Here is a 57,671-nt window from a genome sequence, read left to right on the forward strand (position 1 = left end):
GCTCAGCGACTGGGGCTCGACGGTCAACACCTCCGAGATCGACGGCACCCGGATCGTGGCCGACGCGCCGAGCGCCGACCTGTCCCGCATCCGCGACTTCCTCAACCAGATGGGCATGCCGCTGACCGTGCACCGCTCCGACTCCGAGGCCGGACGCGACGTGCTCGCGTTGGCCGGTCCGGACGCCGAGCTGCCGCTGGTGCACTCGCCGCAGCTCGAGGTGGTGCTGTCGCGTCCGAGCAACGCCGAACTGGGCAGCTTCATGTACAGCGAACCTGCCGAACTCGGCACCGGCGAACCGTTCGACCTGGTGGTGGTCGGCTCCGGCCCGGCCGGTCTGGGCGCCGCCGTGTACGCCTCCAGCGAGGGGCTCAGCACCCTCGTCCTCGACTCCGGGCCGATCGGCGGCCAGGCCGGCACCAGCTCGATGATCCGCAACTATCTGGGCTTCCCACGCGGCATTTCGGGGATGCGGCTGACCCAGCGGGCCCGCTCGCAGGCGCTGCGCTTCGGTGCCCGTTTCCTGATCGGACGCGAGGTGACCGGGCTGTCGGTCGGCACCGGCGAGCCGCACCGGGTGCTGCTGGGCGACACCCAGGTCGGCGCGCGCACCGTGCTGATCGCCACCGGCGTCGAGTACCGCCGCCTCGGCGTCCCCGCCATCGAGGAGCTGGTCGGACGCGGCGTCAACTACGGCACCGCGGCGACCACCGCCCGGGACGTGAAGCACCAACCGGTGTTCGTGGTGGGTGGCGGCAACAGCGCCGGCCAGGCGGCGGTACACCTGGCCCGGTTCGCCGAGTCGGTGACCATGCTGATCCGCCGGCCCAGCCTCACCGAGACCATGTCGCAGTACCTGATCGCCGAACTCGAGGGGAATCCGCGGATCACCGTGCGGCCATGCACCGCGGTGGTCGGCGGCGGCGGTGACGACGGACACCTGGCCTGGCTCGAACTGCGTGACCTGACCAGCGGCGGCACCGAACGGGTGGACGCCGCCGGCCTCTACCTGCTGCTCGGCGCCGCCCCGACCTGCCACTGGCTGCCCCGCGACATCGCCATGGACCCGCACGGCTTCGTGCTCACCGGTGCTGACACCCCGTGGCAGTCGTGGCTGGGCGGACGTCCCCCGGAGCCGTTCACCACCACTGTGCCCGGCATCTTCGCCGCCGGCGACATCCGCTGCGGCTCGATGAAGCGGGTGGCCTCGGCCAGCGGCGAGGGGGCAGCGGTGATTCCGCTGGTGCACGCACACCTGGCCGCCACCGCGGACGCACCGGCCTGAGCAAACCTCAGTTCCGCTCGGCCCACCAGGTCCGGAGCGCATCGGTCGCCGCCGCCTCGCCCAGCGGACCGTCGTCGATCCGCTTCTCCAGCAGGAATTTGTACGCCTCACCGACCGCCCGACCGGGCGGGATGCCGAGGATGGCCATGATCTGGGTGCCGTCCAGGTCGGGACGCAGCGAGTCCAGCTCCTCCTGCTTGGCCAGCTCGTCGATCCGCCACTCCAGCTGCTCGTAGGCGGTCCGCAGCCGGGCCGCCTTGCGGGCGTTGCGGGTGGTGCAGTCCGAACGGGTCAGCACGTGCAGCCGGTCCAGCTGGTCGCCGGCGTCCCGGACGTAGCGGCGGACGGCCGAATCGGTCCAGTCGGCGTCCGCATAGCCGTGGAAGCGCAGATGCAGCTCGACCAGCTTGGCCACCGCCTTGATCTGGTCGGTGGGGAACCGCAGCGCCTGCATCCGCTTGGTGGCCATCTTGGCGCCGACCACGTCGTGGTGATGAAAGGACACCTTGCCGCCCGGCTCGAACCGCCGCGTCCGCGGCTTTCCGATGTCGTGCAGCAGGGCCGCCAGCCGGGCGATCAGGTCGGGTCCGCCCAGTCGCCGCTCCAGGTCGATGGTCTGGTCGAGCACGGTCAGGGTGTGCTCGTAGACGTCCTTGTGCCGGTTGTGCTCGTCGCGTTCCATCCGCAGCGCCGGCAACTCCGGCAACACCTGGGCGGCCAGGCCGGTCACCACCAGCAGGTTCAGCCCGACTCGCGGATCGGGCGCCATGATCGTCTTGATCAGCTCGTCCCGGATGCGTTCGGCCGACACGATGGCGATCCGCTCGGCCATCGCGGTCATCGCCGCCACCACCTCGGGCGCCGGCCGGAACCCCAGCTGGGCAGCGAACCGGGCGGCTCGCAGCATTCGCAGCGGGTCGTCGCTGAACGACAGCTCCGGGGTGGACGGCGTGGTCAGCACCGCGTGCTGCAGATCGTCCAGGCCGCCGAAGGGATCCAGCAGTTCGCCGCTGGTCATGTCCAGTGCCATCGCGTTGGCGGTGAAGTCGCGACGCAGCAGATCGCCGCCGAGATGATCGCCGAACACCACCGCCGGCTTACGCGAATCGGAGCTGTAGGCGTCCGAGCGGAAGGTGGTCACCTCGATCAGCAGCTTGCGGCCGTCCGGCTCGGTGACCGCGCAGCCGATGGTGCCGAACTCGCGTCCCATGTCCCAGATCGCGCTCGACAGCTGCCGCAGCAGCCGTTCGATCTGGTCCGGCCGCGCGGAGGTGGTGAAGTCGAGATCGTTGCCGGCCCGGCCCAGCAACGCGTCCCGGACCGGTCCGCCGACCAGGTAGAGCTCGTGCCCGGCCCCGGCGAACAGTTCCGCCATCCGCAGCACCGTCGGCGACGACGCGCGCACCTGTTCCAGGGCGCTGCGCTGGGTGGAGGTCAGCTCGGGCACGTCGAGACACTCTACCGGGGCTGCCTCCGGCGCCGTCGCTCCCCGGCCCGGCCGGGCAAGCACCCTACGATGGGACGGTGATCCGCAGCACCACGGCCAAGCTCGCGCTCGTGCTGGCCTGGATGATCACCGTCGCCGCGGTCCTGATCGGCCCGGCGCCCGCCGCGCAGGCGTCCGCACCCGAGCTGAAGGTGGAACTCACCAGCCTGCGCACCACCGGGTCGGGATCGAAGGCCACCGCGGTGCTGCGCGGGCGGGTGCTCAACGTCGGCGCCCAGGCGGCGTTCGGCGTCCGGGTGATGCTGTGGCGATCCCGCGACCCGATCCGCGATCCGGCCGTCTTCCGCTCGGTGCTCGACGGCGAGAACCAGCCGTGGGGAGCGCTGCTCAACCGCAGCACTGACCATTACTTCTCGGTCACCGCGACCGATCAGGCGTTCGCCCCGGGCGCCACCGCCGAGTTCACGGTGCGCGGACGGCTGAGTGACCTGGGCTTCACCAGTGCCGGCAGCGTGTACCCCTTCGGCGTGGACGTGCGCGGCACCGCGGACGCCTCCAGCAATTTCCAGACCCTGGCCCGGACTCGCACCTTCTATGTCACTGTGCCCGCCAAGCGGCTGCCGCTCACCTCGATCGTGCTGCTCAGCGCGCCGCCGAGCAAGGTCCGCCCGGACGTCTTCGCCGACGAGAGCCTGCGTGACGAACTCAGCACCCGGCTGGACACCCTGATCGGCCTCGCCGAGCGGCCCGGCATGTCCTGGCTGGTCGATCCCGCGCTGATCGACGAGGTCGCCGACATGGCGGACGGCTACAGCGTCATCGACGGCAAGAACATCGTGCCGGGCACCGGGCAACAGGCCGCGCAGGCCTGGCTGCAGCGCTTCCGCGCCCTGCCCCACGATCGCGGCGGCCGGACCCTGTTCGCCATGCCCGATGTCTTCGGTGCCGAGAAGAACAAGGCGCCGGACGTGCTGAAGCGGTCCATCGCTGCGGCGGCGACCGTGCCCGAGCTCACCAGCCTGCCGCTGATCGTGCTGCCCTATGACGGCGTGATCGGAGCGGCCAGCCCCGCCTGGCTGCGCAGCGCGGACGCCGACGCGATCGCCGTCACCACCGCCGGACGCGGCCCGGCTCTCACCGCCGGAGGGTCCGGCTCGATCCTGCTGCGGCTCGCACCGTCCCCGAGCGCCGCCGGTCCGGGCATCGAGGACGGCCCCGTCCAGAGACTCCAACGCCAGTACGCGGAGGCGGTCATCGGCGGCGGAGTGGCGCGGCTGATCGCCACCCACGACCAGGCGGCGGCCGAAGCCGGCATCTCCCCCCGCTGGCTGGTGCGCACCGGGCTCGACGACCTGCTCGCCGACGGTCCGGACGGCACCGTGGCCGGACTCACCCTGCCCGCCAGGACGACGACGCTCCCGGCGTCCCGGTTCCGGCAATTCTCCACGCTGGCCCGCGACTTCACCGCCTACCGCGACCTGGTGCCGGCCTCGGCGGTGGGCGCCGACGCATCGGCCACCCTGAGCCGGAGCGTGTCGGCCAGCTGGATCGGCTCCACCCGGGCCGCCGCCTGGACGAATGCCGTCACCGGCACCGTCAGCGCGGCCGCGGTCGCCGAGAAGGTGAGCCTGTCGGCCAGCCCGCGGGTGCTGATGTCGTCGCGCACCAACGAGTTTCCGGTCACCGTGATCAACCGGCTGCCCGAGCCGATCACCGTCCGGGTGGTCTTCGCCTCGGACAACCCACAGCGGATCAGCATCGCCGACACCGCACCGATCACCGTGGACGCCGGCCAGAGCCAGACCATCAACGTCCGGCCCGAGGCCAGCTCGAACGGGCTGGTCAACGTGACCGCCGGGCTACGGACGACGTCTGGTCAATCGGTCGGGCACGCTACCCGGATCGCGGTCGAGGTCACCGACCTCGGCATGATCGGGTGGATCATTGTCGTGGTCTCCGGCGTCGTGCTGGTGGCGACGACCGTGCTGCGCATCCGTCAGGTGCGCCGCAAGCAACGCGAGGAGGAGCTTTGAGCGACGAGGGCCGCGAAGCCCCGGCGGCGGCGTCCGGAGGAGAGGCCCCGGCGGCTTCCGGACGACGGCTGCTGACCGCTACGGCGGTGATGGCATCGGGCACGATGGTGTCGCGCATCCTGGGGTTCGGACGCGCCGTGCTGCTGGCGTTCGCGCTCGGCAACGGAGCCCGCCAGGCCGAGATGTTCGGCCTGGCCACGCTGATTCCGAACACCCTCTACATGCTGTTCGCCGGCGGTGCGCTGAACACCGTGCTGGTGCCACAGATCGTCCGGGCGATCAAGAACGACGCCGACGGCGGCCAGACCTACATCAACCGGATCATGACCGCTTTCCTGGCCGCGCTGGCCGCGATCACGGTGCTGATGGTGGCGGCCGTGCCGTGGCTGCTGACGCTGTGGACGGACCCGCGCTGGCAGGCGCTGCCGCACTGGGAATCGCTGGTCTTCATCACCTACCTGACCATGCCGCAGCTGTTCTTCTACGGCGCCTTCTTCCTGATCGGGCAGGTGCTCAACGCCCGGGACTCTTTCGGCCCGATGATGTGGGCGCCGATCGCGAACAACGTGGTGCAGATCGGCGTGCTGGGCCTGTACGCCGTGGTCTGGGGTCACGGCGCCGACACCTCGGCACCGTTCAGCACCGAGCAGGCCTGGCTGCTGGGTGGCGGTTCCACGCTCGGGATCATCGCCCAGACGCTGATCCTGATCCCCTTCTACCGCCGCACCGGCTTCCACTACCGCCCTCGCTGGGACCTCAAAGGCACCGGTCTCGGGCATACGTTCCACCTTGCCAAGTGGATGATGGGTTATGTTGCGCTGACCCTGGTCGCCCAGGTCGTGGTGACCCGGCTGGCCACGTCGGCGGTGGTCGGCGGCTCCGGGGCCGGCAGCAACGCCTACAACCAGGCCTACCTGATCTGGGTGTTGCCGCACTCGCTGCTGACGGTGTCGCTGGCGACCGCGATGCTGCCCCAGGCGTCCCGGCTGGCGGCGGTGAAAGACCTGATCGGGGTCGCCGACGAGGTCCGGCGAGCGACCCGGCTGGCGGTCACCTTCCTGGTGCCGGCGGCAGTCGGGCTGATCGTGCTGGCTCAGCCGATCGCCCGGGTCGCCTTCGGCCTGGGCCAGGGCGCCGGCGACTACCACTTCGTCGCCTGGACGCTGATGGCGTTCGCGGTCGGCCTGGTTCCGTACACCATCCAGTACCTGTACCTGCGCGGGTTCTACGCACTCGAGGACACCCGGACGCCGTTCCTGCTGCAACTGGTCATCTCCGGGGTGAACGCGGCGCTGGCGATCGCATTGGTGCTGGCCTGGCACGACGTCCACACGGTCGCGCCCCGGCTGGCGCTGGCCTACAGCCTGGCCTACCTGCTGGGGGTGTGGCTGTCGCATCGGTCGCTGCGCAAGCGACTGACCAGCATGGACGGCGGCGACCTGCTGCGGCACCTCGCCAAGCTCTTCGGCGCGGCCATCCCCGGCGGCGCGCTGGCCTGGCTGGTCACCTGGTACTTCACCCCGTTCGAGTCGGCCCTGCTGACCCTGGTCGGCCTCGGACTGGCAGCGATCGTGGCCCTCCTGGCCTTCTTCTTCATCGCGAAACGGCTCGGCATCGGCGAGGCCACCCAGGTGCTGGGCGTGCTGCGCCGCCGCCGCAAGCCGCATCCGGTGGTCACCGGCCAGCCAGACGAGGTGGGCGAAGAGATCGGTCCGGTGTCCGACGACACGCCGGCGTCGGCCGACGATCCGGAGCCTGAACCCGATCCGGAACAGGTCAACGACGATCCCGACGGTGCGGGCCAGTTCATCGCGGTCGCCAGCACGCCGGAGCAGCCGCTGCTGCACTATCCCGACCCTGCCGACGGTCATGCTCCGGCCATGGACGTGCCCACCGACGACGCGGTGGCCGATGTCGAGGTCGGCCAGGTGCTCGGCGAGCGCTACCGGCTGGACGAGGTGCTGGCCCGGCGCGGCAACGCGCTGACCTGGCGGGCGTTCGACCAGCGCCTGTCGCGTCCGGTGCTGATGCACCTGCTGCCCGCCGACGATGACCGCGGGCCCGAGCTGATCGGCGTGGCCAAGCGCGCCTCGGGCGCCCCCGACGCAGCATTCCTGAGGGTGCTCGACGCAGGCGTGTTCGACGAGGGCGAGCACTACATCGTCTACGAGTACGCCGCGGGAAGCTCGATCGAGCAGGTCCTCGCCGGCGGTCCGCTGTCACCGGTCGAGGCGGCCTGGGTGGTCAAGGAACTGGCCCAGGCGCTGGCCGCACTGCACAGCCGCGGGCTCTATCACGAGCGGATCAACCCCGACACGGTGGTGATCACCGCCGCCGGCAACGTCCGGATCGTCGGACTCCTGGTGGAGGCCGCACTGGACCCCGAACCGCGGGAGCCGCGCGAGGAGGCCGCCGACGTCCGGGCACTGGGCGCACTGCTGTACGCCTGCCTGGTCACCCGCTGGCCGGACGGCGACCGCTACGGCCTGCGCGCTGCCCCGACCGAGGGCCAGCGCACGCTCACCCCCGCCCAGGTGAAGGCCGGCGTCCCACGGATGCTGGACACCCTGTGCGACCGGATCCTGAACCCCGTTCCCCGCAACCGGCAGACCACGATCAACACGGCGCGAGCGGTCGCCCAGCAGCTCACGGCAGTCCTCGGCCAGGCCAGCGCCGCTCCCGATCTGGAACGCCGGCTGAGGCTGCCGGTCGAGCAGATCCGCACCTCCGGCCGTTCGGTGTTCACCGCACCCGTCCCGGCGCCGGCCGCCGAGACCCCCATGCGTTCCACCGGCGAGCGGGACGGGTGGGGCGGCGACGAGGACGACAGCGGAGAGGCCACCGCGCCCTGGCAGTTCCCCGGGCTCAAGGACGACAGCCCCGCGACCGAGCCGTTCACCCCGATCCCGCCGCCCTCGCGGCCCTCGTCCCCGGCTCAGCAGCAGCTGATCATGCCGTCCCCGCAGCGGGGTGGGATGGGGCGCCCGCGGCGCCGCTGGATGGCGCTGATGATCGGACTGTTCGGCCTGTTGCTGGCGGGCTCGCTGGTCTGGGTCGCGGTCGGCCAGCTGAACGCGCGCCGAACGCCTGCGGCGTCGGCCAGCCCGAGTGCGGCCCCGGTGCTGCCGATCGTCTCGGCGACCGACTTCGACCCCAGCGCCGACGGTGGCAGCAATACAGAGAACACCCGGCTGGCAGCACGTGCGGTGGACGCCGACCCCGAGACCGTCTGGCTGACCGAGCGCTACCGAGGCGACGCCCGACTCGGCAAGCTCAAGCCGGGCGTCGGGCTGGTGATCGACCTGGGCAGCGTGCGCAGTGTCAGCCAGGTCAATGTCGCGGTGATCGGCGACGGCACGTCGGTCGAGCTCCGCGTCCCCAACGACGCCGAGGTGACCACCGCCCCGATGCGGTCGCAGGCCGACTGGAAGATCGTGGCCAGCATCGATAAGGCCAAGGGAACCGCGGTGATGAAGCCCGGTGCGCCGGTGAAGACCCGGTTCCTGCTGGTGTACCTGACCTCGCTGCCTCCCGAGTCGGGAAGCTACTACCAGGGCGGAATCAGCACCATTGAGGTGCGCGGCTGAGGCGGTGATCAGCCGCCCGGACGCAGCGACTCGCGCATCCGCCGCAGGTAGACCCGCTCGCCGGGATGTTCCGCGGTCTCCATCGCCCGGTCGTACTCCCGCGCCGCCGGAGTCGTCCGTCCGAGCCGGCGCAGTAGATCGGCCCGGGTCGCGTGGAAGGCGTGATAGCCGTCCAGCCGGTCGGCGAGGCCGTCCACGATGGTCAGGGCGGGCAGCGGCCCGGCGAGCTCAGCGACCGCGACCGCCCGGTTGAGCCGGACGATCGGCGTATCCAGCGTTGTCAGCAGCTGGTCGTAGAGGGCGACGATCTGTCGCCAGTCGGTGTCGGCGGCGTTCGCGGCGTCGGTGTGCACGGCGTTGATGGCGGCCAGGAACTGGTACGGCCCGGGGCGATTCTGCTCCAGGCAGCCGCGGACCAGCCCATGCCCTTCGGCGATCAGCGCGTCGTCCCACCGCGTCCGATCCTGTTCATCGAGCCTGACCAGGGTGCCGTCGGCGGCGAAGCGGGATGGACACCGCGCCTCGCTGAGCAGCATCAGCGCGAGCAGTCCGCGCGGCTCCGGTTCGTCCGGCAGCAACTCCACCAGTTGCCTGCTGAGCCGGACCACCTCTGCGGCCAGGTCGATCCGCTGGTCGGATCCGTGCGGCAGATAGGCCTCGTTGTAACCGAGGTAGAGGACCGCCAGGACGCCGCCGAGCCGCTCGGCCAGGTCGGCTTCCTGCGGGACGCGGAACGGGATCCGGGCCTGGGCGATCTTCGCCTTCGCGCGGGTGATCCGCTGGGCCATGGTGCGTTCGGGCACCAGGAAGGCCGCCGCGATCTCGGCCACGGTCAGTCCGCCGAGCAGCCGCAGGGTCAGCGCCACCCGGGACGGCTCGGCCAGCGCCGGGTGACAGCAGGCGAAGATCAGCCGCAGCCGGTCGTCGCGGACCGGGCCGTCGTCGTTCCGCTCGTCGAAACCCAGATCGTCGATAGCCGGCTCGACGCTGCCGGCGATCACCCGGGCGGTCGGCGACAGCATCGCCTGCGCGGCCTGCTGCTTCCCACCGCGCTGCTGCTCGCGACGCAGCGTGTCGATTGCCTTGCGGACGGCGGTGGTGGTCAGCCAGCCACCCGGATTGGGTGGGATGCCGTCGGCCGGCCAGTGTTCCATGGCGCTCACCAGAGCCTCCTGAGTCGCTTCCTCGGCGATGTCGAGACTGCCGAACCGGCGCGCCAGGGCTGCGACGACGCGTCCGAACTCATCGCGGACGAGGCGGTCGATCCGCTCGTGCAGCCCGGCGGCGTCCATCCGGCTACATCCCCTGGAAGGCGCGCACCTCGACCTTGCCCTCGCACGCCTTGGCACCCTCGCGGGCCAGTGCGAGCGCCTCGTCGAGATCGGCTGCCTTGACCACCCAGAAGCCGCCCAGCTGCTCCTTGGCTTCGGAGAACGGGCCGTCGGTGAGGTCGCCGGCGGGGCTGACCACGGTCGCCGAGGACGAATCCGTCAGCCCGCCAGCGAAGACCCACTTGCCCTCGGCCTGGAGCTTGGCGTTGAAGACGTCCACCTGGGCGTACATCCGCTGGGTGTCCTGCTCGGAGACCGTGGCGGGGTCGAAGTCGCTATCCATCCACACCGACAACAGGTACTCGGTCATGAGGAATCCTCCTGGTTCGTGGCCGGCCTGGTTGCCGTCCTATCTTGTCAACGAACGAGGACCGGCGAATGCGACACCTCAGGTCTCCTCGAATCCGGATTGCTCGAATTTGAGCGTCCGGGTGTTCTCGGAGACGGTGCGGATCTGCTGCTCATCGAAGCCGGTCTCGTCGACCGCCTCGATCTCCAAGCGGACGACCAGACGCGCGGCCGGATCGTTGCGCAGATGCGCGATCACCTCGTCGGCGATGCTCCGAAAGTCCATCGCCATTCGCTCGCTGGCTAGGGTCTTGACGCCGTAGAAGCGAGTCTTGGGGGCCGGATACATGAAGTCCGGACGACTGGGTGCGGCGCGTCCGGGGATCACCGCATCGCCGTCCGTGGTTTGGGCGTCCGATCCGCTGATCGTCGCAGGACGCTCGGCCTCCAGTTGGCGGGCGGCCCGCTCCGGGCGGACCAGCAGCAGGGTGTCGAGTGGCAGCGGCGGCGAGGCCCGGTCGTCGGGCGTCCACAGCTCCTGATATCGGTCGGCGTCCGAGTCGTAGCCGGCGGCGAGCCCGAAGGCGTCCAACTGCCACAGCATCGGCTGGTCGACGATGCCCTCGTCGAGCACCCGGCGATCGCGCAGCCGCGGCATGTACGGGTACTGGGTGTAGAGCTCCCATAGCGTGCCGAGCGCGACGTGGCCGTCCTTCCAGATCTGCGGAACCCGGTCAAGGGTGTGCCGGACGGCCCGCGCCGCCTGCTGGACGGCGAGCGTCCCGTCGTTGTGCATCCGGCGTGACACCCGTTCGGCCAGCGACTCCGACTGGCCCTCCACCTTCACCTCACCGATGACGAAGGACGTCCCCGGGTCGGGCTCCTCGGGCAGCAACGCCCAGGTGAACGTCTGCAGCAGCCGCGCGGTCGCCGTCTGATCAGCCTGGGCGCGGCGTTGCGTGGCCTGGTTGCGCTGGTTCTGGGTGAGATCGAGTTCGGCGTCGTTTTCGAGGACGTGCTTCCAGCCCAGGTAGTCGCGGACGGCGGCCTCGAGTTCCTCCAGCCGGGCGACATCAGCGGCCAGGTAGACGAGCATGTTGCGATGGGTCCGGTTGGCGCTGCCCCGCCGTTCGGTCGCGGTCCGCGCAAACTCCTTGGCGGTCGAATCGGTCCCCCGTTTGTGGGCGACCTTCGGGTGCAGGATGACCAACCGTGCCTCGGCGACATCCGGAATGTCCGCGTGCGATTCGGGACAGACATGGACGCCGGCGAAGTCGCCCCTGGTGCGTGCCTGGCCCTTCAGCCGGGACGCGATCTCGGCCCAGACGTCTTCGACGTGCAGCCGTTCGGCCTGGTCCTTCACCGTGCGGGTGATGTTGGGTTGCACGTCGTACCAGTACTTGCCGGAGCCTGAGTAGAAGTAGGTGGCCCGGTCGCTGAGCTGGGTGAGCGCCGAGTGGAAGTTGCCGGGGACGTCCCCGGGCGTGGCGGTTCCCAGGAACACCCGTTTGGTCTCGATGCCCTTGTGCACCGAGCCCGGAGCGATGGTCGGTGCGGCACCGAAGAACACTGCCCGAGCGAGCCGCTTGGTCAGCGACCGCTGGCCGAAAAGCGGCTTGTCGGAGTCGATTCGGGCCGGTTCGGAGGTCGGCCCGTCGACGTCGGCGTCGATGATCGGCTTCCAGGAGTCCTGCAGGTACTGGGTGAGTTCGGTGTTCACGTTCGCGGTGGCCAGCGGAATCGAGCCGGGCATGATCAGCGGGCCGGCGTCCTCACCGGTCCACAACGCATGGATCACGGTGCTCATCAGGCGCAGCACGCCGCGGGTGCGCTGGAAGCGGTCCAGCGACGACCATTCCTCATAGAGGGTGTCGAACAGCTGCGGATGGATCGGATAGGTGCGCTTGATCCGCTCCTCGTAGGACGCGTCCCGCGACTCCCGCGGGAAGTCGTCGGAGTACTTGCGGTACAGATCGACGAAGGCCCGCGCGGTGGCACCGATGGCCGCCAGTGCGGCGGCGTCCGGTTCGGTGAAGAGGCGGCGTTTGACGATGTGGTAGGCCTCGACCGAGGACGCCGGACGCCACTGGTCGGCGACCCGGCGGACGACGTTCTGCAGCCGACGCAGCGCCTCCAACCCGTTCGCGCCGCCGACCTCCTCGGCGTTGCCGGCGGCCTCCTTGGCGGTGTCGCCGACCTCGGACGCCGGAATCGAGATCGCCAGCAGCACGCCGGGGGTGCCCTTGACCGCCTCGGTGAGCGACTGGGCGAAGGTGAACTGGTCATCGAAGGTGCCGCCAGCCAAGTCGTCCCGCCCGACCAGTGAGCGGGCGTAGGCCACCCATTCGTCGATCAGGATCACCGCCGGTGAGTACAGCGTCAGCAGGTCGTGCAGCGCGTCGCCGGGGTGGGTGCGGTCGCGGTCGGACTGCGCGACGAGATCGTAGGCGTCAGCACCGCCGAGTTGCCAGGCCAGTTCGCCCCAGATGGTGTTGACGCGGCTGCCGTCCGGCTTGGTCGAGCCGGAAGGGCTGAGGTGGTTGCCGACGATCGCCACCCGATTGACCGGCTCACCGGTGTAGCCGTTGGCGGTCAACAACTCCTGGGTGTCCTGCGGGAACTCGCCGACGGGAAGGCCGGCGGCGACATGCCACAGCGCGAGCATCGAGTGGGTCTTGCCGCCACCGAAGTTGGTCTGCAGGTTGATCACCGGCGAAGCGTTCTCGTCGCCGGCCAACCGCCGGACGGCGCGTCCGATCAGATCCTGGAGGCCCTCGGTCAGGTAGGTGCGCCGGAAGAAGTCGACGGGGTCGGCGTAGTCGTTGTCGACCTCGCCACCGGTGGCCACCTTGTACAGGTCTGCGGCGAACTCGGAGGCGTGGAAGTTGCCGGTCGCGACGTCGTGGTGCGGCGGAAGGACCTCGCGCCAAGGCCGCAGACCCGCGCTGTCCGGGGAGTCGACCGCGGCCTTGAGCACCCGCTTGTCGTCCTTATCGGCGGTCACCCGGCGCAGGTTGAGCCGCACGGTACGCACCTGATCGGCTTCGTCGGACGCCCCGATCAGCTTGAGCAGCCGCTCGCCGGTGTCCAGGGCGCGATAGGCATCGTCATCGGTGAAGGTGCCGTTGTGCGCCCAGGTGTTGCGGATCTCGCGCAACTCGCTGGCATAGGTCTCGCCAGCCCGTCCGATCGCCTTGTTGAACGGATACCAACCTGGCTTGAAGGTGCTTGTGATGGCGCCCTCGGTGAGCATCCTGAACTGCAGCTGTGGGTCGAGCGGGTCGTAGGACTTGCCGTAGATCTGTTTCTGGTTGTCGCGTTTCTCGACCAGGCTCGCCCACACCGCGCCGAGCGCCTTGTCGCCCTGCCCGATCACGGACGCGATGAAATCGTCCAGTGCGGGGGCCAGGACGGTGAACATCCGGTCGATCCGGTCACGATTGCTGAGCGCCACGTCAGGCCACCTCGGTGAGCGGGTCCTCCATCAGACCCTCCTGCTCGAAGTGTGAGGAGTCCTCCTCTGCGAAGCCTTGGTCGATATCGCGCTGCACCGGTTTCCCGATGGCATCTTCGACCAACAGGCACAGCGACTCGCGCCGAGAGCGGAAGTAGCCGTCGAAGTCGTCGCTACGCAGCAGCGCTGAGGGAATGCGGTGGGTGGCGACCAACTCGTCCAGACGGTGATCGTCGATCTGCGCTCGGCTCTCGATGAGGTTCAAGTAGCTGGAAGGCGCCGCCCCGCCGATGGTGCGGTTCGTTCGGGCACTGATCGCGGTCTTGTTGACGATGCTCTCGCGACGCTCGTCGTCAATCTCGTGATCCTTGCACCACTTCTGCGGAAAGACGTGGTGAATGTCGACCGCCAAGTCACTGTGCTGCACCTTGTCGAGGGCCTTGTCTTCCATCCAGTCGCGGGCACCCCCGGCGAGGATCAACGCGGCAATCCCCTTGTAGGCGGCGGCGTTACGAGTGCGAAGAGAGTGCAGCCTCGACTCAGTGAAACTGGCGTCCTGAATGGTGCGCGGTAGGGGATTCGACTCGCTCAGCGCCCAAGCCGGAACTGTCTCCAGGTCGCGGACGAAGCGGGTCTCAATCGCGGAGCCGTACAGTTCGCCGAGAACACCGCTCCAATACCAGCGCACAAGCCGATCGCTGACCGCAATCAGGTCAGCATCCTTGCCCAGCACGACCTTGATTGCGGCGAGTGGCACCAACTGCTTCGGGTAAGGAACGTCACGCGCGGTGAAGATGTACCGATCCGCCATGAACTTGGCAGCCCAGACGAATGCCTCTCGAAGCGGGTCGCGCCACCGGAGATAGTCCGCAAGCTCGAGTTTGAGCACGTCCTCGCGTTTGGCCGAGACCGCCGGCGGCCGTCCGGAGGTGTCCGCGAGGTTTCGTTCGCGCGTGGTGAGCATCGCCACCGCCTGCAGGAAGTCGGTGTTCTCCACCGCGGCCAGGACGGGATGCGAAGCCCATCCGGACTGAATACCATGCCAGTCATCGTTGAGCCGGAAGTCGGCGCCGCTGCCCGCGTAGTAGTCGGCGTCGCCGGCGAAGACCGCAGTGAGCAACTCGAAGACATTCAACGGCAGACCACCCGTATTCACCTTCTCGAAGACCGTGGCCACCGCCGCTTTGTCGGTGCTCTCGTCCAGGACGATCGCCGGAATGTCGTATGTCACCGCTGGCTTGATGAAGATGTCGTGGAACTTCTTACCGAGGACGCGATCATCAAGATCGAGGATCCAGCTCATGTAGTCCCCGTAGAGCAGGTGCAGCGGGAAGTAGCCCAGTGCACGTTCCTTCTCGGGATCGCTCAGGTCCAACTCGACGTCTTTGCCGAAGTTCGACCGGATCATCCCGTCTGCAGGAATCGAGATGATGGCCTCGTCCACCCGGCTCTCGTCGGTCAATGCGGTCTCCATATGCACCAGGTAGCGCCGGTCGAACAATTTGCCTCGCGCATCCTTGGTGTTGACGACTCCGTCGCCGCTCATCGCCTGGGTCAGTGAGGTGAGCCGTTGCTGTCCATCCAGGAGCAGGTACTTGGCCTCGGTGTCGGCGGCGAGGTCGACGCCCTCGATGGGTCGTGGCTTGAATCTGACCTGGGCGTTCCCGGTCTTGAGCAACATCACCGCCCCGAGCGGATGCCCGCGAAGTACGGTGATGAGAAGCTGTCGGATCCGTTCATCGTCCCACTTGTAGCCGCGCTGGAAGTCAGGGAGTTGGATCTCTCCCGAGCGCGTCCAGTTCAAGTACTGACCCAACTCGTACATGGGGGTAAGGAAGCCCATCGGTCATCTCCTTCGATCGTTCTCAGCGGGTATGTGTGTTCGTAAGGTGCGGGCCGATGTAACCGATGAACACGCACGGTGCGGCTGGGTGCCCGTCGTAGATGTGCATACGCGGGCTTGTCATACCGGTGCGGGCGAGCTTGAAATGTGCCTTCATTTCGACGTGCCCGGCTGGATGCACCGACGTCGGAACGGGAAAGATGCGCTCCTTGCCGAACCGCCGCATCGTTATCCCCGTCTCGGTGTCTCCGAACTTGTTCGATGAGACCGTCCGATAGCCAGTCGGGGTGTGCTTGAGGTAGTGGTCAAGGCCTGAAGCGCAATCGCCGTTGGCTCGTGCTTTCGCGTAGTCGGCCAGAGCTAGAACCGCGTCCCATGCAGTTCTCAGCGCTGCGTCGTTGGTGTCGATCTGGCTGAGCCGAAGCACATCCGACGCGTTGCCGGTGAAGCTGACCCCGTCAGTCGATTCGATGAGATCTAGCAGTTTCTCGAATGAGTCCGGCCGTTCGACGCGGAAGTTGTCAGGAGTGTTCAGGTAGGCGGCTTCATAGTCTCCTCGATCCTTGAGGCGTGACTGGAGCCAGTTGATCTTTCCGCCATGATCGTCGAGGTCGAGGTGAAGCAGTTCGTTCGTGCTTTGCTCATCATCGAGAGCTGCCAGTAGGTCGGTGTTGGCGTCTTCAAGTTGCTCCACCTTGGACAGCAACTCATCGACTCGCCTCTGAAGAGCCTGTGCGGACGCCCGGTCAACGCCCCACTGTCGAGCCCGCGACATGAGGTCGAGAAGCGCCTGCTCGGTAATTTCTTTGAGACCCAATATGCGCTTGACCAGACCGATCTCGGACACTTTCGGCTGTGGGGTTCCCTTCACGGGGGTGGACGGTTCCACTGACTCAGGTTCGGCCGTGGGCGGGGCCTCTTCGGGTACGGGTGTGACCGCGACGGCCACTTCCTCAACCAGACGGCGATTCTCCAGCCTCTCGAAGCGGCGGCGGGTGCTCCGCACCGCCGGGTCGACTGGACGCGTCGCCGCCTGCTGCCGCGCCACATCGCCCAGCAGGGTCAGGATCACCGAGTCTTTCTCGCTAGCCAGACGGGTGGTACCCAGAATGCGGTGGCGCCTGGCGTCCGATGGATCGTCGAATTTCACACCTGGCTGGTAGGTGCGGATCGTCCATGGCGGCGCAGCAAACTGCGGTTTGCCACGATCGATCAAGGCAGCGGTCGCGTCGGGGGTGAGCAGGATGACTTGGCCGAGACCGTTGATCTCTTTGGTCCACGCACCGAGTTTCCGGGCGAACGCCTGGAAAGGAATCTTGTCGTTGGTACCGGCCACGAAGACCAGACCGTGTCGGGCCTCGTCGCTCAGGAGCGCGACAAGGTCGTCGAGGCGCTCCGGCCCGAAGACCTGGGGCTGATCGACGAATTCGATCAGGCCGTCATGCAACTGCAGCACCTGCATCAGATAGCGAGCGAGGCGCGGCACCGCAACGAATCGGCCCCGACTGTTGCTCACCACCACATTGATCCAGTCGTCGGCCCCGGGCTCGTCGTGCGCGATGAACTCGGTGGCCCACGTTCCGGTGACCTGTTCCTCGACCAACTGGATGCGTAGATCGACGGCATCGCCGGCTTCCAGCCGGCGGACCGCGAGCGTCGCGGTTGCCGTGGACTGATCGACGGAGGCATCGAGATCGACATCGAAGCCCTTCTCACGCAGCCAGTGCTTGACCTGGGCAACGGCGTCCACCAGCCATGGTCCGGCATCGTCACAGCGCATCAGCGCCGAGTAGTCGCGTGTGGACGGGCGTTGAGTAAGCGTCGCCGGCGTCGTCACGAGGCTGCTCCGGCGTCGCTGTAGTCCAGAGTCTCCTGGGCACTGCTGCGAACAACTGTCGGCACGCTGCGAGAGGCGTCGACGACCTCGGGCCAGCTTGTCACCAGGTTGTTGAAGCCCAATGCGTCCTTGGTCCACTTGTTGTCTTCGGCGACCCGGAACAGCAGGTGGGCCAGTTCCTTGATCAGGTCGGCGTCGATCGCGGCGTCCGGTCTGCGCAGCGCGTCACGCAACAACGCACCTGCCGACTGGATGCCCTCGTGCTCGAGCGTCCTGATCAGGTGATGCAGCACCTCCCAGGTGCTGGTGTGGGGATCGTTCAGCGCGTCGTAGCCGGCGCTGAGCTCAGCCGGCTTGATCAGCTGGACGTTCCCCGCCCGACTGGTCAGGACGCCGTGGCGGTCGAGCGTCTGGACTGCCACCCCCCGTGCATTTGCGAGGGACTCGGCGTCGCCGTACTTGCCGACCGCATAGCCGCGCAGCCGGTACCAGGCGATGGAGAACCGCGTGGTCAGATCGAAGTCACCCTCCTGCTCATTGAGTACTTGATCGAGGATCTCGTTGATCCTCGCCAACGCCGACCGCACGGACATGGTCGACCCATCGGGTTCGAGGACAGCGCTGTAGCGACTGAACACAGCCATCCCAGGCCCGATCGCCGCCTGCGGAAGGTCGACTGCCGCGATCGCGCCCTGCTGGAGCTTGCGGAGAGCGGCTGGTAGCTCGGCCTGGAGGGCGGTGATGAAGCCGCGACGATCGGTCGTGGGAGCATCCTCGGGTCGGGGACGAAGCGAGAGGACGATCGACGAAGCCAGTGCGTTTGTACCGCTGGCGATCATCCGGTTGCTCAACTCGGACCGGCTGGGCCAAGTCGAGGTGATCGCCCAGCCGGACCTGATCATCCCCTCGAGCAGCGTCTCCCAGCCACTGGAGGAGGTGCCAGTGGCGTCGCTCTCGCTCTGTTTGAAGGCGTACCAAACCGTAATCGGGAAATCTTCCCGTGCGGACACTCTTGCCTTGGCGAACACTGACCGAAAGCCGTCCTCGAAGAACTGACGGGCGCCGCCCTTGCCGTCGTGGCGGTAGGGGTTGGCCACCAGTTCTTCCGTCTTGGGGACGAGCATCGTGGAGAGAAGATCTGGATAGATCGGCTGAAGACTGCGCCGCAGCCACACGTAGAAGAAGTCGGAGAGGTCCGAGTAGCCAATGTTGTCGTAGTACGGCAGGTCTGTGCTGATCACGCCTTTGGCGTACGCACGCGCACTCGCATCCGCTTGGGCAACGACGGGGTGGCTCGTCGACGGGCCCAGCTTCTCGATGGCCTCCGCTGTCCAAAGCAGGGAGTTATTGAACGATCCAGTGTTGTCACCGAGAGGGGCCACTTCAGCGAAGTCCCACATCATCGGAAGCGCCTGGCGAGCAAAGGTCGAGCTCGTCGATTCTCGGGAGACATACCAGTTGACCAACGTGGAGTTGCGGTCAGTCATCTTGCTGACAACTATGCCGAGGTAGGTCGCGACCGCATCGGCATAAGTAGACCTGCCGCCATCCGCAACCACCAGGTTTCGCGCCCCGCCCACCAAGTCGCTGAATGTAGTCAGTGCCACGAGCTGGCGCTCAGTGAACAGATCCGCCCAAGAGGTCATTCCGTACGCCTGCACCCGGAAGCTTGGGGCCCGAGGCGGCAAGGTCGCGCTCGGTCCACTCTGCGGCCGCCGGATGTCGGCCGCTTCATTTCGCGCGAGCTGCGGCGCGAGATAACTCCGCTGTCTGTGGCCTTCGGTAACAACTGCCATAAGTTGAGCACGGAGCCGACCCGCTCGACCTTCCGAACGGACGTACTTCAGGCCAACCGACGCCTGACACGCGGCGCACGCTGCCCCGGTGCGGCCCACGGTGCCGTCCGTAGCGGCCGTCGGAGCAGCACTTGGATCATGTCCGATCCCAAAATCCACCCGCTGCCCAGACGGATGGCTCGGATCGCTCACCACCTTGGGAACGACATACGCCTCCTTGCCCTTCTTCTTGCCCAGCCACCACGACCGAACCAGCGGCATCTCTATCCCGCACGCCGGATTCGGGCAAGTCACCGTCCGAGCCCAGATCCAGGCGATCACGTTTGCCTTTGTCCCGTCAGGCAGCGTCGCCTTCGGATACAGGTGCCCGATCCGCTTCTCGGCCTCGTCCCGCATCCACTGGCCGTAGGCGCGCACGTCCGCGGCCAGTCCCTCCGCGCCTTTCCATTCCCGGAACTCCGACTCGGCGAGCCCCGGAAACACCGGCGGCTGGTCCCGGAACTTTGGAGGGATCTCAATCAACGCCTTGTTGATCAGCACCGCCACCGGATTCAGATCCGAGGCGTGGGCCTCCAACCCCAGCCGTTGCGCCTCCAGGGGGATCGTTCCCCCGCCGGCGAACGGGTCCAAGATCGGCGGAGGATTGCCGTCCGTCGACTTCAGGATCTCGGCATGCGCCTCGGCGAACAGCTTCTCGTCACGGATGTTCTCCCAGACCACCAGGCGCTCGATCAACCGGTGCAGTCGCTCCCGCTCGGCGCGCTGCAGTTCCTCGGTCGGAAACTCGTCCGGCCGCGACGACGGGTCGTCCACCAGCTGCGCGAATAACACCGCCCTGGCCGCCGCCAGCGGACGCCGCGCCCACCAGAGATGGAGCGTCGACGGGTGGCCGTGTCGAATCGACTTCTCCCGGGCCGACTCTCGGTTGATGGCCTCCAACGGCAGCGCAACCTCGATCAGCTTCCGCCGGACGAGTGGCCTGGGGTCGGGCACAGTCTCTCGCTCTCGCACCCAACCTATTGGGTGTTCGTAGGTAGTGCGAGGCGACGCGAGGGTGAGCAGGGGCAACCCTCACCCACCTGCATGGCCCAATGTAGTGGGCATTATCCGACCTGTCAGGGCAGGCGCCCACCCCAGGCCCAATCAGGAGGGCCGACCGTTGGGCGCCTGCTCAGTAGCGTCACGCCATGCGGGCTGTCATCGGCGTCACCGACAACCGCTGGGCGGAGTTCCTACGGGCGCGTCCACACCTCACCGAAGCGAACTTCTGGCTTCCCTCCGGCAAGGAGGCATTCAAGGCCCTCCAGCCCGGCGAGCCCTTCCTGTTCAAGACGCATTGGCCCGAGAACCGATTGGTCGGCGCCGGGTTCTACAGCGGCTTCGACATCTTCAACGTGCGTGAGGCCTGGGAACTCTTCGGCGAAGGCAACGGTGTCGCGTCCATGGACGAGCTTGCGCAGTCGATCGCCCGCTATCGCAAGGCACCTCCGGACGTGGGCGCGTCGATCGGCTGCGTGTTGCTACGCGACTTGTTCTTCCTCCCGCCCGAGGAGACGCTCGCGGCGCCCAGTGACTTCGCCAAGAACATCGTTCGCTTCAAGGGTTATGACCTGCTGGGTGCCGGCGCACACGTCGACCTGATGTTCGAGACCATGCTCCGCCGGGCCGAGATTCGAATCAACGACGAGACCGGCGCGCCGACCACCGTGCCTGGGCCGGTCTTCGGACGCGACCGCCTTATGAAGGCGCGAATCGGGCAGCAGGCATTCAAGGGCCTCGTGCTGACCTCCTACGAGCGCCGCTGTGCGATCACCGGCAACCACATCCAGCCCACCCTTGAGGCCGCGCACATCCGGCCGGTCAGCTTGGCCGGCGAGAACCGCCTCGACAACGGCCTTCTGCTGCGCTCGGACGTGCACACCCTCTTCGATCTCGGCTACCTCAGCGTCAATACCCGCCACGAGCTTCAGGTCAGCCCTCGGCTTCGCCAGGACTGGGGCAACGGCCAAGAGTTCTACGAACGAGCTGGACGCGTGATCAACGTGCCGCAGGTCCGCGCCAACCGCCCCGATCGCGGGGCGATCGAGTGGCATCTCGACACGATCTTCCTGCGCTAGTGGGGCGCCAACTGTCGTCGGTTGAAGCACACCTCGACTGCAGGCTCAGCAACTGTCAGCGCCGCCTGGCAGGGTGAACGTCCAGCGGCCCGGACCGCATCGGTCACGATCGCAAGTATCTTGTTCAGTCCTCTTGTATTAGTACGCATGATCGATTATTGTCAGGGCATGGAGGCTACCGCCGGGCTCGACGCAGCCGCACTCGCCACCGTGGTGGACGAGGTGGCTGGCCTGGCTTGTGGCGATCCGGTCGAACTGATCGATCAGCTGCGGCAGTTGGAGCGGCTCAAGAACGCCGCCGCAGCCGCTCAGGCACGGCTCACGGTGGAGCTGCGCCAGGTGCGTGAAGCAGAAGCCCGCGCTGCGGGCCGCAACGTGAAGCGTGTGCCAGCCTCGATTGCTGGTGAGGTTGGGTTGGCCCGCCACGAGTCACCCCACCGTGCCGCCACCCTGCTGGGCCTCGCCACCGTGCTCGCCTCGGAAATGCCGCACACCATGGCTGTGTTCAACGCTGGTGAGGTGTCCGAATGGCACACCACTGTGCTCGCCCGGGAAACCGCATGCCTGTCGAGGGCCCACCGTGCCGTGGTCGATGCTGAACTCGGCCCAAGACTGGCCGAGCTGTCCACCAGGCAACTCGCCGCCGAAGCCCGCAAACTCGCCTACGAACTCGACCCGCACAGCGTGGTCGCCCGCATCGGGCAAGCCGTGGCCGATCGGAACGTCACCATCCGGCCCGCACCCGATTGCATGACTCGAGTCTCCGCACTGCTACCTGTCGCTCAGGGCGTCGCCGCCTACGCGGCCCTCACCGCGGCGGCCGACACTGCCCGTGTTGCCGGTGACGAACGCTCCAAGAAACAGGTGATGGCCGACACCCTCGTGGCCCGCGTCACCGGGGAGGAAGAAGCAGGCGAGGTCGACGTGGAGATCCAACTGGTGATCACCGACGAAGCGCTCCTGGGTGACAGCAACACCCCGGCTCGGATGAACCACCACGGACCCATTCCGGCCTCCATCGCCCGCGGGCTCGCCGCCGACGCCATCGGCAACAACCGAGCCTGGATCCGCCGGCTCTACGTGCGACCCGACAACGGCCAACTGGTAGCGATGGAATCGGCCCGACGTCACTTCCCCACAACCATGAAGACCTTCATCAAGACCCGTGACGAGGTCTGCCGGACGCCGTGGTGCGGCGCACCGATCCGGCACATCGACCACATCACCCCAGTCCATGCCGGCGGAACCACTAGCCTCGCCAACGGCCAAGGCCTGTGCGAACGGTGCAACCAACTCAAAGAGCACCCCGGCTGGCGACACACCGCCCAGCCCGACGGCACCAGCATGATCCGAACACCCACCGGCCACCAGCACCACAGCCGAGCCCCCGACCTGCCCCGCGAACCGGCCTTCCTGCCGTTCCTAGTGGACCTCCGATTCTCCAGACCAGCGGCCTGACTAGGCAATACGCTAATACCCAACGAGTTGGGCGGACTACCTGACGCACGCCCATCAAGGTGGGCACGTGCCCCGCCCCGAGCCGCTCCAGTCCTACGTCGAGGCGGCTCGACTACTCGGCGAAAAGGTGCGAGCACTACGCGAAGATCGCGGCCTCACCCAGGAGGAACTGGCCCATCGGACGGGCATCGCCCGCAATCAGATCCAGAACATCGAGCACAACCGGAACAACGCCAAGGACCCGGTCACCGGACGTCCCGGCCACGGAAACGCCCGACTGGACACCGTCTTCCGACTCGCGCACGAACTCGGCGTCGACGTCACCTACCTGATCGACCCAGCACGTCCGGTCGACCCGCTGCCCGCTCGCTCCGGACGATAGCGCCACCGATCAGAACGGCTCGCGTCCCTTCACCCACGACTTCTGCCAGTCGCCACGGACGCCGGTCGCATCGAAGCCGCCGAGATCGGTCGTGGCGAACGGATCCGCCAGATACCGCACCTGGTCGTGCCCGGGACCACGCGGATCCACCCGGACCAGCACCAACCGGTACCGAGGGGCGGCGTTCTTGCCCAGCATCACCTCGTTGTGGGTGACGAAGTAGTCGCTCGCACCCTCGATCCGCGCCTTGACCTCAATCCGGAACACCTCGCCGTCGACCGCGGTCGACAGGATGTCGAAGCCCTTGTTGTTGAACGCCTGCTCGACCGGCTCACGGCCCAATCGACGCTCGCAGGCCAGCACCAACTCGACCCCGCGACGCTCCACCACCTTGGTCTCCTTGGCGTGCAGCGGCGTGCCGGCCGGCAGGTCGTCGGAGACCATAGACACCGGCACAACCAGCGCTGCGGTCACGATCCGCGGCGGCCTGGTCGACATCAGAGCCTGTCGGTCCAGCAGGGCCAACCGCCTGGTCAGCCGTTCATCGAGGTCGAGTGCCTTGCGATGCAGGCTCTCGGACGACTCCCTCGGACGATCCCCCGCTCGCTCCTTCTCGGACGCCACCGCGGACTCCATGGCCAGTCGCTCCCGCTCACTCACCAAGCGTTGCGTGACCAGGGCGCGCGTCTTGTCCAGCTCCGCCGCCCTCCGCGGTTGCACCTCGGCGAGGTAGCCGGGCAGCTGATTCGCGATGATCCAGCTGGCGGCAGCATCCTCAGCACCGCTCAGCCAGGGCAGACGCCGTACCGCATCGATCACCGCCGACTCCGGGGCGGCGACGCAGTCCAGGTACGGCGCCGGACCGGCCGGGGTCACCACGCCACCAGCGTCGACGAAGGCGTAGCCGAAGCGCCGCGCGATCGACTCGCCGGTTGCGTCGCTCACCTCCTCCAGCACGCCCACCAGCAGCTTCGGCTCCTCCACGGACGCCGATACCAGCACCGTGCCACTCTCCAGTGCATCGCCGAACCGCTTGATCGCCAGCCCCATCACGGCGTCGTGCAGCGGATGGCCGGGTGCCAGCAGATCGGCCCGCTGCATGCCCTCAGGACTCACCCGATCCAGATCGAAAGCCACCCGGTCGTAGCGGGTCGCGATCGGCCCGCGTCCAGCCGCCCGCACGGCGGCGGGCACATGGGCAATCTCGTAGCGGCCTTTCTCGCGCCGGGCGAGCCGGCCGTCCAGCCTTGCGAACGCAGCCTTGAACGCCAGTTCGATGTAGTGCGGCTGCAATCTGCGCGCTCGTGCCTCGTCCATCGCTGCCCGCAGCGCATCGACGTCCGCCTCGGCGAGGTGCTGAGTCGCCAGCGCTCGCTCCTGCAGCAGCCCGACCAACCCGGCGCCGACCGAACGGTCGATGACCTCGTTCAGCTTGGCCCGCACGTCCGGTTGCTCGCCGTACTGGATGGCGTCCAACAGCAGCGTGCGCAGCGGAGTCTCGCTGAACGCCTCCCCGAGGACGTCGAAGACCTTGCCGCCGTAGGCCCGGCGCTGCTCCTCGACCTTGAACAGCAGCCGCGCGAACACCTCGCCTTCCCGGGTGTTCGTGGCCACCAGGTTCCACAGCCGGCACACCTCCTCCTGGCCGATGCGATGAATGCGGCCGAAGCGTTGCTCGATCCGGTTCGGGTTCCACGGCAGGTCGTAGTTCACCATCAGATGCGCGGCCTGCAGGTTCAGGCCCTCGCCGGCGGCGTCCGTGGCGATCAGGATCTGGCATCCGCTGTTCTTGGTGAACTCCTCGGTGATGGCCCGCCGTTCACCACGCCGGACGCCGCCATGGATCGCCTGCACCGCATCCGGGCGGCCGATCAGCGAGCGAATCCGGAAGGTCAGGTAGTGGAGGGTGTCTCGATGCTCGGTGAAGACGATCAGCTTGCGCGGCGCCCCGTCCGGATGCGGGGTGAGCACGGTGTCATGCAGGATCGTCGACAGCTCGCTCCACTTGCGGTCCGCGCCGCTGTCCCGCACCCGTTTGGCCGCCGCGGTCAACGAGGCGAGTTCGCGTAGCTCGGCGTCCAGCTCACCGAGGGTCTGAGCGGCGGTCGCGGCGTCCAGCAACTCCTCTTCCAGGTCCTCGATCTCGGCCGCATTGAAGTCGTCGGCGTCCAAATCGCTCAGGTCGACCGACGGCTCGCCCTCGACGAAGGTTCCGCTGATGATCTCCTGACGACGGCGTTCGAGCCGTTTCGAACGCCGCGCCAGGCTGGCGTGGATCGCTTGCGGACTTGAGGCCAACCGCCGTTGCAGCACGGTGAGTGCGAAACCGACGGTGTTGCGGCGTTGCCCGCCGACCCGCTCGGCGCGGTTCATCCCGTCTCGGACGTAGTCGGTGACCTGTTCGTAGAGTGCCTCCTCGGACGCCGTCAGCCGGTAGGGGACGGTCTCCGCGATCCGCTCCGGGAACAGCTTGCGACCCTCGAAGGTGAGCAGATCCTCTTTCACCATCCGGCGCATCACGTCGCTGGTGTCGACGCTCGCCGTCCGCTTGCCCTCAAACCGGTCCCGGTCGAGCAGAGTCAGGAACAGCTGAAAGTCCTCCTCCTTGCCCGAGTGCGGGGTCGCGGTCATCAGCAGCAGGTGCCGGGTCACCGATCCCAACAGCTCGCCCAGCTGGAACCGTTTGGTCTTGGCCAGCTTTCCGCCGAAGTAGTGCGCACCCATCCGGTGCGCCTCGTCGACGATCACCAGATCCCATTCGGAGTCGGCCAGCTGGGCACGAAGCTCGTCGTTTCGCGACAACTGGTCCATCCGGGCGATCAGCAGCGGAAGGCTCTCGAAGACGTTCAGATTCACCCCGGCATCGATCGACTGGTTGGTGAGCAGATCGAACGACAGCCCAAACTTGAAGAACAGCTCGTCCTGCCACTGCTCGACCAAACCTCCGGGCGCCACGATGAGGCATCGCTTCACGTCCTCACGCAGGACCAGTTCCTTGATGTACAGGCCGGCCATGATCGTCTTGCCGGCACCCGGATCGTCCGCGAGCAGGAAGCGCAGCGGCGTCCGACGCAGCAGTTCGCCGTAGACCGCCCGGATCTGGTGCGGCAGCGGCCGGACGTCGCTGGTCGCCACCGCCAGCATCGGATCGAACAGCCCAGCGAGCGAGATCCGCTGCGCCTCGGCCGCCAGCTTGAAGTCGTTCGCCGGCGCCTGGAACGTCCGGACGGCACCGGTCGCCACTCCCAGACCTCCCTCGTCGGACCGGAAGACCACCTGTTGGCCCAATCGGCCACCGGCGTCCTTGTAGGTGATCTCGATCGCGGACGCCCCGTGCCATTGCGCCGCCAGCACGATCACGCTCTGGCCGGGGATCAGGCCATCGAGATGGATCCCCGCTTTCAGCTCCTCGAGCAGCACGGCACTTCTCCTCACCGACACCCATCCTGTTGGGCGCATCCTCCCATCGTGGCAGGCTGCGGCCGGCTACCCGCGTGTCTCCGCTAGCCTCAGGAAGGTGTTCTCCAGTTCCGCCCGCGAGTCCGGGGTGGACGCATGACCACCGAGCCCACCGACGCCCAACTACTCGCCGCCCATGTCGGCGGCGACGACCGCGCGTTCGCCATCTTGATGGAACGGCACGCCGACCGGCTGTGGAGCATCGCGATCCGGGTGATGAACCGGCCCGAGGACGCCGCCGACGCCCTGCAGGACGCGATGATCTCGGCCTTCCGCCGTGCCGCCGACTTCCGCGGGGACGCCGCGGTCACCACCTGGCTGCACCGGATCGTCCTCAACGCCTGCTTCGACCGGCTGCGCCGGATCAAGGTCCGCGCCGCCGAACCACTCCCTGAGGACACCGAGCGCTCGCTGCGCTTCGCCTCGGCCACCGACGACCCCGAGACCGCAGCGGTCCGGTCCGCGTTGGCCGGCGAGGTGATCGCCGCGCTGCAGCGGATCGGTCCCGATCAGCGTGCGGCGCTGGTCCTGGTCGATCTGGAGGGCTACTCGATGGACCAGGCCGCACGTATCCTCGGCTGTGCGCCGGGCACGGTGAAGAGTCGCTGCTCGCGCGGACGGGCTCGACTCGCCGTCCTGCTGCAGCACCTCAACGAGGGGGATTGAGATGGGAACCGACGACGCGGTTGCCGCGTCCAACCCAGGGTCACCGGCCGAGGGAGCCCGCATGATTTCCGAGGACACCCTCACCCGCTTGTTACGCGCGGCACCGCCGCTGCCCTGCCCCGACGACGTCCGATCCCGGCTGCGCGCCACCCTCGCCGCCGAGGTCGACCTCCGCCGGGCCATCCGGGTCGAACCCGAGGTCGCCGCCGACGTGAAGCCGCGTTCGGCGCTGTGGTCCGAACACACCGTGCACGACGACTGACCGAGCGTCCGGAAACCGAACCGCCCGGCACCGGGGATCCGGTGCCGGGCGGTTGTCGTTCAGCGACTACTCGGCGGTGTCGTCGTCGACCCAGTCGAAGGTACGGGTCACGGCCTTCTTCCACTGCCGGTACAGCCGGTCGCGCTCGCCGTCGTCCATGTTCGGCTCCCAGCGCTTGGCCTCGGCCCAGTTGTCGATGACGTCCTGCTCGCCGTTCCAGTAGCCGACGGCGATGCCGGCGGCGTAGGCGGCACCCAGCGCGGTGGTCTCGGCGACCACCGGACGGATCACCGGCACGCCGACCTGATCGGCCTGGAACTGCATCAGCGTCTCATTCATCGTCATACCGCCGTCGACCTTGAGCTCGGCCAGCTTGACGCCCGAGTCGGCCTCCATCGCGTCCAGCACCTCACGGGTCTGGTAGGCGGTCGCCTCCAGGGCCGCACGAGCGAAGTGCCGCTTGTCGACGAACCGGGTCATGCCGACGATCGCACCACGGGCGTCGGAACGCCAGTACGGGGCGAACAGGCCCGAGAAGGCCGGCACGAAGTAGATGCCGCCGTTGTCGTCTGCCGCCAGCTCTTCGACGTCTGGCGCGGCCGAGATGATGCCCAGCTGGTCGCGCAGCCACTGCACCAGCGAGCCGGCCAGCGCGATCGACCCCTCGAGCGCATAGATCGGCTTGTTGTCGCCGATCTGGTAGCAGACCGTGGTGAGCAGGCCGTTCTTGGACGGAACGATCTCTTCGCCGGTGTTCATGATCATGAAACAGCCGGTGCCGTAGGTGTTCTTGGCCATCCCGACCTCGAACGCAGCCTGGCCGAAGGTTGCCGCCTGCTGGTCGCCCAGGTCGCCGGCGATCGGCACGTCGCCGAGCAGTCCGGCGGGACGTCCCGTGCCGTAGACCTCGGACGACGACTTGATCTCGGGCAGCATCGACATCGGAATGCCCATGTCGGCGGCGATGTCGGGGTCCCAGGCCAGCGACTTCAGGTCCATCAGCATGGTGCGGGACGCGTTGGTCACGTCGGTCACGTGCACACCGCCGTCGACACCACCGGTCAGGTTCCAGATCACCCAGGTGTCCATCGTGCCCATGATCAGGTCGCCGGCCTCGGCGCGCTCGCGGGCGCCCTCGACGTTGTCCAGGATCCACTTGACCTTGGGTCCGCAGAAGTAGGTCGCCAGCGGCAGGCCCACCCGGTCCTTGTACTTGTCCTGGTCGCCGCCGCCGAGTTCTTCGATGATCTTGGCGGTGCGGGTGTCTTGCCAGACGATTGCGTTGTACACCGGCTCGCCGGTGTTCTTGTCCCAGACCAGCGTGGTTTCCCGCTGGTTGGTCACGCCGACGGCCGCGAGGTTGTCCTTGTTCACCTGGGCATCGGCGAGGGCCATGCCGACCACCCCGCGGATGTTCTCCCAGATCTCAATCGCGTTGTGTTCGACCCAGCCCGCTTTGGGAAGTATCTGCTCGTGTTCCTTCTGACCCGAGCCGACGATCCGGCCGGCATGGTTGAAGACGATCGCGCGGGAACTCGTGGTCCCCTGATCGATCGAGAGAACGTACTTCTCAGCCATTGTGTTCCTTTCCACATCCTTGTAGTGGCTTGCGTCCATGGTGCCCGGTACCGGACGGCGTGACCAGGTTTCGGTGGGCAGCCGTCCGGTACCCGGTTGGTGAGGTGTGCGCGTCAGGCCGGAAGCAGCACGCCGGAGAGCAGCCCCGCCAGGACGCCGCCGATGATCGGGCCGGCCACCGGGACCCAGGAGTAGCTCCAGTCCGACGAGCCCTTGTTGGGAATCGGCAGCACGGCATGCGCGACCCGCGGCCCCAGGTCACGGGCCGGGTTGATGGCGTAGCCGGTGGGGCCGCCGAGCGAAGCGCCGATGCCGACCACCAGGAGTGCCACCCCGAGCGCTCCCAACCAGCCCAGGCCGGCCGGGGTGTGGGTGCTCGAGTCACCCCAGTGACCGGCAGCCAGCACCACGAAGACCAGCACGAAGGTTCCGAGGACCTCGGTGACCACGTTCCACAGCGGACTCCGGATCTCGGGACCGGTGGAGAACACGCCCAGCTTGAAGCCCGCCGGAGCGTCCTCGTCGAACTGCTTCTTGTAGGCCAGCCACGCCAGCACAGCGCCCAGGAAGGCGCCGAGCAACTCGGCACTGAGATAGGTGGCGATCGAGGCCGCGTTCACCGGAATTCCCGGGACGAACTCTTTGGCCCCCGAAGCGACCAGACCGAGGGTAACCGCCGGGTTCAGATGTCCGCCCGATTTGTACGAAACCAGGACACCGGCAAAAACGGCGAGACCCCAGCCGAAGTTCACCATCAGGAACCCGGTTCCGTTGCCTTTGTTCTTCGGCAAGATGTTATTGGCAACCACGCCGGCACCGAGCAACAGCAGCATCGCTGTTCCTACGGTTTCGGAGAGGAAGATGGTTGCAAGAGACATTTCCACAACTCCCTTCAGGCACCATCTGCGGTGCCACCATGAGGGCCGGGATCCCCGGCCGCCGTTCCTGAGTGTCGCCGATCCTGGTGGGATCGGCGGGGAGATCCAGGGGGTGTCGGGATGCATGCCTACCCACGCCCCCGGGCGACCGTCCGCTTCCGATCGTCCCGCCAAGTCTCGTGCAGCCTTGCCAGGGGTGAACACATGCGCTAGGTCTTTGCACGAACGTGCACGTGCAGGGAGGGACGATGAACGACCGCTACGACGAGATGTACCAAGCCGCCTCCCGCTACTACATCCAGGGCGAAACCATGGAGGCGATCGCCCACCAACTAGGACTCTCGCGCTCCACCGTCAGCCGGCTGTTGAGGGACGCCCGGCACAGCGGTCTGGTTCGGATCAGCCTCACCGATCAGGTCGGCTCGCGCTCACCGCTGGCCGCCGAGCTGCACCAGGCGTTCGGCGTCCAGGTGCATCTGGTGGACGTGCGGGAGGGCGCCTCCGACCATCGCCGGTTCGAGCAGGTCGCCCGGATGGCCGGCCGGCTGCTCTCCGAGACCGTGACGGACCACAACGTCATCGGGGTCGCCTGGGGGGTGACGACCTCGCACATCGTCCACTACCTGCAACCCAAGCCGCTGGTCGGGGCCACCGTCGTGCAGATGAACGGGGGCACCAACCAGTGGTCGTCGGGCATTCCGTATGTGGGCGAGATCCTGACCGGCGTCGGCGACGCCTTCGGCTCCCGGGTCGTCTACTTCCCGGTGCCGGCGTTCTTCGACTATGCCGAGACCAAGCAGGCGATGTGGCGAGAGCGCTCGGTGCAGAGCGTGGTCGCACTGCAGCAGCGGATGGACGTCGCCGTGTTCGGGGTCGGCTGCCTCAACGGGCGGGTCCCCTCACACGTCTACTCCTCGGGATACCTGGACTCGGACGAGATGCGCCGGCTGGCCGCCGACGGTGTGGTCGGGGACGTCTCGACCGTGCTGCTGCGCGAGGACGGATCGTGGACCGACATCGACTTCAACGACCGGGCTTCCGGGCTGACCCCCGCCGAACTGGCGCGGGTGCGGCGCCGGCTCTGCGTGGTGGCGGATCCTTCCCGCGCCGTCGCAGTGGTGGGCGCGCTCCGGGCCGGCACCACCACCGATCTGGTCATCGATGAGGGCACCGCCCGCGCGGTGCTGGCCAGGCTGTAGTGGCGACCACCCGACCGGCGCTGATCGGGCCGGAATCACTGCTGGAATCGGACGACCGGCCGTCGGCCTGGACGCCGCCGGGCGCACCGCACCGGCTCGAGGCGGCCGTCGGCAGCCGCAACGACGACGGCACGCTCACCGTCCACCACTACTTCAGCGGCCAGCGCCGTCCGGACAACCCGTGGCTTCGCGGAGACGCGATCAGCACCGCCGCGCTCGGCCCGGCCGCCCTGCATCAGCGCGGTCGACCCGGTTCCGCCGGGCACGAGCTGCTCGCCTACCTGCCCGAGGCGGACGGCCTGATCTGCTACGCGTGGGCGGTCAACGACCCTCGGCCGCTGCGCTGGCGGCGCCTCGGACCGGTCGACCGCACGCCACCGGGCCCCCGGCGGCCGGTGTGGGACGGCCCGTCCGCCGCCCGCGAGTGGGGCACCGGCGTGGTGATCGCGGTGGCCACCGCCGCCACCCGGCTGCGCGGCGGCTTGGCGCAGCCGGGCTGGGTGCAGGCGCTGGTCCAGGTGGACGACTCGATCTACCACCTGCACCGGCAGGTCCGCGCCGGCGGCGTCCGTTGGCTCCGGCACGCCTGCCTCCGGCTGGCCGATCACGAACCCGTTCTGGACGCCCGGGAGCGGTCGGCCAAGGTCGCCCAGATCAGCGGTGAGCGAGACACCCAGCCGTCCGGGTCGGGCCGGACGCTGTCCTCCTCGGAGTCCCTGTCCGGCGTCCGCGGCACCGATCTGGGCGTCCGGTTCGACCACGCCGGCCGCACCTTCCTGCTGTTCGGCGACACCCATTGGTCCGGACGTCCCTGGCTCGGCACCCGCGACGCCATCGCCGAAGTCCGCAACCCGGACGCCGCACTGCCCGAGGTGCGCTTCCACGGCTCCCCGCTCAGCCTGCGCGGCGGGCTTGGCGGACGGGTCGGTCGAGTCACCATGCGCGAGTACGACGTGCCCTTGGACGCCTTCAGTGCCGGCGCTCAGCTCTACGGGTTCTTCACCTCGAACCATTTCCGCCACGCCCAGCCGATGGGACGCAGTGTGCTGGCGCGCGCCACGCCCCCGGTTCCGGTGATCGCGCCGCAGCAACGTCACCGCCCGGTCCGCTTCCGGCCGCTGGCCACATTCTCCGACCATCGCTTCGTGAACGTGTCGGTGCAGCGCTGCGGCGACCACCTGCTGATCTGGGGCACCGGCGTCTACCGCGCCGACGACGTCCGGCTGGCCCGGGTGGATCTGACCGCGCCGGCAGTGTCCGCCGGCCTGGCCGGCGGGGACGTCCGGGCGTTCCTGGACGCCCGGGAGTACTGGGCGGGTCCGGGCGCGTGGTCGCCCGTCGACTCCGACGCGCTGCCCGTGCTGTCCCCCGGAGCCCATGGCGAGCTGTCGGTGCGCTGGGTGCCCGAGGTGGGGCGCTATCTGATGCTGGCGATGGCGGGGCCGGACGACCCGGCCGGCCCAGCGGTGATTCTGCGCACCGCCGTCCAACCCTGGGGCCCGTGGTCGCCCCGGCTGCGGCTGCTGAACTGGATCGCGGACGGCATGCACCCGCCGGACGCCGCGCAGCGCTTCATCCGGGCGTTCGCCGACGGCACCGACCCGGTCGGGGACGCGGTCTTCCGGCAGCAGGCGAACTCCACCGGGGCCGCCTACGCGCCGTACATCTTCGATACCCGTGCGGACGGGGATCGCCTGGTGCTGCGCTACACGCTGTCGACCTGGAACCCCTATCAGGTGGTGTTGATGCGGCACCGGCTGAGCCTGGCCGAGTTGGTCGGAGCCGGCTCAGCGGGAATGGCGTCCCAGCGCCCGTAGGACCAGCCAGACCAGCGGTCCAGCCAGCACGACCGGAATCAAAGGGGACCACCAGGGGCCGCCACGGCTGATACTGGCCGCCACGGCGAGGCCGGTGAACACCAGGCCGATCGCCCCGGCCACCACCATCGTGGTGATCGCCCTGCGGCGCTGGCGAACGCCGGCTGAAGTCGCCCGGGTCCTGCCATCCACGTCCATCCGCCGAGTCTAGGCCGCCAGCTGCTCCACTGCCGCCGGGTGAAGGAGAAATTTGACCGACGTCGGATATCCAGCCTGCAACCTGTCGTAACCCAACCGAAAAAGGCAAGAAAATCCTGCTCATAATGCGGCGCGAAAGGCGTACCAGATGCGTATAGGGCTCGGGTACCGTGCGATTGAATCAAGCATCGACGATGCTCCGAGAGCGCGGAATGCCTGGTCAACGAGCCCATTGACGGGACGTCGTGGAGGACGACACCGTCGGTCGATCGGAGGACGTACGTGAAAACCCTCTCCGCAGACATTGTGGTCGTGGGCGGCGGATCGACCGGTGCCGGTGTGGTCCGGGACGTGGCGATGCGCGGCTATTCGGCGATCCTGGTCGACCGGGCCGACCTCGGCCAAGGCACCACGGGTCGCTATCACGGCCTGCTGCACTCCGGCGGACGCTACGTGGTCAGCGATCCGCACTCGGCCACCGAGTGCGCCGAAGAGAACGCCATCATCAGCCGGATCCAATCCCACGCCGTGGAGCGCACCGGCGGCTACTTCGTCGCCACTCAGGTCGACGACCCGGCCTGGGGCGATGACTGGGCCAAGGGCGCCACCGACACCAGGGTGCCGTTCGAGGAGGTGTCGACCGCCGAAGTGCTGAAGGCCGAGCCCCGGGTCAACCCGAAGATCTCCCGGGCCTTCAAGGTCGAGGACGGCTCGGTCGACGGCTGGCAGCTGGTCTGGAGCGCCGCCAACTCGGCCAAGCAGTACGGCGCGAAGATCCTCACCTACCACCGGGTGACCACGATCAACCGCGACGGCGACCGCGTCTCTCAGGTGGTCTGCACCGACGAGAAGACCGGCGAAGAGGTGCGGATCAACACCAACTTCGTGCTCAACTGTGCCGCTGCCTGGGGTGGCCAGATCGCCCACATGGCCGGCTGCCCCGACGTCCAGGTGGTGCCCGGCGCCGGCATCATGATCGCGATGAACCACCGGCTCACCAACTCGGTGATCAACCGGCTCACCTACCCCGCCGACGGCGACATCCTGGTGCCGGTGCATACCGTGTGCATCATCGGCACCACCGACCAGAAGGCCGACGACCCGGACAAGCTGCAGATCGCCTGGGACGAGGTGCAGCAGATGATGGACTGCGGCGAACTGCTGGTTCCCGGCTTCCGCAACGCCCGCGCCATCCACGCCTGGGCGGGTGCGCGTCCGCTGGTCAAGGACTCCCGGGTCGGCTCGGGCGACACCCGGCACATGAGCCGCGGCATGTCGATCATCGACCACTCCGAGCGCGACGGCCTGAAGGGCCTGCTCACCATCGCCGGCGGCAAGCTGACCACCTACCGGCTGATGGCCGAGAACGTGGTGAACGCGATGTGCGCCCAGCTGGGCGAGAGCCGTCCGTGCCGGACAGCCGACGAGCAGGTGCCCGGCTCGGAGGACAAGAAGAACTACGTCATCACCCACCGGCTCGAAGAACGCGAGCACGACCGCACCGAGGACCAGATCCTGTGCGAGTGCGAGCTGATGAGCAAGGGCATGTTCACCCGGGCCCTTGCCGACCAGCCCAAGGGCAGCTTCGACGACCTGCGCCGCCAGCTGCGGCTCGGCATGGGTCCTTGTCAGGGCGGCTTCTGCTCGATGCGGGCCACCGGGGTGGCGCTGCAGTCCGAGCACATCGACATTGAGCGGGCCACCGGGCTGGTGCGGCTGTTCCTGAAGAACCGCTGGATCGGCATCTGGCCGATCCTGTACGGCGACCAGGTCCGGCAGACCGCGCTGGACAACTGGATCTTCCAGGGCACCTTGGACGTCGAACACCTGCCCGGCCCGACACATCAGGAGGTCGTGTGATGACCCGCGTGATAGTGATCGGAGCCGGTGTCGCCGGCTTGGTCGCGGCCATCCGGCTGGCCCGGGCCGGTGCATCGGTGGCCCTGTTGGCCAAGGGCACCGGCGGCCTGCAGCTCTCCCAGGGCACGATCGACATCCTCGGTTACGGGCCTGACCGGGTCGAGCGGCCGCTGGACGCCCTGGGCGAGTTCGCGCAGGCCAATCCCGGCCATCCCTACGCGTTCCTGGACGCCGAACTGGTCGGTTCGTCCGCGAGCTACGTCGCCGAACTGGTCGGCTCCGAGCTGCTGGTCGGCGATCCGGCGGTCAACCTGCAGCTGCCGACCGCGGTCGGCGCCGTCCGGCCCACCGCACTGGCCTCGCCCAGTATGACTGCGGGCGCCTGCGTCGACGGCGCGAAGTTCGTCATCGTCGGTCTCGCCCAGCTGAAGGACTTCTATCCGGAACTGGTCGCCTACAACCTGAACCGCACTGATCTGGGCAGTCTCGGTCTGGCAGGCGGCGGACGGCTCGAGGCGCGTCCGGTGATGCTCGACTTCCCGGCCCGCGAGAACGAGGTGGATTCATCCGGCCTCACCTACGCCCGCGCGCTGGACGACCCGGCCACCCGCAAGCGGTTCGCTGCCGCGCTCAAGCCACTGGTCAAGGAAGGCGAGAGCGTCGGCCTGCCCGCCGTCCTCGGCCTCGACGACCACACCGCTTGGTCCGAGATCGCCGAACTGATCGGGGCACCGGTGTTCGAGATTCCGCTGCCGCCGCCGTCCGTGCCGGGGATGCGGTTGAACCGCACCCTCACCGCGGTGGCGAAGGCGTCCGGCGTCCGGGTGGTGCCGGGCAGCCGGGTGACCGGCTTCCGGACCTCGGGCCGGTCGGTGGCCTGCGTGCAACTCGCCACCGCCGGCGGCATCCGCGAGTTCGCGGCGGACGCGTTCCTGCTTGCCACCGGGGGATTCGAGTCCGGTGCACTGTCGGCAGATTCGTACCACAACGTGCGCGAGTCGATCTTCGATCTGCCGCTACGGCGTCCCGAGGGTGCGCTGGTGCACGGCGACTACTGGGGCGACCCGCAACCGCTGTTCACCGTCGGTGTCGAAACCGGCCCCGACCTGCTGGTCCACCACCCCGGCGGGGACGCTGTCTACGACAACCTGTACGCCGCCGGCGGCATCCTGGCCGGCGCCACCCGCTGGCAGGAGAAGTCCGGCGAGGGTATCGCCGTCGCCAGCGCCGTCCGGGCCGCCGACTCGATCCTCGCCGCCGCATCGTCCGCCACGACACAAGGAGCAGCCTCATGAACGCCTCCTCCGAGGGCCTCGAGTTCGCCCAGACCCAGGTCGCCCGGGCGTCCCTCGACCATTGTGTGAAGTGCACGATCTGCGAGACGCACTGCCCGGTCGCCGCGGTGACGCCGAAGTTCACCGGGCCGAAGTTCGTCGGCCCGCAGGCCGAGCGGTTCCGGCACGGCGAGTCGGTCGACCACTCGCTCGACTACTGCAGCTCGTGCGGTGCCTGCACCCTGGCCTGCCCGCAAGGCGTCAAGATCGCCGAACTGAACGGCCAGGCCCGCGCGGTGATGAAGGCCGACGAGATGCCGTTGCGCGACCGGCTGATCACCCAGACCACGCTGATGGGCCGCGCGATGACCCCGATGGCACCGGTGGCCAACGCCGCGCTGTCGATCAAGCCGCTGCGCACCGTGGTCGAGAAGGTGCTCGGCATCCACCGGGACGCCCCGATGCCGCACGCCAACACCCAGACCATCACCGGCTGGCTGAAGAAGCGGACGAAGACCGCCAAGCCCGCCACCCGCGGGCCGGTCATCTTCTTCCACGGCTGCGCCGGCGGCTACTTCGAGGTCGAGACGTCCAAGAAGTCGATCGAGGTGCTGGAGCATCTCGGCTATGAGGTGCTGGTGCCCAAGCAGGGCTGCTGCGGTCTGGCCGAGCAGTCCAACGGCCTGTTCGACGGGGCCAGCGCCAAGGTGCTCAAGCTGTGCGACGACCTGCGCGCGTCCGGGCGCGACCTGACCATCATCAGCTCGTCCGGCTCCTGCACCGGGATGCTCAAGCACGAGGCGCACGAGATCATGGGCGTCGACGACGCCCGGCTGGCCGACGTCGGCACCCGGATCCGCGACATCATGGAGTTCCTGCTGGAGCTGCACGACGCCGGCGAACTGCCCACGGCGTTCAAGGAGATCCCGCTCACCGCGGTCTACCACGCCCCCTGCCAGCTGAAGTCCCAGGGCATGGGCCAGCCCGCCATGGAAGTGCTCAAGCTGATCCCGGGCGTCGAGGCGATCGAATCGGGTGCCACCTGCTGCGGCATCGCCGGCACCTACGGGCTGAAGAAGGAGAAGTACGCGATCGCCCAGGCCGTCGGCAAACCGCTGTTCGACAAGGTGCGCGAGGTGAACCCCGAGTTCGCCATGTGCGACACCGAGACCTGCCGCTGGCAGATCCGGAAGGGTTCGGGCGCCGCCGTCGAGCACCCGATCTTCCTGGTCCACCAGGGCTACGGCCTCAGCTGAAAGTGACCAAGAGAACCGTCCCCGGTGACCGAGGGGACGGTTCTTTTGGTCACCTTTTCAGACTCCGGAGCCGTTGCTGCCGAAGAAGGTCTTCCAGGGGACGTCGACGGCGGCGTCCTTGGCCACCACGGCATGCAGGTGGCGCAACAGCGGGAACTGATCGGACGTCAGGACGCCGCGCTCGGTGAGCCGCTCGAAGGCATCGCCGATCACCTTGATCGCCGCCACGCCCTCCAGGGTCACCCCCGGCATCTGGGCCAGGGCCTCGGTGAACGTCAGACCGGCACCGACCAGGGTGCCGACCTTCACGTTGCGGCCGCCCATCGAGGTGACGAAGCAATCCCCGATGCCGGGCAGTCCGAGCACGGTGGACGGCTGCCCGCCGAGCAGGTCCATGAACTGGGTCATCTCCACCGCCGCCTGGCCGAACAGGGCTGCCCCGTAGTTGTAGTTGACGTACCGGTCCTTGGCCCCGGCCGGATCGTTCTCGGCCAGCGCCTTCAACTGACCGTGCATGAAGCCGGCCCCGAAGGCGTAGCAGTTCTTCGTCGCCGCACACACCTCGACGCCGACGAAGTCGGTGCTCGTCCAGACGTGATAGAAGTCGGTCTCGAACAGCTCCTTCCACATCGCCAGCACCTCGGCGTCCTCACCGGCGAACACAACGCTGGTGTGCCGGCGGATCGCCACCTCGCCGGCGATGGACGGCCCGGCGATGGCCGAAATCGACACCTGGCTACGCAGTTCGTCCGGGAGATGCGCCATCAGTGCCCGGGGCAGGATGGTCAGGTTGCCGTCGGCGTCGGACTGCATGCCCTTGGCCAGCGCGATCACATGCTGACCCGGACGGAGCAGGCCCGCGAGCTGCTCGCCGGCCCAGTCGACGCCGAACGAGTTGACGCCGCTCATCACCAGGTCCGCCCCGTCGAAGGCCTCCGCGGCATCCTCGACCTGGTAGGCGGTGACCGCCCCGGGTACCGCGAGAGCAAGGTTCGGGTGGACGCCGGTGGCCGTGATCGAATCGATGATGGTCCGGTCGAGATGAGTGCCGACCAGACGCACCTGATGGCCGTTGTCGGTGAGCGGAGTAGCCAGCGCGGTGGCCATGATTCCGGAACCCAGAATCGCCAGGGTCGCCATCGGGAACTCCTTCCAAACCGGAACCACCAACCTAGTGCCCGGCGTTCGACGTGCGGCCCTCATCACGTCGCCGTCGTTTGTGCGCGCAGATTGATGAGAGCCGTAACAGATACGGCATGATGACCGTGACCCTAAGCGAAGGATGCAGCGGTGACGACAAAGGGGGGACGGGGCCGGGGCTCCGCCGGGGCGTTGCGCGAACGACGGATGGTGATCGCCGAGCGCGTCGTCGAGAGCGGTTCCGCCTCGATCGAGCAGCTGGTCGAACTCACCGGCGTGTCGGCGATGACCGTCTACCGCGACATCGAGGCACTCGAAGATGCCGGCGTCCTGGTACGTCATCGTGGCCAGGTGACCGCGGTCGCCACCGGCCTCAATGAGATCGCGGCGAGCATCCGGGTGAACCAGAACGCCGAACTGAAGCAGCAGGTCGCCCGCTACGTCGCCGGCCAGATCAGGCCCGGCAGTTCCATCCTGATCGACGACTCCACCACGGCCCTGTGGGTGTTGCGGATGCTCGAGGTGGTGCCGATCACCGTGGTGACGAACTCGATGCTGGTGGCTCGCGAGCTTGAGCGGCGCTCCGGGGTGCGGCTGTTCGTCATCGGCGGCGAGTATCAGGGCTGGGCGGAGGCGATGGTGGGCCAGACCACCACCGCGGTGATCGCCGGAGTCCGGGCCGACTACTTCCTGGTGTCGGCGTCCGGGATCAGCGATCTGCAGTGCTTCCATCCCTATGAGGACTGCGTCCAGGTGAAGCGGGCGATGATGGCCTCCGCCGCTCGTCCGATCCTGTTGCTCGACCACACCAAGCTGGACCGGCGCGCACTTCACACCTTCGCCTCGATGACCGACTTCGACCAGGTGGTGATGGACGCGCAGACCCCCGACGAGGTGGTCGCCCAGCTTCGCGACCAGCAGGTGCGGGTGGTCCGCGCGCCGGCGTGAGGTCTCACTCACTGCCCGCTTCCCTGAAGAAGCTGTGACGGACGGCACCAAGATCGAGTAGGTTTCTGCCGCGGCTGGCCCGTCGATGGGCAGGTGCGTCGTGCAAAGGAGTACGAATGGCGGGCGATCCTGATCCGGGCGGCAGGATTGCGTCATGACCGACGTCCTGCACCGTCCGGACAGGTTCTATGACGCCTACGTCTTCGACATGGACGGCACCATCTTCCTGGGCGATCAGCTGTTGCCCGGCGCGGCGCGGCTGATCGGTGAGCTGCGCCGACGGGAGATCCCGATCCGCTACCTCTCCAACAACCCCACCAAGGACCCGGAGATGTACGCGGCCAAGCTGACCGCGCTCGGGCTGCCGACCCCCGTCGACGAGATCGCCAACACCATCGTCACCACCACGAAGTGGTTGCAGCTGAACCATCCCGACGCCGTGCTCTTCCCGATCAGCGAGGAACCGCTGAAACGGGCACTACGAGCAGCGGGCTTCACCCTGAGCGAGGATCCCGAGCAGATCGACATCGTGATCGCCAGCTACGACCGCGGATTCGACTACCGCAAACTGCAGATCGCCTTCGACGCGATCTGGTTCCACCAGCGGGCGTTCCTGATCGAGACCAATCCCGATCGGTTCTGCCCCTTCCCCGGCGGACGCGGCGAGCCGGACTGCGCGGCCATCACCGCCGCCATCGAGGCCTGCACCCGGACGCGCTGCGCCAAGTCACTGGGCAAGCCCGACCCGATCATGTTGCAGGTCACCATGGCCGGCCTGGACGCCCGCGTCGAGAACTCGATGATGGTCGGTGACCGGTTGCAGACCGACATCCAGATGGCGCTGGAGGCTTCGATGTCGTCCGGCCTGGTGCTCACCGGTGAGGCAACCGCCGACGACGTCCAGGCGCTGGAGCCGGACCGCGCGCCGACCTATGTGCTGGACCGGGTGGACCGGCTGATCCCGGCCCGGGTCTGGGACGAGCTCGGCTGGACCGAGCACAGCTGAAGCCGCTGCGGGGGTCGGGGAATAGCCCGGTCGGCCCGGTGGTTGCCCAGATCACAGCGCCGGCCGTATTGGTTAGGCTGAGGCCACGCCACACTCCGCAAAGGACGCCATGTCAGAGATTCACGACGTGATCATCATCGGGTCGGGCCCTTCGGGCTACACCGCCGCGATCTACGCCGCCCGCGCCGACCTCAAGCCGCTGGTCTTCGAGGGCGCGCTGGAGTCCGGAGGCGCACTGATGAACACCACCGACGTGGAGAACTTCCCCGGCTTCCCCGAGGGCATCATGGGCCCCGACCTGATGGCCAACCTGCGGGCGCAGGCCGAACGGTTCGGCGCCCGGATCGTCACCGACGACATCGTCGAGGCCGACCTGACCGGCCTGGTCAAGTCGGTGACCGACTCCGACGGCACCGTGCACCTGGCCAAGGCGGTCATCCTGGCGATGGGCTCCGGCTACCGACGACTCGGCCTGCCCGGCGAGGACCGGTTGTCCGGACGCGGGGTCAGCTGGTGTGCCACCTGCGACGGCTTCTTCTTCCGCGACAAGGACATCGCCGTGATCGGCGGCGGCGACTCCGCCCTGGAAGAGGCCACCTTCTTGTCCCGGTTCGCCTCTTCGGTCACCGTCGTGCACCGCCGCGACGAGCTGCGGGCGTCCAAGATCATGATCGCCCGCGCCGAGGCGGACCCGAAGATCGCCTTCGCCTGGAACTCGGCGGTCGCGTCCATCAACGGCGACCAGTCACTGACCTCGCTCACCCTGACCGACACGATCACCGGCGAGCAGCGCGACCTGCCGGTACAGGGCTGCTTCATCGCGATCGGCCACGATCCCCGCTCCCAGCTGGTGCAGGGCCAGGTCGAGACCGACGCCGCCGGCTACGTGCTGGTCCAGCCCGGATCGACCCGGACCAACCTGTCTGGTGTGTTCGCCGCCGGCGACCTGGTCGACCACACCTACCGCCAGGCGATCACCGCGGCCGGCACCGGCTGCTCGGCCGCCCTGGACGCCGAACGGTATCTCGCCGAGATCTCCGACATCGCTGAACTGTCCGAGCTCGAAGCTATCGTCTGATCCGACGCGTCCCCCCATCGCAACGAGAGGAATCCCCGTGGCCAACGTCACCGCCATCACCGATGAGACCTTCGATTCGAAGGTGATCCGTGCCGGCAAGCCGGTCCTGGTCGACTACTGGGCTGACTGGTGCGCGCCGTGCCGCCAGATCGCCCCGATCATCGAGGAGCTTGCCGGCGAGTTCGGCGACCGGATCGACTTCTACTCCCTCGACACCAACACCAATCCGCGGGTGCCCACCGAACAGGGCGTGCTGGGGTTGCCGACCATCCAGATCTTCTCCGGTGGCGAGGTGGTGAAGTCGTTCACCGGCGGCAAGACCAAGGCTGCACTGATCCGCGCCCTGGACGAGTTCATCTGATCGGTAGCCGCCGGGCCGGTTCCGGCGGCGCCACCGGGCGCACCGCCTGCACCAGGCGTCCGAGCTGATCGAGCGCGGAGCGTTTGGTCGCCGGGACGGCGGTGGCCAGATCGAGCCGCCAGGTGCTGGTGGCGATCGGCAGGAAGCCGGTCGCCGCCAGGAATCCGGCCGGTAACGCCGCGCAGCCTCGGTTCGGCTCGGAACCAGCCAGCACGGTCGCCACTTTGGCCCGGGAAAGTCCACCCAGCAGGGTTTGCAGCAGAGCGCGGCCGTGACCGCGGCCGGTATAGGGCTCGGCCATCCAGGCGGCACCGATCCGCGCCATCGTCACCCGGGGATCGGTAGGTGCCCCCGCTGCCATCAGCAGCAGCCCAACCCGCTGGTCGGCCTCGGTGGCGACGGCACCGCACCAGCCCCAGGCGGCCTGCGCAGCCACCATGCCCGCTTCATCGAGCGGCATGCCGCGGCCACAGCGCGGGCAACTCATGGCCCGGACGACTGCCGGCCCTACCAGTTCGAAGCTGACCACGTTGCCCTCCCGGCCTCATCTTAGGCACTGGCATAAGCTGGGCCGGTGAGCCTGCCCGAGCCCGTTCCGCGTCGTGACACCGTGCTCGACCCGTGGATCGACACCTATGCCGAACGCACCCATGGACTCACCGTTTCCGCCGTCCGGGCCTTGTTCTCGGTGGCCAACCGGCCCGAGGTGGTCTCGCTGGCCGGCGGGATGCCGAACATCGCCGACCTGCCGCGCGAAGCCCTGGGCGAGGCGATGTCGACGCTGATCCGCGAGCGCGGCACCCAGGCGATGCAGTACGGCTCGGGCCAGGGTGAACCCTTCATGCGCGAGCAGATCACCGAGGTGATGGCCGAGGAGGGCATCGACGCCCACCCCGACGACGTCGTGGTCAGCTGCGGTTCGCAGCAGGCCCTCGACCTGGTCACCCGGGTATTCTGCGATCCGGGCGACGTGATCCTGGCCGAGGCGCCGTCCTATGTGGGCGCGATCGGCACCTTCCGCGCCTACCAGGTGCAGATCGTGCACGTCGCGATGGACGAGTTCGGCATCATCCCGGACGCCGTCCGGGCGGCGGTCGCCGCCTGCCGGGCGGCCGGCCGTCCGGTGAAGTTCCTGTACACCATCCCGAACTACCAGAACCCGACCGGGGTCAGCCAGACCATCGACCGGCGGCGCGAACTGATCGAGGTCGCCGACGAGACCGGCATCCTGATCGTCGAGGACAACCCGTACGGCCTGCTGGCGATCGAGGGCGAGCCGATGCCCGCGCTGCGCTCGATGGAGAGCGACCGGGTGGTCTACCTGGGCTCGTTCTCGAAGACCTTCGCGCCAGGATTCCGGATCGGCTGGGCGCTGGCACCGCACGCCGTCCGGGAGAAGCTGACGCTGGCCCAGGAGTCGGCGACCCTGGCTCCCCCGGTGTTCAGCCAGTACGCCATCTCGACCTACCTGCACCAGTTCGACTGGCGCGCTCAGATCCAGGTGTTCCGCGACATGTACCGGTCGCGGCGGGACGCGATGCTGCAGGGCCTGGTCGAGAACATGCCGGCCGGAACCACCTGGACGCACCCCACCGGCGGCTTCTTCGTCTGGGTGACCCTGCCGGAGGGGCTCGACTCCCAGTCGATGCTGCCCCGCGCCGTCTCCGCCCGGGTCGCCTACGTACCAGGGACGGCGTTCTTCGCCGACGGGCTGGGCAGCCGGAACATGCGGCTGTCGTACTGCTTCCCCACCCCGGAGCGGATCCTGGAGGGCACCCGCCGGCTCGGCGAGGTGCTGCGCGACGAACTCGATACCCTGCACACCTTCGGCATCGGCGCCGGCGAACACCTTTACCGCGACGTCACCTCCGGTCCCGCGCCGGACATCACCTGAGGATCGATCATGAACCGCCACCCGGACACAGTCGTCGTCCTCGCTGGAGGACTCTCCCACGAACGCGATGTCTCGCTGCGCTCCGGACGCCGGGTCGCCCAGGCCCTGCGCGGCCAAGGCATCTTGGTGGTGGAGTCCGACATGACCGACGGACTGCTCGAACTGCTGGCCGGCCACCCCGGCGCCGTGGTGTTCCCGGTGCTGCACGGCGGCGACGGCGAGGACGGATCGCTGCGCCAGGTGCTGGACCTGTTCGGCGTCCCCTATGTCGGTTCCACCGGACCCGCCTCGCAGCGGGCGTTCGACAAGTCGATCTGCACGCCGCTGCTGGAGGTGACCAAACCCGCCCAGGTCGCGCTGCCGAACTCGGTCTTCCGCGAGCTCGGCGCCCGCGCCCTAGTCGCGTCCATCGTGGATCGACTCGGACTACCGCTGATGGTCAAGCCCTGCCGCAGCGGATCGGCGCTGGGCTGCACCAAGGTGACCGAGGCCGCGGCGCTGCCGGCGGCGATGGTGGCCGCCTACGCCTACGGTGAGACCGCCGTGGTGGAGCAGTTCATCGAGGGCACCGAGGTGGCCGTCACCGTTGTCGACACCGGGGACGGTCCGCGCGCGCTCCCGGCGGTGGAGATCCGGCCCCGCTCGGGGGTGTATGACTACACCGCCCGGTACACCGCCGGGGAGACCCGGTTCCTCTGCCCCGCCGAACTGTCCGACGAGGACGCCGCGGCCGCCGCCGCGCTGGCGTTGCAGGTGCACAGCCAGATCGGCCTGCGCGACCTGTCCCGCACCGACCTGATCGTCGGCGCCGACGGGCCGGTGTTCATCGAGACCAATGTGTCGCCGGGGATGACCGAGACGTCGCTGGTGCCGCTGGCGGTCGAGGCTGCCGGGGAGGACTTCGGCGAACTGTGCGCCGCGCTGGTCCGGCACGCCCACGACCGCGGCCCGGCCGTCCTCCGGGGCTGACCCGTGCCGTTGCGGGTCAAGCAGACCCTGGTCATCCTGGCCGGGGTGCTGGTTGCCGCAGTGATGACCTGGCTCGGACTGTGGCAGCTCCAGGTGTTCACCGACCAGGGCAACGCCTCAGCACACGCCCGGGCGCAGCAAGCTCCGGTCGCGCTGCTCGACTTTGTCGCGCCCAACGGCACCGTCGGCGACATCTACGGCAAGCCGGTCACCGTCTCGGGCCACTACCTGGCCGGCCAGCAGGTGCTGGTACTGGGTCCGGACGGCGTGGTGCGGGTGCTGTCGGCGCTGCAGCTGTCGGACGGACGGGTGCTGCCGGTGGTCCGCGGCACCGTCGCGCGAGGCGCGGAGGCGGGAGTGGCCCCGTCGGGTGAACGGTCCGAGGTGGGTATCTTCCTGCCGTCCGAACCCGGCGCCGATCATGCTTTGGCTAGGGGTTATGATCTGGGCTCGGTTCGCCTGCCACAGCTCGCGCAACTCTGGACCGAGCCGTTGATGCCCGGCTTCGTCACGCTGAGCGGCGAGGAATCGGCCCGGCAGGGCCTGTCCCCCGCCACCGTCACCCTGCCCGAGGGCGAAGGCTCATGGCGCAACAGCGGCTACGCCCTGCAGTGGTGGGTGTTCGCGCTGTTCGGTCTGGGGATGAGTTGGCGGATCGCTCACAGCATGGGCAAGCGCCGCGCCGGTTCACCGGGAATGGGCTCGGGCATGGGCTCACCGGACGGCGAGTAGCCGCTCCCGGACGTCCCTGGTCGCATAGCGCTCGGCCACGAACGACAGGAACGGCACAGTTCCCGCCAATGCGATCAGGATCAGCCGCAGCCAGGGCCAGTTCACCCGGCGTCCCAGATCGTAGGCGGTGATCAGCAGCAGCATGTACAGCCAGCCATGTGGCACTCCCGTCCACATCACCACGGTGTCGTTGTGACCGAGGTACTTCAGCGGCACGCCGACGCAGACCAGCACCACCAACAGGACCCCGACGATCCAGGCCATCACCCGGTAACGCAGCAGCGCGGATCGGACGGCTGGGGCATCCTCGGCAGTCATCACGCAGCCGAGGCTACCGGTGATCCCCGCTGGCGGCGCTCTCGTCCCGCCGAAGCCTGCTGCAGCAAGGATATTTGTCGACAAATAGTCTTGTAGTTAAATACCTGAATGGACGAATAAATCTGGATACCGAGTGGACGAGTGACCAGAAGAACCGTCCCCGGTGACCAAGGGGACGGTTCTCTCGGTCACCGGGGACGGTTCTCTTTGGTCACAGGGGACGGTTCTCTCGGTCACCGGGGACGGTTCTCTTGGACACCGGGGCAACCCGCGCGACGAGGATCCGCGGGCGAGCCGGGGTGACGGGCTCTCGATTCTCCGGTCAGGCCAGGAGCTCGACGAGACGTCCGAGGTCGTCGTCGTTGGCGAAGTCGATCACGATCCTGCCGCGGCCCTTGGCGCCCATCACCACATTGACCCTGGTGTCCAGTCGCTCGACGAGTCGCTCAGCGAGACCGGACGCCCGGGAGCTCGGTTCCCGGGTGATCCGCTGCCGCGGCGTCCGAGGCTCGCGTCCGTCGCCCAGGGCGACGATCTCTTCGACCGCGCGCACCGACAGGTTCTCGGCCACCACCCGCTGGGCCAGTCGTTCCATCGCCAGCGGATCGCCCAGGCCGAGGATGGCCCGCGCATGCCCGGCGCTCAGCACGCCCGCCGCGACCCGGCGCTGCACCGGAGCCGGCAGCTGCAACAGCCGGATGGTGTTACTGATATGCGGACGGCTGCGCTTGATTCGGGTGGACAGCTCTTCCTGGGTGCAGTCGAAGTCGGTGAGCAACTGCTGGTAAGCCGCCGCTTCTTCGAGCGGGTTGAGCTGGGCGCGGTGCAGATTCTCCAGCAACGCGTCCCGGAGCAGGTCGTGTTCGGCGGTCGGCCGTACGATCGCCGGAATCGTCGCCAAGCCTGCGGCCTGGGTGGCGCGCAGCCGGCGCTCCCCCATCACCAGCTCGTACCCGTCCTCGCCGAGCGGACGAGCCACGATCGGCTGCAGCAGTCCGACCTCGCGGATCGACTCGACCAGCTCGTCCAGCGCGTCCTCTTCGAACACCTGACGCGGCTGTTTCGGGTTGGGCCGGATGCTGTCAACAGAGAGTTCGGCGTAGTAGGAGCCCTGTGGAGGTTCCACCGCCAGCGGCTGCTCGCGATGCGGCTCGAGTTCTGGGTCAGTCCGGTGAATCAGGTCGCCGAGGCCGCGTCCGAGGCCGGTTCTGGGTTTGGCGATGGTCATCGTCGTCCTTTCGCAGTGGATCCGCGCCGAGCGAGTTCTTCGGCGGCAGCCAGATAGGCCTGCGCGCCCGCGGAAGCGCGGTGATAGGTGATCACCGTCTGCCCGTAGCTCGGCGCCTCGGAGACCCGGACCGATCGGGGGATAGCGGTGGGCAGCGTCTCGGCAGCGAAGTGGGTGCGGACTTCGTTGGCCACTTGAGCGGAGAGCCGGGTCCGAGCGTCGTACATGGTGAGCACGATGGTGGACAGCCGAAGCCGATCGTTCATCGTGCCCTTGACCATGTCGATCGTGCGCAACAGTTGGGAGACCCCTTCGAGCGCGTAGTACTCGCACTGGATCGGCACCAGCAGCTCCCGAGCGGCGACCAGTGCGTTGAGCGTGAGTAGGCCCAGGGACGGCGGGCAGTCGATGAAGATGTAGTCGATACGGTGCCGGGCGGTCAGACGCTCGATTGCTCGGAGCAGACGGCTCTCCCGGCCCGGGACGTCCACCAGGCCGATCTCGGCGCCGGCGAGATCGATGGTGGCCGGCAGCACCCAGAGATTCGCTGCCTCGGGGGAGTGCTGGACGTGGCGCTCGATCGGGGCGCCGTCGATCAGCACCTCGTACGTGCCGGCGATTCCGGACTCATGCGCGACGCCCAGAGCGGTGGACGCGTTGCCCTGGGGGTCCAGGTCGATCACCAGCACACTGAGGCCACCAGCCGCTAGCCCGGCGGCCAGGTTCACCGCCGTGGTGGTCTTGCCGACCCCGCCCTTCTGGTTTGCGATGACGATCACCCGGGTGGCGTCCGGAACTGGAAGCTCCGGGGTTTCACGTGAAACTGCGGCAGCAACGTCCGGCAAATCAGCTGGACTGGGGGCGAACTCTTCGGTGTCGTAGGCGACTCGGCGCGGTGCGACGGATTGGGTCATCGGCGATTCCTCGCTGGGTGGGGGAGAGTTTCACGTGAAACGGCCGTCATCGTTTCCTGCCTGTCGTTGCCGAAATCATGCTCGACTCCGAGCCTATCGCCGGAAGACCGAGGTTCGACGGTGGCGCGGCGCGTGGCGGCAGACATGCGCCCGCGTCAACGAATGCGGACCACCCAGGTTGCCTCGCCGGACCCCTCAGCCCGAACGGCCAGCACCTCTCCGCTCAGGCGGCGCTTGCGTAGCGTCTTCTGGACGTCGAGAAGCTCGCCTTCGGCGCTCTCACCCTTGAGCGCGAGCAACTCGCCACCGGGTGCCAACAGCGGCAGACACCAGCCGAGCAGCTTCGGCAGCGCGGCGACAGCACGCGCGGTGACCACGTCATACTGCGACCGGTGGTCCTCGGCACGCGCTCGCACCACCGTCACCCGGTCGGCGAGGTCGAGTTCGGCGACCACCTCAGTAAGAAAGTTCGCTCGGCGCAGGAGTGGCTCCAGCAGGGTCACCGACAGATCGGGCCGAGCGATCGCCAGCGGGAGGCCCGGCAGTCCGGCGCCCGACCCGACGTCCACCACGGTGCAGCCCTCACCGATCAGCCCGCTGATCGCCAGCGAGTTCAACACATGCCGCGGCCACAGTCGATCGACCTCGCGCGGCCCGATCAGCCCCCAGTCGACACCTCGACTTGCCAATATGTCGACATATCGCTCTGCGGTTGCGTATCCCTCGCCGAATGCGGTCTCTGCCATCTGCACTCACCTTGTCTACATGCAGATGCAATGGCTGGTCGAACCCCCCGTCCACGCTCTCGTTCGTGCACCGTGCTGTGAGGTGGATAGTGCGCTGGCCGAGTTCGTCGAGACCACGGAAGCCCGATCAGCGAATGGAACACAGAACGGCCGGGGGAGTGCTCCCCCGGCCGTCCACCACGATCGTCAGTTCTTGGGTAGTACCACCACGCGACGCCGGGGCTCCTCGCCCTCGGACTCGCTGACCAGGCCTGCGGCCGCGACGGCGTCGTGGACGATCTTGCGCTCGAACGGGTTCATCGGGGACAGCCGGACGGCCTCGCCGGTCTCGATCACCTCGGCGATGGCGTCCTTGGCCAGCACTTCCAGCTCCTTGCGGCGCTTGTCGCGATGACCTGCGACGTCGAGCATCAGCCGGGACCGGTGCCCGGTCTCGGTCATCACCGCGAGCCTGGCCAGCTCCTGCAGTGCCTCCAGCACCTCGCCGTCGCGGCCGACCAGGATCTCCGCATCGGTGACAATCGAGACATGGGCGCGTCCGCCCTCGTTGAAGGTGTCGATGTCGCCGTCCAGGTCGGCGATGTCGAGCAGTTCCTCCAGGTAGTCGGCGGCGATCTCGCCCTCGTTCACCAGCGCCTGCTCGCGCTTGGACCGTCCGCTCTCGCCACCCTCCGCGGGTTCGGTGGTCTCGGCGACCTCGACGACCTCGAGCTCGGTGGTTGCTTCACTCATCGTTCAGAATCTCCTGTCGGCGCCGCATGGACGGCGCGAGATGTCGGCTCAGGCCTGGCCGGGGTTGGTCTTGGGCTTGGGCGGCCCCTGCTTGCGCGAGGCCCGGTTGGACCGCTGCGGCTGTTGCCGCTGCACCTGCTGACGCTGCACCTGGGCCGGCGATCCGGCGTCCGTGCCGGATTTGTCCGTGGTGGCCCCGGAGTTGCCCTGCCGGGCGACCTTCGTCGGGTCCGTCGCCGGGGCCTCGGCAGCCGGACGACGCCGCTTGCCGGAGCGCTTCCGGGCGAGTTCCTCGGGGTCCTTGCCCTTGGCTCGCATCCGCTCCTCCCAGTCGAGGTAGGCGGGCGTGTTCGGAGCAGGGTTGTTGTGGATGAGGATGTACTGCTGGGCCATCGTCCAGGTGTTCGAGATCAGCCAGTAGAGCAGCACACCGACGGGGATGTTCACGCCCATGAACAGGTACATGAACGGGAAGACGTACAGCATGATCTTCTGCTGCTGGGCGAACTGCCCGGTCAAGGCCTCGGGGGGCATGTTCTTGCGCATCAGCTGCAGCTGGGTGACGAATAGCACCGCGGTCATGCTGATCACCAGCGCCGCGCAAAGGATCTGGGTCGCGCCGAAGCCGTCGGTCAACGGCCAGAAGATGCCGGACAGCTTGGCGCCGAAGATGGTCGCGTTGCGCAGCGATTCGGACTGGGCGACGGTGAGGACGCCGATCGCATGACCCTGCGAGGCGTTCCACAACACCTGGTAGAGCGCGATGAAGATCGGCATCTGGAGCAGCAGCGGCAGGCAGGAGGCCATCGGGTTGACCCCCTCCTCCTTGTACAGCTTCATCGTCTCCTGGCCGAGCCGCTCGCGGTCATGGCCGTACTTCTCCTGAAGCTTCTTCATCTGCGGCTGCAGCACCTGCATGTTCCGCGATGACCGGATCTGCCGGACGAACAGCGGGATCAGCAGGGTCCGGATGACCACCGTCAGCGAGATGATCGCCAGCGCCCAGGACCAGCCGTTCTCGGTGCCCAGGAACGAGGCGTAGATGGAGTGGAAGCTGGACATGATCCACGACACCGCCAGGTACAGCGGCTGCATCATGGTGTTCAGCGCACCGAGGAAGTCACCCCACAGGTCCATCGGCACGATCTGCGGAATCGGTGGGATCACGTTGCTCCTCGGAGTTGAGTTGGAGAGGTCAAGGCTTGTTCGGCCGCCCAGGCGCGCGCGGCATCGGTGCCGGGAACGGGGTCGTAACCACCCGGCGACCACGGGTGACAGTGCACCAGCCGGCGCACGGCGAGGCCGCTGCCACGCCAGGCGCCGTGCACGGTGACGGACTCCAGGGCGTAGGCCGAGCACGAGGGGTAGTACTTGCACACCGGGCCGTAGAGCGGGCTGATCACCGCTCGGTAGGCGCGCAGTAGCGCAATCAGCAGGTTCTTCACGAGACGATCAGGCGCTTCGTCGCCGCCGTCCACGCCGAGTCGAGGTCGTCGGCCAGGCCGCCCGGGCGGGGCAGGGCGCGCACCACGACGTCCAGTTCGAACGGCGCCGCGGCCAGCCGGCCGGCGACCAGGTGTCGCAACTGCCGCTTCACCCGGTTCCGGGTGACGGAGTTGCCGATCGCTTTGGACACGACAAAACCCGCCCTCGACGGCGGGTGGTCGGTGCGCACCATGTGCAGCACCAGCGTCGGGCGTCCGGTCCGGACGCCCCGGCGCACGGTGGCACGGAAGTCCTCGGCGGTGCGAAGCCGCGCGGCCTTGGCCAGCACCTGAACGGCTCGGTTGGGGTTGCTCAGCCGGCGAGGCGGACGCGGCCCCGGCTGCGGCGGGCCGAGATGATGGCGCGCCCGGCGCGGGTGCGCATCCGGAGGCGGAAGCCATGGGTGCGGCTGCGTCGCCGATTGCTCGGCTGGAAAGTGCGCTTGCTCACGGAAGTACTCCCCGTTTCAGTGTCACGTCTTGCTGGAACCGATGCGCCCACTCCGGGCGCACGTTAGGGGTCGCTGGCGGCGACCTGCCAAGGTTACGCGGCACCGGCTATCCGGGGCAAACCGAGGCGGCTCGGACGGCGTCGAGTCGACACGCCGAGGAACACGGAAGTTTCCGTTCACCAGTTTGCGGATGGCCCGGGGGCGAGCTAGCGTTTCGCTCCGTTGGCCAGTTGGTGCGGTGCCGGTTTCCCTCCGGGCCTCCCTCTTGTTCACACCCTGTGGAAAACTTGTGTGGACGACGTGGTCGACCCAGGACGTTCCAGGGAAGGGAGCAGCCCAGGTGCCGACCACCCAGATGCTCGCTCCCGACGGTCCGGGAGATCTGGAAGACGCCTGGCGGTTCGTACTGTCGGAGGCCGACTCCCCGTCCCGCGCCTGGCTGAGCAGCACCCGCGCCGCCACGATGCACGACAGCACCTTCATCGTCAGCGTGCCCAACGACTTCACTCGCAGCCGGATCGAGTCACGGCTGCGCAGCTGGGTGGAAGACCGGCTGACCACCTACTTCGGCCGCCCGATCGGCATCGCCACGGTCATCCTGCCCAGCGTCGCCGACGAGACTCAGACTCACGACCTCCCCGCGGCCGCCGACGAAGCCAGCAACGCCGAGCCAGACGCCCGCCTCCAGCCCGACGGGCGACTGGCCGGACGGCTGAACGCCAAGTACACCTTCGAGTCGTTCGTCATCGGCAGCTCGAACCGGTTCGCCCATGCGGCGGCGGTCGCGGTCGCCGAGGCTCCCGGCAAGGCCTACAACCCGCTGATGATCTATGGGGAGTCCGGGCTCGGCAAGACCCACCTGCTCCACGCCCTGGGCCACTACATCCGCAGCTACCACTCCGGCCGGCGGATCAAGTACGTCTCCACCGAAGAGCTCACCAACGACTTCATCAACGCCATCAGCGACAACCGGACGGCCGACTTCCGCCGGGCCTATCGCGATGTGGACGTGCTGCTGGTCGACGACATCCAGTTCCTGGAGTCCAAGATCCAGACCCAGGAGGAGTTCTTCCACACCTTCAACACCCTGCACACCGCACAGAAGCAGATCGTCATCACCTCCGACCGGCCGCCGAAGTCGCTGGAGGCCCTGGAGCCCCGGTTGCGAAGCCGCTTCGAGTGGGGCCTGATGACCGACATCCAGCCGCCCGACCTGGAAACCCGGATCGCGATCCTGCGCAAGAAGGCCGCCGCTGAACGACTCACCGCCGGCCCGGACGTCCTGGAGTTCATCGCCAGCAAGATCCCGACCAACATCCGCGAACTCGAGGGCGCACTGATCCGGGTCACCGCGTTCGCCAGCCTCAACCGGCAGGAGGTCGACCTCAAGCTTGCCGAGGTGGTTCTCCGAGACCTGATCACCAACGGCGACGAGGCCCCGATCACCGCGGTGCTGATCCAGTCCGAGACCGCCGACTACTTCTCGATCAGCACCGACGACCTGTGCGGCACCAGCCGCGTCCAGGGCGTGGTGATGGCCCGGCAGATGGCGATGTACCTGTGCCGCGAGCTCACCGACCTGTCGCTGCCCAAGATCGGTCAGTCCTTCGGCGGCCGAGACCACACCACGGTGATGCACGCCAACAAGAAGATCCGGCACCTGATGACCGAGGACCGCAAGGTCTTCAACCAGGTCACCGAGCTCACCAACCGGATCAAGCAGCGCGCCGCCCAGCGCTGATCCGCAACCTGCCGGATCGTAGCGGGACCGGGCGATCCGCCCGCCCATGTCACCTCCGGGGACGTCCCGATTCCGATCTCCGAGCGGTGCAGAAGTGCTGTGGACAACCCCCCGACCTGTGGACGGCCACCTCCGCGCCTTAGGCCGTCCGCAACTACTACCCGTGTGATTTCGACTTCTCCACACCCTCGCATACCGGCGAATTGCCTTCTGACAAGGCTTGTCAAGTGTTCTCCACAGTATCCACAGCAGTGATGACTACGAGTGATCTATGTGCAACGAAGAACACTCAAAGTAACCCGGTCCCCAACATGTGGAAGCGGCCCCGAACCGCACGGATATGATCATCGTCCCGGAGTACTGAGCAAGGGAGCCCCGTGAAGATCCGCCTCGATCGTGATGTTCTCGCCGAAGCCGTCGCTTGGACGGCGCGCAGCCTGCCGACCAGGCCGAGCGTCCCGATTCTCGCCGGGCTGCTGGTGAAGGCCGCCAACGGTCAGGTGGTGATGTCGAGCTTCGACTACGAGACCTCCGCCCAGATCGGTGTGCCCGCGCAGGTCAGCGACGACGGCCTGGCGCTGGTCTCCGGCAAGCTGTTGGCCGACATCGCCCGGTCGCTGCCGAACAAGCCGGTCGACATCACCGCGGACACCATTCGGATGGAGCTGGTCTGCGGCAGTGCCCGCTTCACCCTGCAGACGCTCCCGGTCGACGACTACCCGGCGCTGCCGGCGATGCCCGAGGCGACCGGCACGGTGAAGAGCGAAGACTTCTCCCGGGCGGTCGCCCAGGTGGTGGTGGCCGCCGGACGCGACGAGCTGCTGCCAGTGTTCACCGGCGTCCGGATGGAGATCGAGGGCGACACGTTGTCGTTGCTTGCCACCGACCGGTACCGGATGGCGCTGAAAGAGATCCCGTGGAACCCGACCGGCTCCCGCGCCGACGGTGCCGCGCTGGTGCCCGCCAAGGTTCTCGGCGAGACCGCCAAGTCGATGACCGCAGGAGAGGTGGTCACCCTCAGCCTGGCCAGCCCGGGGTCCGGCGACGGCCTGATCGGCTTCGAGGGTGACGGCGCGGCCGGCGTCCGTGAGATCACCACCCGGTTGCTGGACGGCGAGTTCCCCAAGGTGCGCCACCTGATGAACGTGCAGGCCACGGTGACCGTTCGGGCGAACACGGCTGAGGTGATCGCCGCGGTGAAGCGGGTGGCGCTGGTGGCCGAGCGGAACACCTCGTTGCGGATGTTGATCGGCGAGGGGTCGATCACCCTGGAGGCAGCCACCGGGGACCAGGCCCAGGCGGTCGAGGCGCTGGAGGCTGTGGTCACCGACGAGACCGGCGCCGGGTTGTCGATGACGGCGGCCGGCTTCAACCCGCACTACCTCGCCGATGCCCTGTCGGCTCTCGATGCGCCCTACGTGCACTTCTCGTTCACCGCCCCCGGCAAGCCGTGCCTGCTGACCGCGCTGAGCGAGATCGACGGCGAGCAGCAGACCGACTACCGGCACGTGATCATGCTGATGCGGCTACCGGCCTGAGTCGGCGCCGGGTACCGTCGCTGTCGCAACGGGTCACGATGTGGAGCGGAGACAGCGATGGAACTCGGTCTGGTCGGCCTCGGCAAGATGGGCAACAACATGCGCGAGCGGTTGCGCCGCGCCGGGCACACCGTGGTCGGTTACGACCGCAACCCCGAGGTGAGCGACGCCACCTCGCTGACCGACATGGTCGGCCGGCTCAGCGGCACCAAGGTGGTCTGGGTGATGCTGCCGATCCAGGTGGTCGACCAGGTGATCGACGAGCTGAAAGCTCTACTGGCGCCGGGCGATCTGGTGATCGACGGTGGGAATACCAAGTGGACCGCCGACAGCCGGAACGCTCAATCTCTCGCTGAGAAGGGAATTCACTTCCTGGACTGCGGTGTCTCGGGCGGCGTGTGGGGGCTCCAGAACGGTTACGCCCTGATGGTCGGCGGCGACCCGGCCGACGTGGCGCTCGCGCGTCCGATCTTCGATGCCTTGAAGCCGGCCGGGGACTACGGTTTCGTGCACGCCGGCGAGGTCGGCGCCGGGCACTTCGCGAAGATGGTCCACAACGGCATCGAGTACGGCCTGATGCAGGCCTACGCCGAGGGCTGGGAACTGCTCGAGGCGGCCGGCAACGTGACCAACGTGCCGCAGGTCTTCAACTCGTGGCGTGAGGGCACGGTGATCCGCTCCTGGCTGCTCGACCTGATGGTCCGCGCCTTGGACGCCGATCCGCACCTGACCACCATCGAGGGCTACGCCGCGGACTCGGGCGAAGGGCGGTGGACGGTGAACGCGGCGGTCGAGCTGGGCGTCCCGGTACCGACGATGGCCGCCGCGCTGTTCGCCCGGTTCACCTCGCAGCAGGACGACTCGCCGTCGATGAAAATGGTGGCCGCGATGCGGAACCAGTTCGGCGGGCACGCGGTCAAAGCCGACGGCGATCGCTAGCGGTACTGCCGTAAGGTGACGGCGTGTTCGTCACCCACCTCTCGCTCGCGGACTTCCGTTCGTACCCGAGCGTGGAGCTGGCGCTGGAGCCGGGCGTGACCACGTTCACCGGCGCCAATGGGCAGGGCAAGACGAACCTGATCGAGGCGGTCGACTACCTGGCCACGCTGGGTTCGCACCGGGTCGCGTCCGAGGTTCCGCTGATCCGGCACGCGGCCGAGCGGGCCATCGTCCGGGCCCGGGTGCAGGCCGGGCTGGAAGATCCGCGACAGTTGTTGCTCGAGGTCGAGCTGCTGCCCGGACGGCAGAACCGGGCCAGCCTGAACCGGGCGCCGCTGCGCCGGCCGCGCGAGTTGCTCGGCGCGCTGCGCACGGTGGTGTTCTCGCCCGAGGACCTGGCCCTGGTCAAAGGCGATCCGAGCGAGCGGCGCCGGTTCATCGACGAACTGATCACCACCCGGTGGCCCCGGCTGGCCGGCGTTCGTGCCGACTACGACCGGGTGCTGCGACAACGCTCGACCTTGTTGAAGTCACTGTCGGGCCGCTCCCGGGCGGTCCCGGACGGCGCAGCGGCCACCTTGGAGGTCTGGGACGAGTCGCTGGCCGGTTTCGGCGCCGAACTGGTGCACGCCCGCGTCCGGACGCTGGCGGACCTGACGCCACACGTCCAGCGGGCCTACGCGGCGATCGCCCCGGCCAACAACGACGCCGTGCTCGACTATCGCAGCAGCATCGGGCCCACGCCCGAGACATCGGCCGAAGAGTTGCAGGCCCGGCTGATCCTGGCCATGTCGCAGCGACGCTCGGACGAGATCGCCCGGGGGGTCTGCCTGGTCGGACCGCACCGCGATGACATCGTGCTGGGCCTGGGCGAGCTGCCGGCCAAGGGCTATGCCTCGCACGGGGAGTCCTGGTCGTTCGCGCTGGCGCTGAAGCTGGCCGCGTTCGATCTGCTGCGTACCGATGGGGTCGAGCCGGTGCTGATCCTCGACGACGTGTTCGCCGAACTCGACCAGGTGCGGCGGGAGCGGCTGGCCGGCATGATCGCCGGGGCCGAGCAGGTGTTGATCACCGCGGCGGTCGCCGCCGATGTGCCGGACGTGCTGGGTGGTCGCCGCTACACCGTCGGCGACGGAGCCGTCCGGGCGGGTGACGATGTCCGAGCATGACCCGGCCGGGGTCGACCTGGCCCGGCTGATCGCCCGCAACGCGCAAGGGGTGCCGTCCGCGCCCTCGCCCCGGAAGAAGCGGTCCGGCAAGCCCAAACCCGAGCGGACCCGGGACGCCGCTGATCCGCAGCCGCTCGGCGAGGCCCTGGACGAGTTGATCGCCAGCCGCGGCTGGTCGACCTCGGTGAGCCTGCACCATCTGCTCGGCCGTTGGGCCGACCTGGTCGGGGCTGCGAACGCCGAGCACTCTCAACCGGAGGGCTTTCACCAGGCCGTGCTGACCGTCCGGACCGACTCGACCGCCTGGGCAACCAATCTGCGTTTGCTGGCGCCGGCGATCGTCGCCCGGCTCAACGAACAGCTGGGCGACGGGACGGTGACCCGGATCGTGGTGAAGGGACCGGACGCCCCGAGCTGGAAGCATGGTCGGCGCAGCGTCCGGGACGGCCGCGGACCGCGGGACACCTACGGCTGAGTGACCGGGAGAACCGTCCCCAGTGACCAAGGGGACGGTCCCCGGTGACCGGGAGAACCGTCCCCAGTGACCGAGGGGACGGTTCTCTTGGTCACCAAACGGTACGAAAGAACCGTCCCCCGCGGACCGGTCGCGAAAACCCGCCGCCGGTTAGGATCACTCGCGATGGAGGCCGTCCGCTCCCTGTTGAGTGCCCTGAATCAGTTGGTGACCGCTACCGCGACCGTGTGGTGGCGGACCCTGCCGCGGCTGCTCACCGTCGTCGTGCTCGGCTGGTTCGGCTACCGGGTCTTCGCCCAGTTGGCGGCCATGGTGGTCGACGTCAGCGCCTGGCTGTCCTTGGTGATGCTGTCCTTCGGGTTCGTGATCAAGCTGTCGTCGATCATCCTCGGGCTGCGGATCGCCGGCGAGGAGTTGCGGATCAGGCAGTCCGTCCCGCTGCCCGACGACGACCCGCGGGACACCTCCATCTCGCACCTGTTGTCGATCACGCTGCTGCCGT

Annotated in this window: 47 protein-coding genes and 1 pseudogene (2 of these 48 running past the window's edge); 26 read left to right on the plus strand and 22 right to left on the minus strand. The window is 68.0% G+C overall.

What is annotated here, in order from left to right:
- Positions 1-1,285, plus strand: partial view of an FAD-dependent oxidoreductase gene (locus tag QM711_RS18695; RefSeq protein ID WP_415102132.1) — the 3' portion only. 404 nt of this gene lie to the left of the window's left edge; 1,285 of the gene's 1,689 nt are visible here — the last part of the coding sequence; its start codon lies off the left edge, out of view; it ends in the stop codon at positions 1,283-1,285.
- A 7-nt stretch (positions 1,286-1,292) separates the two neighbouring features.
- Here QM711_RS18695 and QM711_RS18700 read toward each other — a convergent pair whose 3' ends face one another.
- Complete coding sequence (locus QM711_RS18700; RefSeq protein ID WP_415102317.1) at positions 1,293-2,723, minus strand: CCA tRNA nucleotidyltransferase; 1,431 nt, start codon at positions 2,721-2,723, stop codon at positions 1,293-1,295.
- 86 nt (positions 2,724-2,809) lie between these two features.
- Between QM711_RS18700 and QM711_RS18705 the strand changes: the two genes are divergently transcribed.
- Positions 2,810-4,765 (plus strand): DUF6049 family protein, encoded by a 1,956-nt coding sequence (locus tag QM711_RS18705; RefSeq protein WP_415102134.1) that lies wholly within the window; start codon positions 2,810-2,812, stop codon positions 4,763-4,765.
- On the plus strand, positions 4,762-8,352 hold the full coding sequence (gene murJ / locus QM711_RS18710; RefSeq protein ID WP_415102136.1) for a murein biosynthesis integral membrane protein MurJ: 3,591 nt from the start codon (positions 4,762-4,764) through the stop codon (positions 8,350-8,352). The genes QM711_RS18705 and murJ overlap by 4 nt, the downstream gene beginning before the upstream one ends.
- A gap of 8 nt (positions 8,353-8,360) precedes the next feature.
- Here the strand turns inward: murJ and QM711_RS18715 are convergent, their stop codons facing one another.
- The 6 genes from QM711_RS18715 to QM711_RS18740 all read right to left on the minus strand — a co-directional run bounded on the left by QM711_RS18715 (position 8,361) and on the right by QM711_RS18740 (position 19,894).
- On the minus strand, positions 8,361-9,644 hold the full coding sequence (locus tag QM711_RS18715) for an RNA polymerase sigma factor (protein ID WP_415102138.1): 1,284 nt from the start codon (positions 9,642-9,644) through the stop codon (positions 8,361-8,363).
- A gap of 4 nt (positions 9,645-9,648) precedes the next feature.
- A complete protein-coding gene (locus QM711_RS18720) occupies positions 9,649-9,993 on the minus strand; it encodes a YciI family protein (RefSeq protein WP_415102140.1) in 345 nt (114 codons plus the stop codon).
- A 78-nt stretch (positions 9,994-10,071) separates the two neighbouring features.
- Entirely contained in the window at positions 10,072-13,425 is a 3,354-nt protein-coding gene (locus QM711_RS18725; protein ID WP_415102142.1) for a Swt1 family HEPN domain-containing protein, read from the minus strand.
- A gap of 1 nt (position 13,426) precedes the next feature.
- A complete protein-coding gene (locus QM711_RS18730) occupies positions 13,427-15,268 on the minus strand; it encodes a DUF262 domain-containing protein (RefSeq protein ID WP_415102144.1) in 1,842 nt (613 codons plus the stop codon).
- A gap of 22 nt (positions 15,269-15,290) precedes the next feature.
- Positions 15,291-17,105 (minus strand): hypothetical protein, encoded by a 1,815-nt coding sequence (locus QM711_RS18735; protein WP_415102146.1) that lies wholly within the window; start codon positions 17,103-17,105, stop codon positions 15,291-15,293.
- Entirely contained in the window at positions 17,102-19,894 is a 2,793-nt protein-coding gene (locus tag QM711_RS18740; RefSeq protein WP_415102148.1) for a DUF1156 domain-containing protein, read from the minus strand. The genes QM711_RS18735 and QM711_RS18740 overlap by 4 nt, the downstream gene beginning before the upstream one ends.
- A gap of 194 nt (positions 19,895-20,088) precedes the next feature.
- Here QM711_RS18740 and QM711_RS18745 point away from each other — a divergent pair, with 194 nt between their 5' ends.
- The 3 genes from QM711_RS18745 (at position 20,089) to QM711_RS18755 (ending at position 22,858) form a co-directional block, all read left to right on the plus strand.
- Entirely contained in the window at positions 20,089-21,018 is a 930-nt protein-coding gene (locus QM711_RS18745) for an HNH endonuclease (protein WP_415102150.1), read from the plus strand.
- 21 nt (positions 21,019-21,039) lie between these two features.
- Entirely contained in the window at positions 21,040-22,476 is a 1,437-nt protein-coding gene (locus QM711_RS18750) for a DUF222 domain-containing protein (RefSeq protein ID WP_415102152.1), read from the plus strand.
- A gap of 67 nt (positions 22,477-22,543) precedes the next feature.
- On the plus strand, positions 22,544-22,858 hold the full coding sequence (locus QM711_RS18755) for a helix-turn-helix domain-containing protein (RefSeq protein ID WP_415102154.1): 315 nt from the start codon (positions 22,544-22,546) through the stop codon (positions 22,856-22,858).
- A gap of 9 nt (positions 22,859-22,867) precedes the next feature.
- Here the strand turns inward: QM711_RS18755 and QM711_RS18760 are convergent, their stop codons facing one another.
- Positions 22,868-26,278 (minus strand): helicase-related protein, encoded by a 3,411-nt coding sequence (locus QM711_RS18760; RefSeq protein WP_415102156.1) that lies wholly within the window; start codon positions 26,276-26,278, stop codon positions 22,868-22,870.
- 135 nt (positions 26,279-26,413) lie between these two features.
- Here QM711_RS18760 and sigM point away from each other — a divergent pair, with 135 nt between their 5' ends.
- Both sigM and QM711_RS18770 read left to right on the plus strand, forming a co-directional pair.
- Positions 26,414-26,983 (plus strand): RNA polymerase sigma factor SigM, encoded by a 570-nt coding sequence (gene sigM, locus QM711_RS18765; protein WP_415102158.1) that lies wholly within the window; start codon positions 26,414-26,416, stop codon positions 26,981-26,983.
- Between the two features lie 61 nt (positions 26,984-27,044).
- Entirely contained in the window at positions 27,045-27,245 is a 201-nt protein-coding gene (locus tag QM711_RS18770) for a hypothetical protein (protein ID WP_415102160.1), read from the plus strand.
- A gap of 66 nt (positions 27,246-27,311) precedes the next feature.
- Here the strand turns inward: QM711_RS18770 and glpK are convergent, their stop codons facing one another.
- A complete protein-coding gene (gene glpK / locus QM711_RS18775; protein ID WP_415102162.1) occupies positions 27,312-28,862 on the minus strand; it encodes a glycerol kinase GlpK in 1,551 nt (516 codons plus the stop codon).
- A 74-nt stretch (positions 28,863-28,936) separates the two neighbouring features.
- Entirely contained in the window at positions 28,937-29,701 is a 765-nt protein-coding gene (locus tag QM711_RS18780; protein WP_415102164.1) for an MIP/aquaporin family protein, read from the minus strand.
- Positions 29,702-29,949: 248 nt separating this feature from the next.
- Between QM711_RS18780 and QM711_RS18785 the strand changes: the two genes are divergently transcribed.
- Positions 29,950-30,900: a sugar-binding transcriptional regulator gene (locus QM711_RS18785; RefSeq protein ID WP_415102166.1), complete on the plus strand. Its 951-nt coding sequence runs from the start codon at positions 29,950-29,952 to the stop codon at positions 30,898-30,900.
- Positions 30,900-32,717, plus strand: a complete 1,818-nt coding sequence (locus QM711_RS18790; protein WP_415102168.1) for a DUF4185 domain-containing protein — start codon at positions 30,900-30,902, stop codon at positions 32,715-32,717. Before QM711_RS18785 ends, QM711_RS18790 begins: the two co-directional genes overlap by 1 nt.
- On the opposite strand, the gene QM711_RS18795 is transcribed toward QM711_RS18790, so the two are convergent.
- Positions 32,688-32,915 (minus strand): hypothetical protein, encoded by a 228-nt coding sequence (locus QM711_RS18795; protein ID WP_415102170.1) that lies wholly within the window; start codon positions 32,913-32,915, stop codon positions 32,688-32,690. The genes QM711_RS18790 and QM711_RS18795 overlap by 30 nt on opposite strands.
- A gap of 282 nt (positions 32,916-33,197) precedes the next feature.
- Here QM711_RS18795 and glpA point away from each other — a divergent pair, with 282 nt between their 5' ends.
- From glpA to QM711_RS18810, 3 genes are read left to right on the plus strand one after another with little or no spacing between them, the layout of a single operon-like run.
- Positions 33,198-34,775 carry an anaerobic glycerol-3-phosphate dehydrogenase subunit GlpA gene (glpA, locus tag QM711_RS18800; protein WP_415102172.1) on the plus strand — a complete coding sequence of 526 codons (1,578 nt, stop codon included), beginning with the start codon at positions 33,198-33,200 and terminating at the stop codon, positions 34,773-34,775.
- The gene (gene glpB, locus QM711_RS18805; RefSeq protein WP_415102174.1) at positions 34,775-36,070 is read left to right on the plus strand and encodes a glycerol-3-phosphate dehydrogenase subunit GlpB; all 1,296 of its coding nucleotides are present in this window, start codon (positions 34,775-34,777) and stop codon (positions 36,068-36,070) included. Before glpA ends, glpB begins: the two co-directional genes overlap by 1 nt.
- Entirely contained in the window at positions 36,067-37,305 is a 1,239-nt protein-coding gene (locus QM711_RS18810; protein WP_415102176.1) for an anaerobic glycerol-3-phosphate dehydrogenase subunit C, read from the plus strand. Before glpB ends, QM711_RS18810 begins: the two co-directional genes overlap by 4 nt.
- 57 nt (positions 37,306-37,362) lie before the next feature.
- Here the strand turns inward: QM711_RS18810 and QM711_RS18815 are convergent, their stop codons facing one another.
- Positions 37,363-38,445, minus strand: coding sequence for an NAD(P)H-dependent glycerol-3-phosphate dehydrogenase (locus QM711_RS18815; protein ID WP_415102178.1), 1,083 nt, complete (start codon positions 38,443-38,445; stop codon positions 37,363-37,365).
- Positions 38,446-38,595: 150 nt separating this feature from the next.
- Between QM711_RS18815 and QM711_RS18820 the strand changes: the two genes are divergently transcribed.
- The 4 genes from QM711_RS18820 to QM711_RS18835 all read left to right on the plus strand — a co-directional run bounded on the left by QM711_RS18820 (position 38,596) and on the right by QM711_RS18835 (position 41,838).
- Complete coding sequence (locus QM711_RS18820; protein ID WP_415102180.1) at positions 38,596-39,393, plus strand: DeoR/GlpR family DNA-binding transcription regulator; 798 nt, start codon at positions 38,596-38,598, stop codon at positions 39,391-39,393.
- A gap of 154 nt (positions 39,394-39,547) precedes the next feature.
- Positions 39,548-40,399 carry an HAD-IIA family hydrolase gene (locus tag QM711_RS18825; protein WP_415102182.1) on the plus strand — a complete coding sequence of 284 codons (852 nt, stop codon included), beginning with the start codon at positions 39,548-39,550 and terminating at the stop codon, positions 40,397-40,399.
- Positions 40,400-40,508: 109 nt separating this feature from the next.
- Positions 40,509-41,477, plus strand: coding sequence for a thioredoxin-disulfide reductase (gene trxB, locus QM711_RS18830; RefSeq protein WP_415102184.1), 969 nt, complete (start codon positions 40,509-40,511; stop codon positions 41,475-41,477).
- 37 nt (positions 41,478-41,514) lie between these two features.
- On the plus strand, positions 41,515-41,838 hold the full coding sequence (locus QM711_RS18835) for a thioredoxin family protein (RefSeq protein WP_415102186.1): 324 nt from the start codon (positions 41,515-41,517) through the stop codon (positions 41,836-41,838).
- On the opposite strand, the gene QM711_RS18840 is transcribed toward QM711_RS18835, so the two are convergent.
- The gene (locus QM711_RS18840; RefSeq protein ID WP_415102188.1) at positions 41,831-42,367 is read right to left on the minus strand and encodes a hypothetical protein; all 537 of its coding nucleotides are present in this window, start codon (positions 42,365-42,367) and stop codon (positions 41,831-41,833) included. The genes QM711_RS18835 and QM711_RS18840 overlap by 8 nt on opposite strands.
- A 45-nt stretch (positions 42,368-42,412) precedes the next feature.
- Between QM711_RS18840 and QM711_RS18845 the strand changes: the two genes are divergently transcribed.
- Genes QM711_RS18845 through QM711_RS18855 form a run of 3 tightly spaced genes read left to right on the plus strand, consistent with a single transcriptional unit; the run spans position 42,413 to position 45,433 of the window.
- Entirely contained in the window at positions 42,413-43,732 is a 1,320-nt protein-coding gene (locus QM711_RS18845) for a PLP-dependent aminotransferase family protein (RefSeq protein WP_415102190.1), read from the plus strand.
- A gap of 9 nt (positions 43,733-43,741) precedes the next feature.
- Positions 43,742-44,701 (plus strand): D-alanine--D-alanine ligase family protein, encoded by a 960-nt coding sequence (locus tag QM711_RS18850; protein ID WP_415102192.1) that lies wholly within the window; start codon positions 43,742-43,744, stop codon positions 44,699-44,701.
- A 3-nt stretch (positions 44,702-44,704) separates the two neighbouring features.
- Positions 44,705-45,433, plus strand: a complete 729-nt coding sequence (locus QM711_RS18855; protein WP_415102194.1) for an SURF1 family protein — start codon at positions 44,705-44,707, stop codon at positions 45,431-45,433.
- Here the strand turns inward: QM711_RS18855 and QM711_RS18860 are convergent.
- From QM711_RS18860 to rpmH, 9 genes and pseudogenes are all read right to left on the minus strand, one after another.
- Positions 45,416-45,742: pseudogene (locus tag QM711_RS18860) on the minus strand (DUF3817 domain-containing protein); the annotation flags it as partial. The gene QM711_RS18855 and the pseudogene QM711_RS18860 overlap by 18 nt on opposite strands.
- Positions 45,743-46,073: 331 nt before the next feature.
- A complete protein-coding gene (locus QM711_RS18865) occupies positions 46,074-46,979 on the minus strand; it encodes a ParB/RepB/Spo0J family partition protein (RefSeq protein WP_415102196.1) in 906 nt (301 codons plus the stop codon).
- Positions 46,976-47,893 (minus strand): ParA family protein, encoded by a 918-nt coding sequence (locus tag QM711_RS18870; RefSeq protein WP_415102198.1) that lies wholly within the window; start codon positions 47,891-47,893, stop codon positions 46,976-46,978. The genes QM711_RS18865 and QM711_RS18870 overlap by 4 nt, the downstream gene beginning before the upstream one ends.
- A 155-nt stretch (positions 47,894-48,048) precedes the next feature.
- Positions 48,049-48,639, minus strand: coding sequence for a 16S rRNA (guanine(527)-N(7))-methyltransferase RsmG (gene rsmG, locus QM711_RS18875; protein WP_415102200.1), 591 nt, complete (start codon positions 48,637-48,639; stop codon positions 48,049-48,051).
- Positions 48,640-48,825: 186 nt separating this feature from the next.
- Positions 48,826-49,371, minus strand: coding sequence for a protein jag (locus QM711_RS18880; protein ID WP_415102202.1), 546 nt, complete (start codon positions 49,369-49,371; stop codon positions 48,826-48,828).
- A gap of 48 nt (positions 49,372-49,419) precedes the next feature.
- Complete coding sequence (gene yidC, locus QM711_RS18885) at positions 49,420-50,508, minus strand: membrane protein insertase YidC (protein WP_415102319.1); 1,089 nt, start codon at positions 50,506-50,508, stop codon at positions 49,420-49,422.
- 26 nt (positions 50,509-50,534) lie between these two features.
- Positions 50,535-50,816: a membrane protein insertion efficiency factor YidD gene (gene yidD, locus QM711_RS18890; RefSeq protein WP_415102204.1), complete on the minus strand. Its 282-nt coding sequence runs from the start codon at positions 50,814-50,816 to the stop codon at positions 50,535-50,537.
- Positions 50,813-51,145, minus strand: coding sequence for a ribonuclease P protein component (gene rnpA, locus QM711_RS18895; RefSeq protein WP_415102206.1), 333 nt, complete (start codon positions 51,143-51,145; stop codon positions 50,813-50,815). The genes yidD and rnpA overlap by 4 nt, the downstream gene beginning before the upstream one ends.
- Positions 51,146-51,168: 23 nt before the next feature.
- Positions 51,169-51,306 (minus strand): 50S ribosomal protein L34, encoded by a 138-nt coding sequence (gene rpmH, locus QM711_RS18900; protein ID WP_415102208.1) that lies wholly within the window; start codon positions 51,304-51,306, stop codon positions 51,169-51,171.
- 356 nt (positions 51,307-51,662) lie between these two features.
- Here rpmH and dnaA point away from each other — a divergent pair, with 356 nt between their 5' ends.
- From dnaA to QM711_RS18930, 6 genes are all read left to right on the plus strand, one after another.
- Positions 51,663-53,048: a chromosomal replication initiator protein DnaA gene (gene dnaA, locus QM711_RS18905; RefSeq protein ID WP_415102321.1), complete on the plus strand. Its 1,386-nt coding sequence runs from the start codon at positions 51,663-51,665 to the stop codon at positions 53,046-53,048.
- A 377-nt stretch (positions 53,049-53,425) separates the two neighbouring features.
- Positions 53,426-54,586, plus strand: a complete 1,161-nt coding sequence (gene dnaN / locus QM711_RS18910; protein WP_415102210.1) for a DNA polymerase III subunit beta — start codon at positions 53,426-53,428, stop codon at positions 54,584-54,586.
- Positions 54,587-54,643: 57 nt separating this feature from the next.
- On the plus strand, positions 54,644-55,525 hold the full coding sequence (gene gnd / locus QM711_RS18915) for a phosphogluconate dehydrogenase (NAD(+)-dependent, decarboxylating) (protein WP_415102212.1): 882 nt from the start codon (positions 54,644-54,646) through the stop codon (positions 55,523-55,525).
- Positions 55,526-55,548: 23 nt separating this feature from the next.
- Positions 55,549-56,694, plus strand: coding sequence for a DNA replication/repair protein RecF (gene recF, locus QM711_RS18920; RefSeq protein WP_415102214.1), 1,146 nt, complete (start codon positions 55,549-55,551; stop codon positions 56,692-56,694).
- Complete coding sequence (locus QM711_RS18925) at positions 56,615-57,169, plus strand: DUF721 domain-containing protein (protein WP_415102216.1); 555 nt, start codon at positions 56,615-56,617, stop codon at positions 57,167-57,169. The genes recF and QM711_RS18925 overlap by 80 nt, the downstream gene beginning before the upstream one ends.
- A gap of 165 nt (positions 57,170-57,334) precedes the next feature.
- On the plus strand, positions 57,335-57,671 hold the start of the coding sequence (locus QM711_RS18930) for a hypothetical protein (RefSeq protein WP_415102218.1). 998 nt of this gene lie beyond the right edge of the window; the window shows 337 of its 1,335 coding nt (coding positions 1-337); its start codon is at positions 57,335-57,337; its stop codon lies off the right edge, out of view.

Origin of the sequence: Micropruina sp. (genome assembly GCF_047602385.1) — a bacterium.
GTDB lineage: Bacteria > Actinomycetota > Actinomycetes > Propionibacteriales > Propionibacteriaceae > Micropruina.

Coding starts and splice junctions, on each gene's coding strand:
- QM711_RS18715 (WP_415102138.1), bottom strand. CDS start 9,644: ATGGACGCCGCCGGGCTGCACGAGCGGATCGACCGCCTCGTCCGCGAT.
- QM711_RS18720 (WP_415102140.1), bottom strand. CDS start 9,993: ATGACCGAGTACCTGTTGTCGGTGTGGATGGATAGCGACTTCGACCCC.
- QM711_RS18730 (WP_415102144.1), bottom strand. CDS start 15,268: ATGGGCTTCCTTACCCCCATGTACGAGTTGGGTCAGTACTTGAACTGG.
- QM711_RS18745 (WP_415102150.1), top strand. CDS start 20,089: ATGCGGGCTGTCATCGGCGTCACCGACAACCGCTGGGCGGAGTTCCTA.
- sigM (WP_415102158.1), top strand. CDS start 26,414: ATGACCACCGAGCCCACCGACGCCCAACTACTCGCCGCCCATGTCGGC.
- QM711_RS18770 (WP_415102160.1), top strand. CDS start 27,045: ATGATTTCCGAGGACACCCTCACCCGCTTGTTACGCGCGGCACCGCCG.
- glpK (WP_415102162.1), bottom strand. CDS start 28,862: ATGGACGCAAGCCACTACAAGGATGTGGAAAGGAACACAATGGCTGAG.
- QM711_RS18780 (WP_415102164.1), bottom strand. CDS start 29,701: ATGTCTCTTGCAACCATCTTCCTCTCCGAAACCGTAGGAACAGCGATG.
- QM711_RS18785 (WP_415102166.1), top strand. CDS start 29,950: ATGAACGACCGCTACGACGAGATGTACCAAGCCGCCTCCCGCTACTAC.
- QM711_RS18795 (WP_415102170.1), bottom strand. CDS start 32,915: ATGGACGTGGATGGCAGGACCCGGGCGACTTCAGCCGGCGTTCGCCAG.
- glpB (WP_415102174.1), top strand. CDS start 34,775: ATGACCCGCGTGATAGTGATCGGAGCCGGTGTCGCCGGCTTGGTCGCG.
- QM711_RS18810 (WP_415102176.1), top strand. CDS start 36,067: ATGAACGCCTCCTCCGAGGGCCTCGAGTTCGCCCAGACCCAGGTCGCC.
- QM711_RS18815 (WP_415102178.1), bottom strand. CDS start 38,445: ATGGCGACCCTGGCGATTCTGGGTTCCGGAATCATGGCCACCGCGCTG.
- QM711_RS18825 (WP_415102182.1), top strand. CDS start 39,548: ATGACCGACGTCCTGCACCGTCCGGACAGGTTCTATGACGCCTACGTC.
- trxB (WP_415102184.1), top strand. CDS start 40,509: ATGTCAGAGATTCACGACGTGATCATCATCGGGTCGGGCCCTTCGGGC.
- QM711_RS18850 (WP_415102192.1), top strand. CDS start 43,742: ATGAACCGCCACCCGGACACAGTCGTCGTCCTCGCTGGAGGACTCTCC.
- QM711_RS18865 (WP_415102196.1), bottom strand. CDS start 46,979: ATGACCATCGCCAAACCCAGAACCGGCCTCGGACGCGGCCTCGGCGAC.
- QM711_RS18870 (WP_415102198.1), bottom strand. CDS start 47,893: ATGACCCAATCCGTCGCACCGCGCCGAGTCGCCTACGACACCGAAGAG.
- rsmG (WP_415102200.1), bottom strand. CDS start 48,639: ATGGCAGAGACCGCATTCGGCGAGGGATACGCAACCGCAGAGCGATAT.
- QM711_RS18880 (WP_415102202.1), bottom strand. CDS start 49,371: ATGAGTGAAGCAACCACCGAGCTCGAGGTCGTCGAGGTCGCCGAGACC.
- yidC (WP_415102319.1), bottom strand. CDS start 50,508: ATGGACCTGTGGGGTGACTTCCTCGGTGCGCTGAACACCATGATGCAG.
- dnaA (WP_415102321.1), top strand. CDS start 51,663: ATGCTCGCTCCCGACGGTCCGGGAGATCTGGAAGACGCCTGGCGGTTC.
- gnd (WP_415102212.1), top strand. CDS start 54,644: ATGGAACTCGGTCTGGTCGGCCTCGGCAAGATGGGCAACAACATGCGC.
- QM711_RS18925 (WP_415102216.1), top strand. CDS start 56,615: ATGTGCCGGACGTGCTGGGTGGTCGCCGCTACACCGTCGGCGACGGAG.